At 36.1% G+C, this 48,488-nt stretch carries 50 protein-coding genes, 2 tRNA genes and 1 rRNA gene; 52 read left to right on the top strand and 1 reads right to left on the bottom strand.

Annotation, left to right across the window (positions count from 1 at the left end):
• Positions 1 to 4 precede the first annotated feature (4 nt).
• The 10 genes from rrf to rsmI all read left to right on the top strand — a co-directional run bounded on the left by rrf (position 5) and on the right by rsmI (position 6,811).
• A 5S ribosomal RNA gene (rrf, locus tag AC0L0O_RS29280) occupies positions 5 to 120 on the top strand.
• A 190-nt stretch (positions 121 to 310) separates the two neighbouring features.
• Complete coding sequence (locus tag AC0L0O_RS29285; RefSeq protein ID WP_428890027.1) at positions 311 to 490, top strand: sigma factor G inhibitor Gin; 180 nt, start codon at positions 311 to 313, stop codon at positions 488 to 490.
• Positions 491 to 562: 72 nt separating this feature from the next.
• Positions 563 to 1,984: an aminotransferase class I/II-fold pyridoxal phosphate-dependent enzyme gene (locus tag AC0L0O_RS29290; protein WP_001075276.1), complete on the top strand. Its 1,422-nt coding sequence runs from the start codon at positions 563 to 565 to the stop codon at positions 1,982 to 1,984.
• 1 nt (position 1,985) lies between these two features.
• The gene (gene tmk, locus AC0L0O_RS29295; protein WP_000677237.1) at positions 1,986 to 2,612 is read left to right on the top strand and encodes a dTMP kinase; all 627 of its coding nucleotides are present in this window, start codon (positions 1,986 to 1,988) and stop codon (positions 2,610 to 2,612) included.
• Positions 2,613 to 2,647: 35 nt separating this feature from the next.
• Positions 2,648 to 3,631 (top strand): DNA polymerase III subunit delta', encoded by a 984-nt coding sequence (gene holB / locus AC0L0O_RS29300; protein ID WP_000169577.1) that lies wholly within the window; start codon positions 2,648 to 2,650, stop codon positions 3,629 to 3,631.
• A 5-nt stretch (positions 3,632 to 3,636) separates the two neighbouring features.
• Positions 3,637 to 4,464 carry a PSP1 domain-containing protein gene (locus tag AC0L0O_RS29305; RefSeq protein WP_000272429.1) on the top strand — a complete coding sequence of 276 codons (828 nt, stop codon included), beginning with the start codon at positions 3,637 to 3,639 and terminating at the stop codon, positions 4,462 to 4,464.
• Positions 4,465 to 4,478: 14 nt separating this feature from the next.
• Positions 4,479 to 4,829, top strand: coding sequence for a DNA replication initiation control protein YabA (yabA, locus tag AC0L0O_RS29310; protein WP_000412056.1), 351 nt, complete (start codon positions 4,479 to 4,481; stop codon positions 4,827 to 4,829).
• 120 nt (positions 4,830 to 4,949) lie between these two features.
• Positions 4,950 to 5,690 (top strand): tRNA1(Val) (adenine(37)-N6)-methyltransferase, encoded by a 741-nt coding sequence (locus AC0L0O_RS29315; RefSeq protein WP_001055361.1) that lies wholly within the window; start codon positions 4,950 to 4,952, stop codon positions 5,688 to 5,690.
• On the top strand, positions 5,677 to 5,967 hold the full coding sequence (locus tag AC0L0O_RS29320; RefSeq protein ID WP_000414342.1) for a GIY-YIG nuclease family protein: 291 nt from the start codon (positions 5,677 to 5,679) through the stop codon (positions 5,965 to 5,967). Before AC0L0O_RS29315 ends, AC0L0O_RS29320 begins: the two co-directional genes overlap by 14 nt.
• On the top strand, positions 5,936 to 6,811 hold the full coding sequence (rsmI, locus tag AC0L0O_RS29325; RefSeq protein WP_000267808.1) for a 16S rRNA (cytidine(1402)-2'-O)-methyltransferase: 876 nt from the start codon (positions 5,936 to 5,938) through the stop codon (positions 6,809 to 6,811). Before AC0L0O_RS29320 ends, rsmI begins: the two co-directional genes overlap by 32 nt.
• Before the next feature lie 20 nt (positions 6,812 to 6,831).
• Here the strand turns inward: rsmI and AC0L0O_RS29330 are convergent, their stop codons facing one another.
• On the bottom strand, positions 6,832 to 7,116 hold the full coding sequence (locus AC0L0O_RS29330; protein ID WP_000843036.1) for an AbrB/MazE/SpoVT family DNA-binding domain-containing protein: 285 nt from the start codon (positions 7,114 to 7,116) through the stop codon (positions 6,832 to 6,834).
• A gap of 490 nt (positions 7,117 to 7,606) precedes the next feature.
• Here AC0L0O_RS29330 and metG point away from each other — a divergent pair, with 490 nt between their 5' ends.
• From metG to lysS, 42 genes are all read left to right on the top strand, one after another.
• A complete protein-coding gene (metG, locus tag AC0L0O_RS29335) occupies positions 7,607 to 9,589 on the top strand; it encodes a methionine--tRNA ligase (RefSeq protein WP_000134147.1) in 1,983 nt (660 codons plus the stop codon).
• Between the two features lie 165 nt (positions 9,590 to 9,754).
• Positions 9,755 to 10,522 (top strand): TatD family hydrolase, encoded by a 768-nt coding sequence (locus tag AC0L0O_RS29340; RefSeq protein ID WP_000895823.1) that lies wholly within the window; start codon positions 9,755 to 9,757, stop codon positions 10,520 to 10,522.
• 214 nt (positions 10,523 to 10,736) lie between these two features.
• Positions 10,737 to 11,294: a ribonuclease M5 gene (gene rnmV / locus AC0L0O_RS29345; protein WP_000692830.1), complete on the top strand. Its 558-nt coding sequence runs from the start codon at positions 10,737 to 10,739 to the stop codon at positions 11,292 to 11,294.
• Complete coding sequence (rsmA, locus tag AC0L0O_RS29350) at positions 11,291 to 12,169, top strand: 16S rRNA (adenine(1518)-N(6)/adenine(1519)-N(6))-dimethyltransferase RsmA (RefSeq protein WP_000651552.1); 879 nt, start codon at positions 11,291 to 11,293, stop codon at positions 12,167 to 12,169. The genes rnmV and rsmA overlap by 4 nt, the downstream gene beginning before the upstream one ends.
• A 110-nt stretch (positions 12,170 to 12,279) precedes the next feature.
• Positions 12,280 to 13,143 carry a sporulation peptidase YabG gene (gene yabG / locus AC0L0O_RS29355; RefSeq protein WP_001173738.1) on the top strand — a complete coding sequence of 288 codons (864 nt, stop codon included), beginning with the start codon at positions 12,280 to 12,282 and terminating at the stop codon, positions 13,141 to 13,143.
• 238 nt (positions 13,144 to 13,381) lie between these two features.
• Positions 13,382 to 13,642, top strand: a complete 261-nt coding sequence (veg, locus tag AC0L0O_RS29360) for a biofilm formation stimulator Veg (RefSeq protein WP_000044349.1) — start codon at positions 13,382 to 13,384, stop codon at positions 13,640 to 13,642.
• A gap of 91 nt (positions 13,643 to 13,733) precedes the next feature.
• A complete protein-coding gene (gene sspF / locus AC0L0O_RS29365; protein WP_001985066.1) occupies positions 13,734 to 13,913 on the top strand; it encodes an acid-soluble spore protein SspF in 180 nt (59 codons plus the stop codon).
• Positions 13,914 to 14,109: 196 nt separating this feature from the next.
• On the top strand, positions 14,110 to 14,979 hold the full coding sequence (gene ispE / locus AC0L0O_RS29370; protein WP_000772094.1) for a 4-(cytidine 5'-diphospho)-2-C-methyl-D-erythritol kinase: 870 nt from the start codon (positions 14,110 to 14,112) through the stop codon (positions 14,977 to 14,979).
• Positions 14,980 to 15,033: 54 nt separating this feature from the next.
• Positions 15,034 to 15,882, top strand: a complete 849-nt coding sequence (gene purR, locus AC0L0O_RS29375; protein WP_000702475.1) for a pur operon repressor — start codon at positions 15,034 to 15,036, stop codon at positions 15,880 to 15,882.
• A 122-nt stretch (positions 15,883 to 16,004) separates the two neighbouring features.
• Complete coding sequence (locus tag AC0L0O_RS29380) at positions 16,005 to 16,379, top strand: RidA family protein (RefSeq protein ID WP_428890021.1); 375 nt, start codon at positions 16,005 to 16,007, stop codon at positions 16,377 to 16,379.
• A 152-nt stretch (positions 16,380 to 16,531) separates the two neighbouring features.
• The gene (gene spoVG, locus AC0L0O_RS29385) at positions 16,532 to 16,825 is read left to right on the top strand and encodes a septation regulator SpoVG (protein WP_000454041.1); all 294 of its coding nucleotides are present in this window, start codon (positions 16,532 to 16,534) and stop codon (positions 16,823 to 16,825) included.
• 325 nt (positions 16,826 to 17,150) lie between these two features.
• Entirely contained in the window at positions 17,151 to 18,530 is a 1,380-nt protein-coding gene (gene glmU / locus AC0L0O_RS29390) for a bifunctional UDP-N-acetylglucosamine diphosphorylase/glucosamine-1-phosphate N-acetyltransferase GlmU (protein ID WP_000071032.1), read from the top strand.
• Positions 18,531 to 18,548: 18 nt separating this feature from the next.
• On the top strand, positions 18,549 to 19,502 hold the full coding sequence (locus AC0L0O_RS29395; protein ID WP_000107420.1) for a ribose-phosphate diphosphokinase: 954 nt from the start codon (positions 18,549 to 18,551) through the stop codon (positions 19,500 to 19,502).
• 72 nt (positions 19,503 to 19,574) lie between these two features.
• Positions 19,575 to 20,135 (top strand): aminoacyl-tRNA hydrolase, encoded by a 561-nt coding sequence (gene pth, locus AC0L0O_RS29400; protein ID WP_001979768.1) that lies wholly within the window; start codon positions 19,575 to 19,577, stop codon positions 20,133 to 20,135.
• Positions 20,136 to 20,205: 70 nt separating this feature from the next.
• Entirely contained in the window at positions 20,206 to 20,430 is a 225-nt protein-coding gene (locus AC0L0O_RS29405) for an anti-sigma-F factor Fin (protein WP_000399440.1), read from the top strand.
• A 105-nt stretch (positions 20,431 to 20,535) separates the two neighbouring features.
• Complete coding sequence (mfd, locus tag AC0L0O_RS29410) at positions 20,536 to 24,066, top strand: transcription-repair coupling factor (RefSeq protein WP_000579715.1); 3,531 nt, start codon at positions 20,536 to 20,538, stop codon at positions 24,064 to 24,066.
• Positions 24,067 to 24,202: 136 nt separating this feature from the next.
• Positions 24,203 to 24,739 (top strand): stage V sporulation protein T, encoded by a 537-nt coding sequence (gene spoVT / locus AC0L0O_RS29415; RefSeq protein ID WP_000648307.1) that lies wholly within the window; start codon positions 24,203 to 24,205, stop codon positions 24,737 to 24,739.
• 230 nt (positions 24,740 to 24,969) lie between these two features.
• Positions 24,970 to 26,571 carry a putative polysaccharide biosynthesis protein gene (locus tag AC0L0O_RS29420; protein WP_000444144.1) on the top strand — a complete coding sequence of 534 codons (1,602 nt, stop codon included), beginning with the start codon at positions 24,970 to 24,972 and terminating at the stop codon, positions 26,569 to 26,571.
• 12 nt (positions 26,572 to 26,583) lie between these two features.
• Positions 26,584 to 28,044: a bifunctional methyltransferase/pyrophosphohydrolase YabN gene (gene yabN / locus AC0L0O_RS29425; protein WP_000014253.1), complete on the top strand. Its 1,461-nt coding sequence runs from the start codon at positions 26,584 to 26,586 to the stop codon at positions 28,042 to 28,044.
• A 14-nt stretch (positions 28,045 to 28,058) separates the two neighbouring features.
• Positions 28,059 to 28,334, top strand: coding sequence for an RNA-binding S4 domain-containing protein (locus AC0L0O_RS29430; RefSeq protein ID WP_001234876.1), 276 nt, complete (start codon positions 28,059 to 28,061; stop codon positions 28,332 to 28,334).
• Positions 28,335 to 28,392: 58 nt separating this feature from the next.
• Positions 28,393 to 28,701 (top strand): sporulation protein YabP, encoded by a 309-nt coding sequence (gene yabP, locus AC0L0O_RS29435; protein ID WP_001059101.1) that lies wholly within the window; start codon positions 28,393 to 28,395, stop codon positions 28,699 to 28,701.
• Entirely contained in the window at positions 28,698 to 29,351 is a 654-nt protein-coding gene (gene yabQ / locus AC0L0O_RS29440) for a spore cortex biosynthesis protein YabQ (protein WP_000059767.1), read from the top strand. The genes yabP and yabQ overlap by 4 nt, the downstream gene beginning before the upstream one ends.
• Positions 29,348 to 29,707, top strand: coding sequence for a cell division protein DivIC (gene divIC, locus AC0L0O_RS29445; RefSeq protein WP_001208736.1), 360 nt, complete (start codon positions 29,348 to 29,350; stop codon positions 29,705 to 29,707). The genes yabQ and divIC overlap by 4 nt, the downstream gene beginning before the upstream one ends.
• Positions 29,708 to 29,794: 87 nt before the next feature.
• Positions 29,795 to 30,277 carry a S1 domain-containing RNA-binding protein gene (locus AC0L0O_RS29450; protein WP_000021452.1) on the top strand — a complete coding sequence of 161 codons (483 nt, stop codon included), beginning with the start codon at positions 29,795 to 29,797 and terminating at the stop codon, positions 30,275 to 30,277.
• Between the two features lie 160 nt (positions 30,278 to 30,437).
• A tRNA-Met gene (locus tag AC0L0O_RS29455) sits at positions 30,438 to 30,511 on the top strand.
• A gap of 13 nt (positions 30,512 to 30,524) precedes the next feature.
• Positions 30,525 to 30,596 (top strand) — tRNA-Glu (locus tag AC0L0O_RS29460).
• A gap of 259 nt (positions 30,597 to 30,855) precedes the next feature.
• The gene (gene spoIIE, locus AC0L0O_RS29465; RefSeq protein ID WP_001123531.1) at positions 30,856 to 33,327 is read left to right on the top strand and encodes a stage II sporulation protein E; all 2,472 of its coding nucleotides are present in this window, start codon (positions 30,856 to 30,858) and stop codon (positions 33,325 to 33,327) included.
• Positions 33,328 to 33,560: 233 nt separating this feature from the next.
• A complete protein-coding gene (gene tilS / locus AC0L0O_RS29470; protein WP_000655473.1) occupies positions 33,561 to 34,991 on the top strand; it encodes a tRNA lysidine(34) synthetase TilS in 1,431 nt (476 codons plus the stop codon).
• Positions 34,988 to 35,530 carry a hypoxanthine phosphoribosyltransferase gene (gene hpt, locus AC0L0O_RS29475; protein ID WP_000981838.1) on the top strand — a complete coding sequence of 181 codons (543 nt, stop codon included), beginning with the start codon at positions 34,988 to 34,990 and terminating at the stop codon, positions 35,528 to 35,530. The genes tilS and hpt overlap by 4 nt, the downstream gene beginning before the upstream one ends.
• 85 nt (positions 35,531 to 35,615) lie before the next feature.
• Entirely contained in the window at positions 35,616 to 37,517 is a 1,902-nt protein-coding gene (gene ftsH / locus AC0L0O_RS29480) for an ATP-dependent zinc metalloprotease FtsH (protein ID WP_001079659.1), read from the top strand.
• 224 nt (positions 37,518 to 37,741) lie between these two features.
• Positions 37,742 to 38,530: a type III pantothenate kinase gene (locus tag AC0L0O_RS29485; protein WP_000578367.1), complete on the top strand. Its 789-nt coding sequence runs from the start codon at positions 37,742 to 37,744 to the stop codon at positions 38,528 to 38,530.
• Between the two features lie 6 nt (positions 38,531 to 38,536).
• Positions 38,537 to 39,412 carry a redox-regulated molecular chaperone HslO gene (gene hslO, locus AC0L0O_RS29490; protein ID WP_000656366.1) on the top strand — a complete coding sequence of 292 codons (876 nt, stop codon included), beginning with the start codon at positions 38,537 to 38,539 and terminating at the stop codon, positions 39,410 to 39,412.
• Between the two features lie 104 nt (positions 39,413 to 39,516).
• Positions 39,517 to 40,440 carry a cysteine synthase A gene (cysK, locus tag AC0L0O_RS29495; RefSeq protein WP_001261709.1) on the top strand — a complete coding sequence of 308 codons (924 nt, stop codon included), beginning with the start codon at positions 39,517 to 39,519 and terminating at the stop codon, positions 40,438 to 40,440.
• Between the two features lie 220 nt (positions 40,441 to 40,660).
• On the top strand, positions 40,661 to 42,058 hold the full coding sequence (pabB, locus tag AC0L0O_RS29500; protein WP_001189680.1) for an aminodeoxychorismate synthase component I: 1,398 nt from the start codon (positions 40,661 to 40,663) through the stop codon (positions 42,056 to 42,058).
• 5 nt (positions 42,059 to 42,063) lie between these two features.
• Positions 42,064 to 42,651: an aminodeoxychorismate/anthranilate synthase component II gene (pabA, locus tag AC0L0O_RS29505; RefSeq protein ID WP_000602287.1), complete on the top strand. Its 588-nt coding sequence runs from the start codon at positions 42,064 to 42,066 to the stop codon at positions 42,649 to 42,651.
• Positions 42,645 to 43,517 carry an aminodeoxychorismate lyase gene (gene pabC / locus AC0L0O_RS29510; RefSeq protein WP_000909893.1) on the top strand — a complete coding sequence of 291 codons (873 nt, stop codon included), beginning with the start codon at positions 42,645 to 42,647 and terminating at the stop codon, positions 43,515 to 43,517. Before pabA ends, pabC begins: the two co-directional genes overlap by 7 nt.
• Positions 43,492 to 44,352 carry a dihydropteroate synthase gene (gene folP / locus AC0L0O_RS29515; RefSeq protein WP_025985130.1) on the top strand — a complete coding sequence of 287 codons (861 nt, stop codon included), beginning with the start codon at positions 43,492 to 43,494 and terminating at the stop codon, positions 44,350 to 44,352. The genes pabC and folP overlap by 26 nt, the downstream gene beginning before the upstream one ends.
• Positions 44,353 to 44,715, top strand: a complete 363-nt coding sequence (gene folB / locus AC0L0O_RS29520) for a dihydroneopterin aldolase (RefSeq protein ID WP_000358063.1) — start codon at positions 44,353 to 44,355, stop codon at positions 44,713 to 44,715.
• On the top strand, positions 44,712 to 45,227 hold the full coding sequence (gene folK / locus AC0L0O_RS29525; protein WP_001059445.1) for a 2-amino-4-hydroxy-6-hydroxymethyldihydropteridine diphosphokinase: 516 nt from the start codon (positions 44,712 to 44,714) through the stop codon (positions 45,225 to 45,227). Before folB ends, folK begins: the two co-directional genes overlap by 4 nt.
• Positions 45,179 to 45,382, top strand: a complete 204-nt coding sequence (locus tag AC0L0O_RS29530) for a helix-turn-helix domain-containing protein (RefSeq protein WP_000387027.1) — start codon at positions 45,179 to 45,181, stop codon at positions 45,380 to 45,382. Before folK ends, AC0L0O_RS29530 begins: the two co-directional genes overlap by 49 nt.
• Positions 45,383 to 45,405: 23 nt before the next feature.
• Complete coding sequence (gene dusB / locus AC0L0O_RS29535; protein ID WP_000912262.1) at positions 45,406 to 46,404, top strand: tRNA dihydrouridine synthase DusB; 999 nt, start codon at positions 45,406 to 45,408, stop codon at positions 46,402 to 46,404.
• Positions 46,405 to 46,563: 159 nt separating this feature from the next.
• Entirely contained in the window at positions 46,564 to 48,063 is a 1,500-nt protein-coding gene (gene lysS, locus AC0L0O_RS29540; RefSeq protein WP_000369671.1) for a lysine--tRNA ligase, read from the top strand.
• Positions 48,064 to 48,488: the final 425 nt, after the last annotated feature.

Below are 48,488 nucleotides of genomic sequence, written 5' to 3' on the forward strand. Positions count from 1 at the left end.
ATAGTTTGGTGATGATGGCAGAGAGGTCACACCCGTTCCCATACCGAACACGGAAGTTAAGCTCTCTAGCGCCGATGGTAGTTGGGACCTTGTCCCTGTGAGAGTAGGACGTCGCCAAGCAACTAAAAACACAAGTCTTTTGACTTGTGTTTTTTTGTGTTTTCAAACAGTATGCAAAAAGAAGTAATGGTAATACAAACACGTTGCCCAAGGATGAATCATATTATATAAGAGATTGATGTATATTTTTCTGTAAATTGTTAAGGAATAGAAGTATAAAATATGTCCATTTAAATAGGGAGGGAAAGATATGAAATCACAAAACGAAGTTTGTATTGTTTGTGAGACAGAAAGAAAAGAAGGGATATATATTTATAATAATTTAATATGTTATGAATGTGAAAAGGACATGGTGAATACGGAAACAGATGATCCGAAGTATATATATTATTTAAAACAACTTCGAAAATTAGAAGTATCATATTTTTAAATAGGCATATGCCTATTATTTTTTTTGTTCTGTATAATAGATAAAGAATGAAATAATAAGGAAGAGATATAGATGAATCAAAATCGCATACCTTTATATGAAGCATTAATAGAGTTTAAAGAAAGAAGACCGTTATCCTTTCATGTTCCAGGTCATAAAAATGGTTTAAACTTCCCTCAGGAGGTAGTAGAGGAGTTTAAAGATATACTATCTATCGATGTAACTGAGTTGTCAGGATTAGATGATTTACATAGTCCGTTTGAATGTATAGATGAGGCACAACAATTATTAGCTGATGTATATGGAGTGAACAAAAGTTATTTTTTAATTAATGGTTCAACAGTCGGGAATCTAGCAATGATTTTGTCTTGTTGTGGGGAACATGATATTGTTCTTGTACAAAGAAATTGTCATAAATCGATTATTAATGGTTTAAAATTAGCGGGAGCAAATCCTATTTTTTTAGATCCATGGATTGATGAAGCTTATAACGTACCAGTGGGAATTCATGATGAGATTATTAAGGAAGCGATTGAAAAATACCCAAATGCGAAAGCACTCATTTTAACGCATCCTAATTATTATGGTATGGGGATGGATCTAGAGGCAAGCATTGCTTATGCACATACACATAAAATCCCTGTGCTAGTAGATGAAGCACATGGGGCTCATTTTTGTTTAGGCGGGGCATTTCCACAGTCAGCGTTAGCATATGGTGCAGATATTGTAGTTCATTCTGCGCATAAAACATTACCCGCGATGACGATGGGATCCTATTTACATATAAATAGTCGTTTAGTGAAAGAAGAAAAAGTTTCTACTTATTTAAGTATGCTACAATCTAGTAGTCCATCGTATCCAATTATGGCTTCTCTTGATATTGCACGCTTTACAATAGCACGTATAAAAGAAAAGGGACATGATGAAATTGTCGAGTTTTTACAGGAATTTAAAGAAGAATTGAGTACTATTCCACAAATAGCTATTTTACAATATCCATTACAAGACGGGCTAAAGATTACCGTACAGACGCGTTGTCGGTTATCAGGATACGAATTACAGTCTGTATTTGAAAAGGTCGGTATATATACAGAAATGGCAGATCCATATAATGTCTTATTTATTTTGCCTTTGCAAGTAAATAAGAAATATATGAAGGCTATAGAGATGATCCGAGTAGCATTGCAATACTATGAGGTGAAAGACAAGACGGAATCTATTCGTTATACTTATAAAGGAGAAATTTCTCCCCTGCCGTATACATATAAACAACTGGAAGAATACGAAACAAAAGTAGTACCTATAGAAGAAGCAGTTGGGATGGTAGCAGCGGAAATGGTAATTCCGTATCCACCTGGTATTCCATTGATTATGTATGGAGAAAGAATTACTTCAGAACATAAAGAACAAATTATGTATTTAGAAAAAGCAGGTGCTCGTTTTCAAGGTAGCACGAAATATATGAAAGTGTATGATATAGAAAGTAGGTTTTAGGATGAAGGGATTATTTGTAACAATTGAAGGTCCAGAAGGTTCGGGTAAAACAACATTAATTCAAAGTTTATTGCCATACTTTGAACAAAAGGAACAAAAGGTAATGGCGACGAGAGAACCGGGTGGTATTGCAATTTCTGAGGATATTAGAACGATTTTACATAAACAAGAATATACGATGATGGAAGCACGTACAGAGGCACTATTATATGCTGCTGCACGTAGACAGCATTTAGTAGAAAAAGTTATGCCGGCGCTTAATGAGGATTACCTTGTATTATGTGATCGTTTTATAGATAGCTCTTTAGCGTATCAAGGATATGCAAGAGGATTAGGTATGGATAAAGTATTTGAAATAAATCGTTTCGCAACAGAGGACTGTATGCCTAGTTTAACAATTTACTTAGATATTGAGCCAGAGGTTGGCTTAGCGCGAATTGCAAAAGATGCAGGACGTGAAGTGAATCGGTTAGATATGGAAGATATCTCTTTCCATAAACGTGTGCGTGAAGGGTATTTACAAGTTGTAGAACGTTTTTCGGATCGTATTGTATTAGTAAATGCTGATCAACCAATGGAAAAACTTATAGAAGAAGTTATTCAGGTTATAGAAGATAAATTGTTATAATAGAAGGAAAGACTGAAATAAGTGAGGTATGCATTATGACGAAGACGTGGGAGCAGCTTTCTGCTATACAACCCATCGGTGTAAAAATGTTGATGAATAGCATCGCAAAAGAGCGTATATCCCACGCTTACTTGTTAGAAGGAGGGAAAGGGACAGGAAAGTTTGCGACAGCAATTCAAATGGCAAAGAGTTTCCTCTGTTCTCAGCGGAATAGGGTAGAGCCTTGTCATGTATGTACAAATTGTAAGCGAATTGATTCAGGTAACCACCCGAACTTACATATTGTAAAACCAGACGGATTATCTATTAAGAAGCAACAAATTCATGATTTACAAGAAGAGTTTTCCAAAACAGGATTAGAAGCAAATAAAAAGGTATATATCATTGAGCACGCAGACCGTATGACAGCAAATGCAGCGAATACACTCTTGAAATTTTTAGAAGAACCAAGTAGTGATACAACAGCTATTTTACTTACTGAACAAAGTCATCAAATTTTAAATACGATTTTATCTCGCTGTCAAGTTGTTACATTTAGACCGTTACCTACGGAATCTTTAATTAGAAGATTGCAGGATGAAGGTATTACGGTATCTTTATCGACACTTGCTGCACAACTCACGAATAGTTTTGATGAAGCTTTAACTTTATGTAATGATGAATGGTTTGCACAAGCACGAGCTTTAGTGATAAAATTATGTGAAGCGCTCGAAAAAGATAAAGCCTCTATTTTTTTTGTACAAGAAAAATGGGGAAAACACTTTGGAGAGAAAGAGCAATTACAGCAAGGTTTAGATATGTTACTCCTTATTTATAAGGATTTATTATATGTTCAACTTGGAGAAGAAGATCGGCTTGTTTTTCGTGAGCAGAAAGAGATGTTTGAATCTTTCTCCTATGCTCAGAAGCGCATTGTATCAGCTCTCTTTAATATATTAGAGGCAAAAAATAGAATCAACGCTAATGTAAATGCGCAGCTTGTGTTCGAACAGTTAGTGTTGCGGTTGCAGGAGGGATGACCGTTTTGTATGATGTAGTAGGTGTTCGCTTTAAGAAGGCCGGAAAGGTGTATTACTTTGATCCGAATCAGTTCGATATCTCTGAAAATGAGTTTGTAATTGTAGAAACGGTAAGAGGTATTGAATACGGAAAAGTAGTTATTACCAAAAAGCAAGTTGATGAAAACGACGTTGTATTACCGCTAAAAAAGGTTATTCGTATTGCAAATGAAAATGATCGTACCATTGTTGAAGAGAACAAACATGCTGCAAAAGAAGCATATCAAGTTTGTCAGCAAAAGGTAGTAGAACATAATCTTGATATGAAACTTGTAGATGTAGAGTATACGTTCGATCGCAATAAGATTATTTTCTACTTTACTGCGGATGGTCGGATTGATTTCCGTGAACTAGTGAAGGACTTAGCGGCAATTTTTAGGACAAGAATTGAACTAAGACAAATTGGTGTTCGTGATGAAGCGAAGATGCTTGGTGGTATTGGTCCATGTGGTCGTATGCTTTGTTGTTCTACTTTTTTAGGAGATTTTGAACCTGTATCCATTAAGATGGCAAAGGATCAAAATTTATCATTAAATCCTGCAAAAATCTCTGGTTTATGTGGTCGCTTAATGTGTTGCTTAAAATATGAGAACGATGAATATGAGGCAGCAAAGGAACAACTTCCTGATTTAGATCAACGTATACAAACCCCGCATGGTACTGGCCGTGTTATCGGATTAAATATTTTAGAAAGATTAATTCAAGTGGAACTAGTAGACAAGGAACGGATAGTAGAATATACGTTAGATGAGTTAGTGAATAAAGGGGTCGTTTCGAGTCAAACCACAGATTAATGAGGTGGGTGCTTGTGGAGAAAAAGGATATTTTTGCATCGGTTTCTAGTATGGAAGAGCAAATTGGACATTTATACAAACAGTTGGGAGAATTAAAACAACATCTTGCAGAGTTATTGGAAGAAAACCAACATATAAAAATGGAAAATGAAAATTTGCGACACCGTTTTGAAGAAGTGCAGATTAAAGAAAAACAAAAAACTCAAAAACGTAAAGAAGTGAAGCCAAAGACAGATATTGGTGAAGGCTACGATAATTTAGCAAGACTATATCAAGAAGGTTTTCATATTTGTAATCTGCATTATGGAAGTGTACGTAAAGAGGGAGATTGTTTATTCTGCCTGTCATTTTTAAATAAAAAGTGAAATTACCTTTCCAATTATTATTGGAAAGGTAATTTTTTATACATGAGAGTAGAATTAAATATGTTTTTTATTACAAGAAGATGAAATAGGGTAGGTTAAGTGTAAGAAAAGGAGTAACATATGAATTTATATGAAGATGAACGTTTAGATTACTTATTAGCACAAGATATGAAGATCATACAAAGCCCATCAGTATTTAATTTCTCATTAGACGCTGTTTTACTTGCAGACTTTGCTTGGGTACCAATTCAAAAAGGTAATTTACTTGATTTGTGTACAGGTAATGCAGTTGTGCCCCTGCTATTAAGTACAAGAACAAAAGGGAATATTACTGGTGTGGAAATTCAAGAACGCTTATATGATATGGGTATAAGAAGTGTTCAATATAATAAGTTAGAAGAAAGAATTCATTTAATACATGGGGATTTGAAAGATATGCCGGAGAAACTTGGACGTCATCAGTATGATGTTGTCACATGTAATCCGCCTTATTTCCAAACGCCTGCAACTTCTGAAAAGAATATGAATGAGCATTTAGCGATAGCTCGTCATGAAATTATGTGTACATTAGAGGATGTTGTATCTGCAAGCAGTCAGCTAGTCAAGCAGGGCGGGAAAGTAGCATTTGTACATCGTCCAGGTCGTTTATTAGATATTGTTACATTAATGCGCAAATACAAAATTGAACCAAAGCGTGTACGATTTGTTTATCCTAAGGCAGGGAAAGAAGCAAATACGTTGTTAATTGAAGGAATTAAAGATGGAAACGCAGATTTAAAAATATTGCCACCTCTTTTTGTATATGAAGAAAATAATGAATATACAAAGGAGATTCGCTCGATTTTATATGGAGAAGAATAAACATTGTTTTTATGTAGTAGAGTGCTCTGATGGAAGTTATTATGCTGGATATACAAATCATATAGAGAAAAGGATTGGGACCCATAATAGCGGAAGAGGAGCTAAGTATACGCGCGCTAGACTTCCTGTTGTGTTAAAATACGTAGAATTTCATGAAGATAAGCGTACAGCTATGCAAGCAGAGTATTATTTTAAGCAATTAAATAGAAAACAAAAAGAAGAATATATGCAAAAAGGAGAACGCTATGTGGCAACAAAAAAGCTTTCAACAAAATGAAAAGGGAGTTTTATATTTAGTACCAACTCCTATTGGAAATTTAGAAGATATGACATTTCGTGCAATCCGAATTTTAAAAGAAGCTGATTTAATTGCTGCTGAAGATACGAGACAAACGAAAAAACTTTGTAATTATTTTGAAATTGAAACGCCTGTTATGAGTTACCACGAGCATAATAAAGAAGTAAGTGGAAAGAAAATATTAGAGAAGTTAGATGAAGGAAAGACTGTGGCACTTGTTAGTGACGCTGGTATGCCGTGTATTTCCGATCCAGGCTATGATATTGTTGTCGAGGCAGTAGCTGAGCAATATCATGTAATCCCGCTTCCTGGGGCAAATGCAGCACTTACAGCATTAATTGCATCAGGCCTTCAAACAAAACAGTTTTATTTCTATGGGTTTTTACAAAGAAATAAAAAGGAAAGAAAAATGGAGTTAGAGAAGCTTCGTTACGTACAAACTACAATGATGTTTTATGAAGCACCTCATCGCCTGGATGATACTTTAATCTCGATGCAAGAAGTATTAGGAAATAGAGAAATTGTATTATGTCGAGAGTTAACGAAAAAATTCGAGGAATTTATTCGAGGAACAGTTGAAGAAGCAATTGAGTGGACGAAACAAAATGAAGTTCGTGGTGAGTTTTGTATTTTAGTAGCTGGTTCAACGGAAGAGCCTGCTCCAGAAGAACAATGGTGGGAATCTATTTCAGTATATAATCATATTGAACATTATATAAATGAAAAAGGTATGAATTCAAAAGAGGCAATAAAAACAGTCGCTAAAGATCGAGATTTGTCGAAACGCGATGTATATCAAATCTATCATGTCGATAAAAAATAAGCTTCTCATAATTGAGAAGCTTATTTTGCTGTTTCGATATAATCTTGAAGTTCGTTTAAGATTTGCTCAGCGCCTTCTTTGCTTAAGATAATTTTACCTTCAGCTAAAGATAGGTTACCATCAGATACTTCACCAGTTACTTGGCAAGTCATGTTTGGTTTATATTTTTTTAAGATGATTTTCTCGTCATCAACATAGATTTCAAGTGCATCCTTTTCTGCAATACCTAAAGTACGGCGTAATTCGATTGGAATTACTACACGACCTAATTCATCAACTTTACGAACGATACCAGTAGATTTCATAATTCTTTTCCTCCTAAAGAAATAGTTTATAAGTTTCGAGTCTATTTTTAGATTCGTCATTTTTCGACAAAATACCCTATGGACATATGATACCAATCATTTACATTTCCGTCAATTCTTTAATTCTATATTTTTTAAAAAGATTTATAGATTTCTTACTTCTTATATATAATAGAATGGGATTAATTTCTACTATTATTTCACTTTATTTTCAGAAAAATTTTTAAATTGTAAGTGGAGATTGTATATTTTCTTGAAATATGAGTAATAGATGGTAAATATACTAATCATTAACTCGTTTTTATCACGCATTAACAAGCAATAAGATTTTAAATTTAAAGTGCGGCCGGAGCAAAGCAGTTAAGTGGGAGTCGGGTTAATAGTCAGCGGGAGGGAACAAAACCCCGACAGATTAAAGTTTCACTTTATATATAAGTTTTTGATATACTATTTATAAATACATATGAGGTTATTCGGGAGGTCCAAAACAATGACAGAGGAAAACAAATCCTTTTATATTACTACCCCAATTTATTATCCAAGTGGAAAATTACACATTGGACATGCTTATACAACAGTAGCAGGAGATGCGATGGCACGATATAAGCGCATGCAAGGATATAATGTTCATTATTTAACAGGAACTGATGAGCATGGACAGAAGATCCAAAAGAAAGCAGAAGAATTAAACGTTACACCACAAGCATATGTGGATAACATCGTTGCAGGAATTAAAGAACTTTGGGAAAAGATGGATATCTCTTATGATGATTTTATTCGTACAACGGAAGATCGTCATAAAGATGTTGTTGAAAAAATCTTCAAGCAACTAGTAGATCAAGGTGATATTTATCTTGATGAATATGAAGGTTGGTATTCTGTACAAGATGAGACATTCTATACGGAGCATCAATTAGTAGATCCAATTATGGAAGGTGACAAAGTAGTTGGAGGAAAAAGTCCAGATAGTGGTCATGATGTAGAACTTGTTCGTGAAGAATCGTATTTCTTTAGAATGGGTAAATATGTCGACAGACTATTAAAATTCTATGAAGATAATCCACATTTCATTCAGCCAGAGTCTCGTAAGAATGAAATGATTAATAACTTCATTAAACCAGGCTTAGAAGATTTAGCAGTTTCTCGTACTTCATTTGACTGGGGAGTTCGTGTTCCAGGTAATCCGAAACACGTTATTTACGTATGGGTTGACGCACTATCTAACTACATTACAGCATTAGGCTATGGAACAGAAAATGAAGAGATGTATAAGAAGTTCTGGCCGGCAGATGTGCATTTAGTTGGAAAAGAAATCGTTCGTTTCCATACAATTTATTGGCCAATCATTTTAATGGCATTAGATTTACCTCTTCCGAAAAAAGTCTTTGCTCACGGTTGGATTTTAATGAAGGATGGAAAGATGAGTAAGTCAAAAGGAAATGTAGTAGATCCAGTTACATTAATCGATCGTTACGGATTAGATGCATTACGTTATTACTTACTTCGTGAAGTTCCATTCGGATCTGATGGCGTATTCACACCAGAAGGATTTGTGGAGCGTATTAATTTCGATTTAGCAAATGACTTAGGTAACTTATTAAATCGTACAGTAGCTATGATTGATAAGTACTTTAACGGAGAAATCCCTGCATTTAAAGCAAATGTAACGGAATTTGATGAAACGTTAGTAACATTTGCGAAAGATACATTGAAAAAAGTTGAAGAAGCAATGGAGAATATGGAATTCTCTGTAGCTCTAAGCTCAATTTGGCAATTGGTTAGCCGTACGAATAAATATATTGATGAAACACAACCATGGGTATTAGCGAAAGATGAGGATGATCGTGAAAAGTTGGCGTCTGTAATGGCTCATTTAGCAGAAGTACTTCGTCAAACGGGTATTATGCTTATGCCATTCTTAACAGTAGCACCAAGCAAAATGTTTGCTCAGCTTGGCCTTACTGATGAAGCACATACATCTTGGGGAAGCCTATCTACAATCGGCTGTATTCCAGCTGGAACAAAAGTAGAAAAAGGACAACCAATTTTCCCTCGTTTAGAAATGGACGTGGAAGTGGCGTACATTAAAGAACAAATGAAAGCCTCTGCTCCTAAAGTAGAAGAGAAAAAAGAAGAAGAACCGAAGGCAGAAGAAATTACAATTGATGATTTCTTTAAAGTAGAATTGCGTGTAGCTGAAGTACTATCTGCTGAACCTGTAAAAAAGGCAGATAAGTTGTTGAAAATTCAACTAGACTTAGGTACAGAAAAGCGTCAAGTTGTTTCTGGAATTGCAAAATTCTATTCTCCAGAAGACCTAAAAGGTAAAAAGGTTATTTGTGTAACAAATTTAAAACCTGTAAAATTACGCGGTGAATTATCGCAAGGTATGATTTTAGCGGGTGAAGAGAATGGCGTATTGTCATTAGCATCTATTGACCAAAATCTACCAAATGGTACAAAAATCAAGTAATTAAGACAAGAAAAGAGATGTTTCACGTGTAACATGTGTGAAGCGTCTTTTTTCTTTTTACACTCTCATTTTTGCATTAAGATTGTAGTATTGTTATCGTTAAGTTATGAAAGAGCTTATTTGCGTAGAATAAATTTGATTTCAATATAAAAGGAGTTATGTATTATGTTGTTTGATACACATTCACATTTGAATGCAGAGCAATTTGAAGAAGACTTGCAAGAAGTTATTGCCCGAATGAAAGAAGCGGGGGTTACTTATACAGTTGTTGTTGGTTTTGATGAAGCAACGATAAAAAAGGCGATTGAATTAGCTGAAGCCTATGATTTTATTTACGCTGCGGTTGGATGGCATCCAGTTGATGCAATCGACATGACAGAAGAGCATTTAGCTTGGTTAGAAGAACTTGCTTCTCATCCTAAGGTCGTTGCACTTGGAGAAATGGGCTTAGATTATCACTGGGATAAGTCGCCAAAAGAAATACAGAAAGAAGTATTCCGTAAACAAATTACGTTGGCGAAAAAGGTAAAGTTGCCGATTATTATACATAACCGCGATGCAACGCAAGATATTGTTGATATTCTAGAAGAAGAGAATGCAGCTGAAGTAGGAGGCATTATGCATTGCTTTAGCGGCAGTGTAGAAGTAGCAGAGCGATGTGTTGATATGAACTTTTTAATTTCATTAGGTGGACCAGTTACATTTAAAAACGCTAAGAAGCCGAAAGAAGTTGCTACGGAGATTCCATTAGAGAAATTGTTAATAGAGACCGATTGTCCGTATTTAACACCACATCCATTTCGAGGAAAACGAAATGAACCGAGTTATGTAAAACTCGTAGCAGAAGAAATTGCGAACTTAAAAGGAATTTCTTATGAAGAAGTAGCGGAAATAACAACAAAAAATGCAAAAGCTTTATTTGGTGTTGAATAAAAGAGTGGGAGGACCCATTCTTTTTTTATTTTTGTGAAAAAATAGCAGGAGTGACAGAAAAGATAAGAGTGAATGAGTAGATGTTACAATAAGGAGAGAGAACAAAGTTTTGGACATTCTATTTTTTAAAATGTAAGAATGGGGAAAATAATAATGGAAAAGTCGTCATTTTTTTGTTTTACTAAGTAGAGACGAAACGAGTGTGGAGGCAAGCATGAAAATTAAAGAGATTATCGTTGTAGAAGGTAAAGATGATACAGTTGCGATTAAGCGTGCTGTTGATGCGGATACAATTGAAACGAACGGTTCAGCAATCGGTGATCATGTTATTGAACAAGTTAAATTAGCGCTACAAAAACGAGGCGTTATTATTTTCACAGATCCGGATTATCCTGGAGAGCGTATTCGAAAAATTATTTCTGATAAGGTGCCTGGATGTAAACATGCTTTTTTACCGAAGGAAGAAGCACTTGCTAAGAGGAAAAAAGGTGTCGGGATTGAACATGCTTCTAATGAATCAATTCGCCGTGCTTTAGAGAATATACATGAAGAAATGGAAGCTTACACAAGTGAAATCAGTTGGAGCGATCTAGTCGATGCAGGTTTAGTGGGCGGAGAAATGGCAAAGAGTCGCAGAGAAAGAATGGGTAAGCTATTAAAGATTGGTTATACAAACGCAAAACAGTTACATAAACGTTTACAAATGTTTCAAGTCTCAAAAGAATCATTTGCAGAAGCTTATAAGCAAGTCATACAGGAGGAAAGAAAATGAAGGATATCGCAACGCCAAATCGTACGAAAGACATTGTTGAAAAGTATGGATTTTCATTCAAAAAAAGTTTAGGACAAAATTTTTTAATTGATACGAATGTATTAAATCGTATCGTTGATCACGCTGAAATTGGTTCAGAAAGTGGTGCAATTGAAATTGGACCAGGTATCGGTGCATTAACAGAACAATTAGCGAAGCGTGCCAAAAAAGTAGTGGCTTTTGAAATTGATCAAAGGCTATTACCAATTTTAGATGAGACGTTAGCTCCATATGGAAACGTTACAGTTATCAATAAAGATGTACTAAAGGCAGATGTACATGAGGTGTTTAGTGAGCAATTTGAAGAAGGACAAGATGTAATGGTAGTAGCTAACTTACCATACTATATTACAACGCCAATTTTATTTAAATTGCTGGAAGAGAAATTACCGGTTCGTGGATTCGTTGTTATGATGCAAAAAGAAGTTGGGGATCGTTTAGCGGCTAAGCCTGGAACGAAAGAGTACGGTTCTTTATCCATTGCTATTCAGTATTATACAGAGGTAGAAACAGTTATGACTGTACCGCGTACAGTGTTTGTGCCACAACCAAATGTTGATTCTGCAATTATTCGCCTCCTAAAGCGTCCGAAACCAGTAGTAGAAGTAACAGATGAGACATTCTTCTTTGAAGTAGTACGAGCAAGTTTTGCACAACGCCGTAAAACTTTAATGAATAATTTATCAAATAATTTAAATGGTTTCCCGAAAGATAAAGAGCTGTTGGATCGAATTTTAACAGAAGTAGGAATTGATCCAAAACGAAGAGGCGAAACGCTATCTATCGAAGAGTTTGCGACATTAAGTAATGCATTAGTTCTTCATAAGTTATCATAAGAATACAAAAGGGACAGTTCAATTTGAACTGTCCCTTTTGTCACCTTTCTCCTCCTAAATTCATACTTTAAAAACAGGTAAGATGGCCTAACGAGTTTGGAGGTAGGAGAATGGCTTTACATGTTGGAGAATTAGTGGAACGATATTCTCATAATAGGGATATCCTTTTTCGTATTATAGAAATAAAAGGCGAGATAGCTATATTGTTTGGAGAGGAAATTAGATTAGTGGCAGATGCGCCACTTGAAGATTTAATTAGTATAGATCAACGAGAACATAAAAAGAGAGCAAAGCGTGAGAAAGAAACAATGGAGCGCACGTATCGTTTGTTTCAACAAGATTACGTATTAATGAAACAAAGGCATGAACACACTTCAACTGGTGGATATACAAGTGAAGTGAATTATTTTCAAATGCCAGGACGTGTATTGCACATAGATGGAGACCCGTTATATTTGCGCAAGTGCCTAGATTTATATAATAAAATTGGTGTTCCTGTACAAGGTATTCATTGTAAAGAAACGGAGATGCATGAAAAGGTAGTAGATTTAATAGACCATTTTCGGCCGGACATTTTAGTTATTACAGGGCACGATGCGTATACAAAATCAAAAGGAGTAAAGGGAGATTTAGCAGCATATAGGCATTCAAGGCATTTTGTACAGGCTGTCCGAGAAGTGCGAAAAAAATATCCATCATTAGATCAACTCGTTATTTTTGCTGGGGCATGTCAATCACACTTTGAAGCATTAATTCGAGCAGGCGCTAATTTTGCTAGTTCCCCATCTAGAATTAATATTCACGCACTAGACCCTGTATATGTGGTTGGTAAAATTAGTTTTACGTCATTTATGGAGCGAGTCAATGTATGGGATGTTGTACGTAATACGATTACTGGTGAAAAGGGACTTGGCGGGATTGAGACGAGGGGGATTTTACGAACTGGATTACCTTTTCAACATTATGAAGAATAAGCAAGGTACATATGTATCTTGCTTTTTTATTTGGAGAGGATTTAAATCAGTTTGGATAAAAAGAGACAAGAACGCACAGACTACATAATGATACTTTTACAATATAGTATTTCTTCTATCTATTCGAACGCATGATGCTTTTATAAAGATATTGTCTGTGAGTTGCGGTTAATAATTGGGATAGATATATCGTGTTTTAAGTGTTCAATCTAAATTACAGCGAGGTGTAACGAAGTATATGTCAAAACGTTTAGATGAAATTAAAAGCGAATTAGATCACCATCTTGGACAGAGACTGATGTTAAAGGCAAACAGTGGGAGAAGAAAAACTGTAGAACAATCAGGTGTACTTGCAGAAACGTACCGTTCTGTTTTTGTTGTACAACTGGATCAACAAGAAGATGCGTTGCAACGTGTGTCGTATAGCTATGCGGATGTTTTAACAGAGACAGTAGAGTTAACATTTTATGGTGAACCTCATAATGAAGTGATTTTATAATTCATGTATCGTTACATATATTCCCACAAATGAAAAGCTATATTATTTTGCATACTAATTATACCGTAGCAAAATAAGGGGGGACTCTGCATTGAGTAGACGAAGAGGTGTCATGTCAAATCAATTTAAAGAAGAGCTTGCAAAAGAGCTAGGCTTTTATGATGTTGTTCAGAAAGAAGGATGGGGCGGAATTCGTGCGAAAGATGCTGGTAACATGGTGAAACGTGCTATAGAAATTGCAGAACAGCAATTAATGAAACAAAACCAGTAGTTGTAAGATACTTTCTATGCTACGGTAGCCGAGGAATGATTCCTCGGCTTTTTGTACTATAAAAGGTGCCATCATTTTACATAAGTAGTTTCATTCTGAATGCTTTTCGTTATAATTAGGGAAGTGTCATCGTCTTACTATAAATTTATGGTAAAATAAACGATAAAAGATTGAGTACATAGAGTGGGTGAATAGATTGAAGCTACTAGTGAAAGCACCAGCAAAGATTAATCTGTCGTTAGATGTACTGGGAAAAAGACAAGACGGATATCATGAAGTGAAAATGATTATGACAACAATCGATTTAGCGGATCGTTTAGAACTAATGGAATTAGCAGAAGACCGTATTGAAATTTTATCCCATAATCGGTATGTCCCAGACGACCAAAGAAATCTGGCTTATCAAGCAGCGAAATTATTAAAAGAGAAGTTTAATGTGAAAAAAGGTGTATCTATTACTATTGAAAAAACGATTCCAGTAGCAGCTGGATTAGCGGGTGGAAGTAGTGATGCAGCAGCGACATTACGTGGTCTTAATAAATTATGGAATTTAGGCCTTACGATTGATCAATTAGCAGAGCTTGGCGCAGAAATTGGATCAGATGTATCGTTTTGTGTATATGGTGGGACAGCAATTGCCACTGGAAGAGGAGAGCAGATTGAGCACATAAAAACTCCACCTTCTTGTTGGGTTATTTTAGCAAAGCCTCATATTGGTGTATCTACTGCTGATGTATATGGAAATTTAAAGTTAAATCGAGTTACACATCCCAATGTAGATAAAATGGTGGATGTCATAAACGCTGGAGACTACAAAGGGATTTGCGATACTGTTGGTAACGTTTTAGAAGATGTAACGTTTGCTATGCATCCTGAAGTTGCACGTATTAAAGCACAAATGAAGAGATTTGGAGCAGATGCTGTATTAATGAGTGGAAGTGGTCCGACTGTATTCGGCCTAGTGCACCATGATTCGCGAATGCATCGTATATATAACGGATTAAAAGGATTTTGTGAACAAGTATACGCAGTACGTTTATTAGGAGAGCGAGAAACGCTTGAATAAAGACGTATAATACGTTATGATTTGTTTAGAATATTCGTGATTTGAGGTGAGAGTATGAAAATTAGACGAAGTACAAGATTAGTCGATATGACTTATTACTTGTTACAAAACCCTCGTCAGCTAGTTTCTCTCACTTTTTTTGCTGAAAGGTATCAATCAGCTAAGTCTTCTATTAGTGAAGATTTAGTGATTATTAAGCAAACGTTTGAACAACAAGGGGTCGGCACATTGCAAACGATACCAGGAGCAGCAGGAGGAGTGAAATATATACCATATATAAGTGAAGAAGAGGCAGATCTAATTATTGGTGAGCTGTGTAGCTTATTCGAAAATCCAGATCGTATTTTGCCTGGTGGTTACTTATATATGACAGATCTTTTAAGTAATCCTCGTTATATTAATGGCGCAGGTCGTTTGTTTGCTTCTGTTTTTGCTAGGCAACCAATTGATGCAGTTATGACGGTGGCAACGAAGGGGATTCCACTTGCATATGCAGTGGCGAACTACTTAGATGTACCGGTAGTGATTGCAAGAAAAGATAATAAGGTAACAGAAGGACCAACTGTTAGTATTAACTATGTCTCAGGTTCTTCTAAGCGCATTCAAACAATGACGTTAGCAAAGCGTAGCCTTCCAGAAGGATCCAATGTTTTAATTATTGATGACTTCATGAAAGCTGGCGGAACCATTCAAGGTATGATGAGTATGTTAGAAGAGTTTAAAGCTAATGTTGTTGGTATTGGTGTATTAGTAGAGTCTACAGATATTGAAGAAAGACTAATTAATAACTTTGTATCATTAATTCGTCTATCAGAAGTTGATGTGAAAGAAAAAGCGATTCAAGTGGAAAAGGGAAATTATTCACTGGCACCATTTGATGAAGGGATTGTTGAGGCTGAGTAAAAAGATAAAGCAAATAGCTTTATCTTTTTTTATTCTATTTATAAATTATAAAATAGATGGACAAACTGCTTTTCGTGCACTATTTTTAAAGAGTAAAAATAAATAATAAAAGGGTGAAAAGTATGAAAGTTGTTCAAACAAACAATGCACCACAAGCAATTGGACCATATTCACAAGGGATTATTGTAAATAATATGTTTTACAGTTCAGGACAAATTCCGTTAACTGCGAGTGGAGAGCTTGTAGCAGGAGACGCAACAGTACAAACAGAGCAAGTATTTCAAAATTTACAAGCAGTATTAGAAGAAGCAGGTGCTTCATTTGATACGGTAGTCAAAACAACAGTATTCTTAAAAGACATGGATGATTTTAATGCTGTTAATGAAGTATATGGATCTTATTTCTCTGCTCATAAGCCAGCTCGTTCTTGTGTACAAGTAGCAAAATTACCGAAAGATGTTTCTGTTGAAATCGAAGTAATTGCCCTAGTTAAGTAATTCTTTGTAAGCGATAACCTCTACTAATCTCTATATTCAATTACATTAAAAATTTTTATCTTAAAAATTTTTAAAAAATTAAAGGGAAAATAGAAATTTTGTGGAATTTATACAAATATATCGCTTATTTAGAAAAGGGTGGTGAACACAAGATGGAAGTGACTGACGTAAGATTACGCCGCGTAAACACAGAAGGCCGCATGAGAGCAATTGCCTCTATTACTCTAGACCATGAATTTGTTGTTCATGATATTCGTGTAATTGATGGTAATAATGGATTATTTGTAGCAATGCCAAGTAAACGTACTCCAGATGGAGAATTCCGTGACATTGCACATCCAATTAATTCTGGTACACGCTCTAAAATTCAAGATGCGGTTTTAACAGAGTATCATCGTTTAGGCGAGTTAGAAGAGGTTGAGTTTGAAGAAGCGGGCGCTTCGTAAAATTCGAATGAAAAGGGCTTTTTAAAGGAAGCCCTATAATTTTGCAACAAACTCCTGTAAGCATTTACAGGGGTTTGTTTTTTTTTTGTAGTTATATACGTTTCTTGTTCTTAAGATTCTGAATTCGAAGAAATGAAGAGATAAACTTCTAATTTTTTCAAAATCATTTTAAATAGTATAGCTTATTTCTTAAAAAAGATACTAAAGAGTAAAACATCTTATAAGAATTATGGTAAAATTTAATAGTTAAAATGTGTTTCTTGAAATATATGATGATTTAGGATAATATCGTTAATGGATAAATAGGTTGCGATGGAGGGTCTATATGTCAAACAGATTTGCAGTGATTCTAGCTGCAGGTAAAGGCACACGTATGAAGTCTAAGCTATACAAAGTGCTTCATCCTGTATGTGGAAAACCTATGGTACAACATGTTGTCGATCAAGTATCTCAATTAGGGTTGCAGAAACTTGTAACAGTCGTAGGACATGGTGCTGAAATGGTACAAGAACAGCTAGGAAACGTAAGTGAGTTTGCATTACAAGCAGAACAACTTGGTACAGCGCATGCTGTAGATCAAGCTGCAGGTGTACTTGCAAATGAAGAAGGAACAACTTTAGTTATTTGTGGTGATACGCCGCTAATAACTGCTGAAACGATGGAAGCATTACTTCAGCAACATAAAGAAGCAGGGGCAATGGCAACGGTGTTAACAGCTTACATAGAAGAACCTGCTGGATATGGTCGTATCGTTCGTAATGAGAATGGTCATGTTGAAAAGATTGTTGAGCATAAGGATGCAAATGAGAAAGAATTAGCTATTAAAGAAATCAATACAGGTACGTATTGTTTTGATAATAAAGCTTTATTCGCTTCACTTTCTAAGGTTTCAAATGATAACGTACAAGGTGAATATTACCTGCCAGATGTTATTGAGATTTTAAAAAATGAAGGTCATATTGTATCGGCTTATCAAACAGAGCACTTCGATGAAACGTTAGGTGTTAACGACAGAGTCGCTCTATCGCAAGCGGAAATTATTATGAAAAACCGTATCAACCGAAAGAACATGGTAAATGGTGTTACAATTATTGATCCAAGTAACACGTATATTTCTGCTGATGCAATTATCGGTAGTGATACAGTTCTTCATCCAGGAACAATTATTGAGGGGAACACTGTAATTGGTTCTGATTGTGAAATTGGACCGCATACAGTAATTCGCGATAGTGAAATTGGAGATCGTACGACAATTCGTCAATCTACTGTACATGATAGTAAGCTTGGTACAGAAGTATCGGTTGGTCCATTTGCACATATTCGCCCAGATTCAGTTATTGGAGATGAAGTACGCGTTGGAAACTTCGTGGAAATCAAAAAAACTGTTTTTGGTAATAGAAGTAAAGCTTCACACTTAAGTTATATCGGGGATGCGCAAGTTGGAGAAGACGTGAATCTTGGTTGTGGTTCAATTACGGTGAACTATGACGGTAAGAATAAATTCAAAACTGTGATTGGTAACGGGGTATTTATTGGATGTAATTCAAACCTTGTTGCTCCTGTAACAGTTGAAGATGGTGCTTATGTGGCAGCAGGCTCTACAATTACAGAGAATGTTCCATCAAAAGCATTATCTGTAGCACGTGCACGTCAAGTTAACAAAGAAGACTATGTTGATCAATTGCTGAATAAGAAAAAATCATAATGTGGAGGGTTAATCTAGATGTCGACTCAATATCTAAATTCTAATTTGAAAGTATTCTCTTTAAACTCTAATAAGGAACTTGCTGAGCAAATTGCAAAGCACATTGGAGTAGGACTAGGAAAATGTTCTGTTGATCGTTTTAGTGATGGAGAAGTTCAAATTAACATTGAAGAAAGTATCCGTGGTTGCGATGTATTCATTATTCAATCTACAAGCTTCCCAGTAAACGAACATATCATGGAATTACTTATTATGATCGATGCATTAAAACGTGCATCTGCAAAAACAATTAATATTGTTATTCCTTACTATGGTTATGCGCGTCAAGACCGTAAAGCGCGTTCTCGTGAACCAATTACATCGAAACTTGTAGCAAACTTGCTTGAAACAGCAGGTGCAACTCGTGTAATCACTCTAGATTTACATGCTCCACAAATTCAAGGGTTCTTTGATATCCCAATTGACCACCTAATGGGTGTACCGATTCTTTCAGATTACTTTGAAACAAAAGGTCTTAAAGATATCGTAATCGTGTCACCTGACCACGGTGGAGTAACTCGTGCTAGAAAAATGGCAGATCGCCTAAAAGCACCAATCGCTATTATTGATAAGCGTCGTCCTCGTCCGAACGTATCTGAGGTAATGAACATTATCGGTAATATTGAAGGTAAAACAGCAATTTTAATTGATGACATCATTGATACAGCTGGTACAATTACATTAGCAGCAAACGCTCTTGTTGAGAACGGTGCTTCTGAAGTATATGCTTGCTGTACACACCCAGTATTATCTGGTCCAGCAATTGAACGTATCCAAAACTCAAATATTAAAGAGTTAGTTGTAACGAACTCTATCGTATTACCAGAAGAGAAGAAAATCGACAAAGTACATGAACTTTCAGTTGCTCCACTAATCGGAGAAGCAATCATTCGTGTATACGAAGAAGAATCTGTAAGTGTATTATTCAATTAATTGGATAGAATGAGACGTAACCAAGATTGGTTACGTCTTTTCGTATCGAAAAAAGAAAGTAGTGGTACAAGAATGAAATTGATAGTAGGACTTGGGAACCCGGGTAGAGAATATGAATTAACAAGGCATAATATTGGATTTATGGCGATTGATGAACTTGCAAAGCGTTGGAATATTTCTTTGAACGAACAAAAGTTTAAAGGAGTATTTGGTGCAGGATTTGTTAATGGAGAAAAAGTAATCTTATTAAAGCCACTTACATATATGAATTTATCTGGGGAAAGTATTCGTCCGCTAATGGATTACTATAAAATTGATGTAGAGGATTTCGTTGTTCTGTACGATGATTTAGATATCCCTGTAGGTAAATTACGCCTTCGTATGAAAGGTAGTGCTGGTGGACATAATGGTGTGAAATCAACAATTTCACATTTAGGAACACAAGAGTTTCAACGTATCCGCATGGGAATTGATCGTCCGAAAAATGGAATGAAGGTAGTAGATTATGTATTAGGACGTTTTACATCGGAAGAAATTCCTGATGTAAATCATTCTATTGAAAAAGCAGCAGATGCATGTGAAGAATGGTTAAATAAACCTTTTCTTCAAATTATGAATACTTTCAATAGTTAAGGGTACGATTAGGAATATTTTATTCTGTTTTTACCCATACTAGCAGTAATTGTATTTTTAGGAGGCTAGTATGGAAGGGTATTATTATTGCAGACATTGCGGGAGTAATGTAGGCTCCGTTACCGCAGAAAAAGTATATAGCGACGTTTTATTTCAACTAACAGAGCAAGAAGTAGTAGAGATGATTCATTTTCATGAGAATGGAAATATATATATAAAAACGATTTGTGAATTATGTCAAGAAACGCTCGCATCTTATCCTGAGTATTATGAATATGAAAAATTTCTGCAATAAAATGTTGTCGCTTTGGCGTGTCCAAAGCATTTTTCTGTTTTCTTTTTCCAAAATATTTGCATAAAATATAGTGGCTTGCTCTTTATGTTGAGAGGGGTTTTGAAAATGATAGGTTTATTAGAGCAGTTTTATAAAAATGAAGAGATCCAATCGGTCATTAATGGACTAGAAGATGGTTTAAAAGAGCAACTTGTATCAGGTATGGCAACATCTTCTCGTTCGTTATTAATGGCGGCCTTATATAAAAAAACAAAAAAATCACAACTTATTGTGACGCATAATTTATATCAAGCACAAAAAGTACATGAAGATTTAGTGGCGTTACTTGGTGAAAAAGATGTATGGCTATATCCAGTAAATGAATTGATAGCATCAGAACTTGGTGTTGCAAGCCCAGAATTGAAGGCACAACGTATTGAAGTGTTAAATCGCTTAGCTGCAGGAGAGCACGGGATTATTGTAGCACCAGTTGCAGGACTACGCAGATTTTTACCAATGAAAGAGTTGTGGAAGCAAAGGCAAATCGAAATCAGTCTAGGGCAAGAGATTGATTTAGATACATTTTTGCATACTTTACATCATATTGGCTATGAGCGTAAGTCTATGGTAGAAGCTCCTGGAGAATTTAGTTTGCGCGGGGGAATATTAGATATTTATCCACTAACTGAGGAGCTACCATTTCGTATTGAATTTTTCGATACAGAAGTTGATTCTATTCGATTATTTGATGTGGATGAACAGCGCTCTCAAGATAAAAAAGAAAGTGTTAGATTCGGTCCAGCAACAGAGTTTCTATTTTCACAGGAAGAATTGAAATCGGGAATAAAGCATCTTGAAGAAGGTCTGACTAAGACGATGCAAAAACTTTCCGATGATAAGTTGAAGACTACAGTGCTTGAGACGGTCAGTCATGAAATTGAGATGTTAAAAAACGGGCAAAGTATAGAACAGATGTTTAAATATTTATCTATTTTCTATAACGAACCTGCTAGTCTGATAGATTATTTACCAGAAGATGGTGTTGTGATTTTAGATGAAATTTCACGTATTCAAGAAACAGCATCTCATCTTGAATCAGAAGAGGCGGAATGGTATATATCCCTTCTTGGTGAGGGAACAATTATTCAAGATTTATCTTTCTCTCATTCGTTTGAAGAATTTCTTCATCATAAAAAAAGAAGTTTTGTATATTTAACGTTATTCTTACGTCATATAGCGCATACACATCCGCAAAACATTGTGAATGTGACATGTAAAACAATGCAAGATTTCCATGGGCAGATGCAGTTGTTGAAAACTGAAATTGATAGATGGAACGAAGGGCATTTTACGACCGTTGTGCTAGGTACAGATGATGAGCGTGTGAAAAAACTACAACATATTTTAAGTGATTATGATATTGATGCAGATATTGTAGAGGGCACAGATATATTATTGCCTGGAAGGTTACAAATTGCTGTAGGTGATTTACATGCAGGGTTTGAAATGCCGATGCAAAAGCTTGTTGTCATTACTGAAAAAGAGCTTTTTCATAAGAAAGTTAAAAAATCACAACGTAAGCAAAAGTTATCGAATGCTGAACGCATTAAAAGTTATTCGGAATTAAAAGTTGGGGATTATGTAGTTCATGTAAATCATGGTATAGGTAAATTCTTAGGTATTGAGACATTAGAGATTAACGGTGTTCATAAAGATTATTTGAATATTAAATATCAAGGTAATGATAAGTTATACGTTCCAATTGAACAAATTGACCAAGTGCAAAAATATGTAGGATCTGAAGGTAAGGATCCGAAAGTTTATAAATTGGGCGGAAACGATTGGAAAAAGGTCAAAACAAAAGTTGAAAAATCTGTACAAGACATTGCGGATGACCTCATTAAACTCTATGCTGAGCGCGAAGCTTCAAAGGGTTATGCATATACACCAGATACGGCAGAACAACAAGAATTTGAGTCTTCTTTCCCGTATCAAGAGACAGAGGATCAATTACGTTCTATTGAAGAGATTAAAAAGGATATGGAACGCGGACGTCCGATGGATAGGCTTCTTTGTGGTGATGTAGGATATGGAAAGACGGAAGTAGCTATTCGTGCGGCGTTTAAAGCAATTATGGATGAAAAACAAGTTGCAATTTTAGTGCCGACAACGATCCTTGCACAACAACACTATGAAACAATTCGAGAGCGTTTTCAAGATTATCCAATCAATATAGGATTATTAAGTAGATTCCGTACGAGAAAGCAGCAAAATGAAACAATTAAAGGTTTAAAAGATGGCACGGTAGATATTGTAATCGGAACGCATCGTATTTTATCTAAAGATGTTACTTATAAAGATTTAGGTCTTCTTATTATTGATGAAGAACAAAGATTTGGCGTAACACATAAAGAAAAAATTAAACAATTAAAAGCAAATGTTGACGTATTAACATTAACGGCAACCCCGATCCCGCGTACGCTTCATATGTCTATGCTTGGTGTACGTGATTTATCTGTTATTGAGACGCCGCCGGAAAATCGTTTCCCAGTTCAAACATATGTAGTTGAGTATAATCCAGCGTTAATGCGAGAGGCGATAGAACGCGAGCTTGCAAGAGGTGGGCAAGTTTACTTCCTATATAATCGTGTGGAGGATATCGAACGAAAAGCAGATGAAATTTCGATGTTAGTTCCAGATGCACGTGTCACTTATGCACATGGGAAAATGAACGAAAGTGAATTAGAGTCTGTTATGCTATCGTTTTTAGAAGGGCAGCATGATGTTCTTGTAAGTACAACGATTATTGAGACAGGTGTAGATATTCCGAATGTAAATACATTAATTGTATTTGATGCAGATCGTATGGGATTATCGCAGTTGTATCAGCTTCGTGGGCGTGTTGGACGTTCTAATCGTGTTGCATATGCTTACTTTGCATACAAACGAGATAAAGTGTTATCAGAAGTTGCGGAGAAGCGTCTGCAAGCCATTAAGGAGTTCACAGAGCTTGGGTCTGGTTTCAAAATTGCGATGCGAGATTTATCAATTCGTGGTGCAGGTAACTTGTTAGGAGCTGAACAACATGGATTTATTGATTCTGTCGGATTTGATTTATATTCTCAAATGTTAAAAGACGCAATTGAACAGCGTAGAGGAACAGACGGAGTTGAAAATACAGTTAATGTTGAAATTGATTTAGAAGTAGATGCATATTTACCAGATGCTTATATTTCGGATAGTAAACAAAAAATTATGATGTATAAACAATTTAGAGGTGTTTCTGCGATTGAAGATATTGAAGAGTTGCAGGAAGAGATGATAGATAGATTTGGTGATTACCCGCAAGAAGTTGGTTACTTATTACAAATTGCAAATATTAAAGTATTGGCAATGAAAGAACAAATTGAATTAATTAAGCAAAATAAATTTGAAGTAACAATTCTGTTCTCAGAACAAGCGAGTCAAAATATTGATGGTGGAAAATTATTCATGCTCGGAAATAGTTTTGGACGTATGATCGGTTTAGGAATGGAAGGATCACAATTGAAAATCGTCATGAAAACAAATGGCTTAGAGACATCGAAGTGGTTAACAATTGCTGAAAATTTATTAAAAGGCTTGCCAGATGTAAAAAAAGAAGTCATAAATGCCTAATATAAGATAAAAAAATACAATTCGGCGTGCATAGAAGAACTAATGTGTAAAATACTATGTCTAACAGTTGGTGATTTTTACATGAACAGGTAAATTCACCACTTTCATCATCAGTAGAAAGTGAGGCAGCATTAGAATGAAAGCAACTGGAATCGTACGTCGAATTGATGATTTAGGTAGGGTAGTAATCCCAAAGGAAATTCGTAGAACTTTACGTATTCGAGAAGGGGACCCATTAGAAATATTTGTTGATCGCGATGGAGAAGTAATTTTAAAGAAATATTCTCCAATTAGCGAACTAGGTGATTTTGCAAAAGAATATGCAGAGGCTTTATATGATAGCTTAGGACATAATGTGCTTGTATGCGATCGAGATTCTATTATCGCAGTATCAGGCGTATCAAAAAAAGAATACTTAAATAAAAGCGTTGGCGATTTAATTGAAAAAACGATGGAAGAAAGAAAGTCTGTTATTATGACGGACGAAAGTGATGTTTCCATTATTGATGGTGTAACAGAAAAGGTTCATTCTTATACAGTTGGACCGATTGTTGCAAATGGAGACCCAATTGGGGCTGTCATTATTTTTTCAAAAGAAGCGATTATAAGCGAAATAGAGCACAAAGCGGTCAATACTGCTGCCAGTTTCTTAGCGAAACAAATGGAACAGTAAAGGTGTGTAATTTTAGAAGTAGCAATCTTTCCTAATTATGATATTTCTTCTTGAGAAATCAATTATTTGGAGATATATGTATATTGAATGAAGGTAGCGCTTTGCTACCTTTTTTCATTGAATATTTCTAGCGTTGCACGAACGTATTCTTACTTGTGTAGGTGAGTAAGCTTGTCCTTTTCTTTATGATATAATACGAGGGGTGAGAATAGAAAAAGGAGTTTTCTTGTATGGAATCGAAGAAGTATCAAGCCTTTTGGCGTGGGGCTATTATATTAACAATCGCAAGTTTTGTTACAAAGGTATTAAGCGCTTTTTACCGTATTCCATATCAAAATATAGCGGGTGATATTGGTTTTTATATTTACCAACAAATATATCCGTTTTATGGATTTTGTTTAATTTTAGCTACTTATGGGTTCCCCATTATAATTTCAAAAATGGTTGCGGAACGATTAGAACGAGGGAAAAAACAAGAAGCAGAAGAAATTATTTGTGTATCTTTTTGGTTTTTATTAGGAATTGGTTTCATAGGATTTTTTACATTGTTCTTTGGTGCCGAAGTAATTGCGACAGCCATGGGCGATATACACTTAGATAAGCTATTACGTGTTATTTCCTTTTCATTCATATTGATGCCGTTTTTATCTGTAGCAAGAGGATATTTCCAGGGGTTCAATAATATGGTGCCAACAGCTGTGTCGCAAGTGATAGAGCAAACGATTCGTGTTTCTATTATTGTATTTTTATCCCTATTCCTAATTGCTCACGAATTTGATTTATATACAGTTGGTGCAGGTGCTATGCTAGGTTCAATCGCAGGTGGACTGATTGGGATTATCGTACTTATACTTTATATGCGTCATGACTTTCGTTCTATATTCTTCAAAAGTGTAAAGAGGATTAAAGGGAAAAAGAAGATTATTAAAATCCTGTTTTGGCAGGGGTTAGCGATTTGTGTTAGTAACTTAGTGCTTATTTTTATACAAATGGCTGATTCTGTTTCTTTCTATTCTTTACTTATTGGAGCAGGAGAGCCGGCTGAAAGTGCAAAAGTGTTAAAAGGTGTTTATGACAGAAGTATCCCGCTTATGCAATTAGGTACTGTCGTGACAACTTCTTTCTCGTTGTCGCTTATTCCAATTATTACGGCAGCGAAGGAAAGAGGAGATCTTACCTTTATTCGAGAAAAGGTAAGGTTAGCAATGAAAATAACGTTTGTTATCGGATTTGCAGCGGCTATTGGATTAACTTGTATTATCCAGCCTACGAATATTATGTTGTTTGAAAACAGTGATGGGTCAGATGTTTTATCCATTTTATCTTTATCTATTTTATTTAGTTCATTGTCAATTACAACCGCTTCTATTTTGCAAGGGTTAGGACAAACATTAAAACCAGCAATATTTGTTGTATTTGGAGGTTGTTTGAAGCTAGTTTTAAACTATATATTAATGCCGTATTTCGGTGCGAAGGGAGCCGCAATTGCAACTTTAGTTGCATTAATTGTAATTTCCGTATTAAATAGTATGTTACTTATGCGGGCTGTATCGGAATCGCTTATCGATAAACGGAATATGTTAGGTATAGTTATTAGTGGTTTCAGTATGGGATTTGTATTAATAATGTTTATGCGTGTATTGCAAATGTCTGGATTAGTAATGGATACAAGTCATAGAGGTGTTGCAACATTTGAGGCGTTGTTAGGTGTAGCCATCGGCGGATTGGCATATATGTTTTTAATTTTAAAATTACGTGTATTTACGAAAGCGGAAATAGGAACGGTTATGAAAAAAGAGAAAAAAGAAGGTTCATTGAAGAAGAGTGGATAGAGGTGGCAGGTTGTGAGTGGAATCATTACTATTTTAGGATTAGGTGCTGGTGAATTAGATCAGTTAACGATGGGTGTATATCGAAAAATAAAAGAAGCAGATCACATGTTTGTTAGAACGAAGGAACATCCCGTTATAGAAGAGTTGGAGAAAGAAGGTATACAATATACTGCCTTTGACAATGTATATGAAGCGCATGATACATTTGAAATTGTATATGAAACAATTGCGAATACATTGATAGAAAAAGCTGAAGGCACAGAAATCATCTATGCTGTTCCAGGGCATCCGCTTGTAGCGGAAAGAACGGTTCAGCTACTGTTGGAAAAAGGTGAAGTAGCGAATATTGAGGTGCGAATTGAAGGTGGACAAAGTTTCCTTGATCCTATGTTTGCCAGTCTAAAGATTGATCCGATTGAAGGATTTCAATTAATTGACGCCACATCATTTGAAAGAGGACAATTAGAATTACGTCAACATTTAATCTTTTGCCAAGTATATGACGCATTCGTTGCATCTGATGTGAAATTAACATTAATGGAGATGCTGCCAGATGATTATGAAGTGTATATCGTAACAGCTGCGGGAACTTCATTTGAACAAGTTAAAAAGGTACCGTTGTACATGTTAGATCATGAAACGGAGTTGAATAACTTAACGAGTGTGTATGTACCACCAGTTCAGGAACGTGCGTCCTTGTATCAACAGTTTGATGTGCTTAGAGAAATTATTGCAGACCTGCGTGGACCGAATGGTTGCCCGTGGGATAAAAAGCAAACACATCAATCTTTAAAGAAGTATTTAATTGAGGAAGCTTATGAAGTATTGGAAGCAATTGATGAAGAGGATGATGATCACTTAGTAGAAGAACTGGGTGATATCTTATTACAAGTTATGCTGCATGCCCAAATCGGAGAAGATGAAGGTTGGTTCTCTATAGATGATATTATTCGAACTTTATCTGAGAAAATGGTTCGTCGCCACCCGCATGTATTTGGGAATACAGATGTAGATAATGCCGATGAAGTAATTGCCAATTGGGAAGAAATTAAAAAACAAGAAAAAGGATTCGTGAAAGAATCTGTTTTAGATGGAGTTCCAAAAAGTTTGCCACAGTTACTACGTGCTTATGAAATCCAGAAAAAAGCTGGCAAGGTTGGTTTTGATTGGGTTGATGTACAACCGATGATAGAGAAAGCTTTAGAAGAATGGCAAGAGTTCCAACAAGAAGTTACAAACATGGATGAGGCGAAGATGTTAAGTGAATTTGGCGATTTACTATTTGCATTTGTTAATATAGCTCGTCATTATAAAATAGATCCAGAAGAGGCGTTACATTCAACGAATGAGAAATTCGTCGGTCGTTTTTTATACATGGAAGCAAAGGTAGCTGAAATGAATAAAGAGATGCAAGATTTATCATTAGAGCAGTTAGATGTTTTATGGGAAGAGGCAAAACAGACAGAGCGTTAATAGGGGGATTTAATATGCGTCTAGATAAGTTTTTAAAAGTATCACGTTTAATTAAAAGAAGAACATTGGCAAAAGAAGTAGCTGATCAAGGAAGAATATCCATTAATGGTCAAGTGGCAAAAGCGAGTTCGGATGTGAAAGTAGCTGATGAACTAACAATTCGTTTTGGTCAAAAAATAGTAACTGTAAAAATAAACGAATTGAAAGAAACGACTAAAAAAGAAGATGCAGCAAATATGTATAGCTTAGTTCGTGAAGAAAAAGTAAAGGCTGAAGAAGGCTTGTTCTAAAATCGATTATCCTTTCATACATTACTATTAGCTAGTATAAATGTATGGGGGGATTTACGTGAATAATGGTTACTCACCTATGTCTTCTAATCAACAAAATGTTTCTGTAGAGCATGATATTATTATGCGTGGCAGGCGTGTAATTGATATTACCGGTGTAAAGCAGGTAGAGAGTTTTGATAGTGAAGAGTTTTTACTTGAGACCGTAATGGGCTTTTTAACAATTCGTGGTCAAAATTTGCAAATGAAAAATTTAGATGTAGAAAAAGGTGTTGTATCGATTAAAGGAAAAGTTCATGAGATGCTGTATATTGATGAGAATCAAGGGGAGAAAACTAAAGGCTTCTTTAGTAAGTTGTTTAAATGAGTTTAACAATTCAGTTGTATACGATGCTCTCAATGATCGGAATGGGTGCTTGGATTGGAGCGTCTTTAGATACATACCAACGATTTTTAAAACGTCAAGAACGTAAGCGTTGGCTTGTATTTATACATGATATACTATTTTGGATTGTCCAAGCATTATTCGTTTTTTACGTATTGCTTCTCGTAAATGAAGCTGAACTACGTATATATGTATTTTTAGCATTATTATGTGGTTTTGCGGCATATCAAAGCTTATTGAAAGCAATATACATGAGACTGTTAAATTTTCTCATCTATATTTTTGTGCAAACAACACACTTTTTTGTTCAAATTATAAAGCTACTCATGATAAAACCTGTTATTATTATAGCGCAGCTATTTATTGCATTTATATTATTCTTATTTCGTATACTGCTTTCAATTGGACATGTGTTATGGAAAATGGTGATTTGGATATTACTTTTCATATGGAAAGTTTTTTTCTGGCCTGTTCGATTTATTGCTTCGCTCATATGGAAACTTCTCCCTAATCGTGTTAAACTTTTTATAATGAAACATGTAGGGTTCCTGCAATATATAGCAAAATTGAAGGGACATATCTTCCAATTATGGGAGCGTATAAAAAAGAAGTTAGGGGGACCTCGGAAATGAGGGAACTGAGACAAAGAACAATCGAAAAACAGAGTCCAAATCCTGTTAAAGAGCATATAATACAAACGGATGAGAACAGGAAGCGACTTTATCGCCGTTTAGCGGTTTTTCTTGTCTTTGCTTTTACAATTATTGCGAGTATTAGTGTAACGTTTTATCAACAAAACAGTTCCATTAAAGCAAAAGAAGCAAAAGTTAAGGACATGAAAAAAGAACTGGATTCATTAACGAATAAAGAAAAGAGTCTAAAAGACGAAGTTCAAAAGTTAAATGATGAAGAGTACGTATTAAAGATTGCTAGAAGGGATTATTTCTTCTCTGGAAAAGGGGAGATAATTTTTCCTGTTTCTAAGTAGAGTATGTCTTATTGACACTATATTTTAGGATTATATATAATAAAGTAAAATTTGACTTTTTAACCACTAAGGAGGAGCATTTTTTTTATGTCAATCGAGGTAGGCAGCAAGTTACAGGGTAAAGTAACAGGTATTACAAATTTTGGGGCTTTTGTGGAGCTGCCAGAAGGCTTAACGGGTCTTGTTCATATTAGTGAAGTTGCTGATAATTATGTGAAAGATATTAACGATCACTTAAAAGTGGGCGACCAAGTAGAAGTAAAAGTTATTAACGTTGAAAAAGATGGTAAGATCGGTCTATCTATTAAAAAAGCGAAAGAACGTGAAAAAACAGAAGGAGATCGTCCACGTGGTGAATACCAACGCGGTGGTGATCAACAACGTTCTGGACGTCCACAACGTAATCGTTCTTTCAACAGAGATAACCGCGGTGGCGGTAACGACCGCGCTCCAAAAGAAACATTCGAGCAAAAAATGGCACGTTTCTTAAAGGATAGCGAAGATCGTTTAACTTCTTTAAAGCGTAACACTGAATCTAAACGTGGTGGCCGTGGCGCACGTCGCGGATAATAAGAACGTTTAATTCTTAGAATATAGAGAGGTGCCCAGGGCGATTGCTCAGGGTGCTTTTTTATATGTGAAAATATATTTTTAAAAAAGTTTTCAAGATGTGTTGACTTTAAATTATATCTGAGGTAAGATACTAATTGTCCGTTAAATAAGACGACATGGCGGTGTAGCTCAGCTGGCTAGAGCGTACGGTTCATACCCGTGAGGTCGGGGGTTCGATCCCCTCCGCCGCTATATTTAATTTAACGGCCCGTTGGTCAAGTGGTTAAGACACCGCCCTTTCACGGCGGTAACACGGGTTCGAATCCCGTACGGGTCATCTAAAAAGATCATGCAAATGCGCATGATCTTTTTTTGTTAAATAAATTAAGACATACAACACTTCTACAAAATCACCCTATATTTTCTGAATGTTCGATTAAAATATTAAAAATAAAATACATACTGTGTATATATGTAGAGTTATTTCGAATAAAAAGTCGAACGATTATAAAAGTGAAAACTGTTGTTTTGACAAAAATCCCAATAATCATCTTTTATAATGACAGTAATTAAACTATGCAGGTGGTGTTAAAAATATGCCTAAAGCAGGAAGGAATACTATGAATACAAGTGCATTGGCAATGAATGAAGGTCAGCTTGGAGGAGTAAAGTGGACGAGTAAGTTGCGAATGAAGTTTGAGCAAGTTTTCTTTAGATGGGGATTTATTATTGTTGTTATTGGTTTTCTTTTAGGACGAGCATATATATTAACAAACATTTTACCGTTTGCACTGCCGTTTTTTGCTGCTGTTTATGTTATGAAGCGGGATAAAATGCCGCTTGCATTCTTGGCCCTAATGGGGGGCGCACTGTCAGTTTCGATAGATAATTTATTCTTTACCTTTGCATCTATTTTTACTTTCTTCATTTATAATATCTTCTTTAGTCGGTTTACACGTAAAACTGTTGGACTTGTTCCATTCCAAGTATTTATCTCCGCATTAACCGCACATTTAGTTGTCGTATATTTTGCGCAACAAACAGTCACCATGTACGATTTACTTGTTAGTACAATTGAGGCCGGGCTTAGCTTCGTATTAACTATGATATTTTTACAAAGTGTCCCGCTTTTAGTAGAAAGAAAAGGGAAACAACAAGCCTTAGAGACAGAAGAAATTGTTTGTTTAATTATATTACTAGCATCTGTTTTAACAGGTACAACAGATTGGTTCGTATATGACGCTTCTATTCAACATATTTTTACTAGGTATTTAGTGCTTGTATTTGCGTTTATCGCAGGAGCGGCTACAGGATCTACAGTAGGGGTCGTCACTGGGTTAATATTAAGTTTAGCAAATGTCTCCAGTTTGTCCCAACTTAGTCTGCTTGCTTTTTCTGGATTGCTTGGTGGTTTGTTAAAAGAAGGGAAGCGCATAGGTGTTAGTTTAGGTTTATTAATTGGGACAAGCTTGATTACGCTATATGTAGACAAGCAAACAAACATTGTGACAACTTTAATCGAATCTGGTGTGGCGATTGCTTTCTTCTTATTAACACCGAAACTTGTTATGGATCGTATTGCTAAATTTATGCCAGGCACACAGGAGCATTCGCAAGATCAACAACAGTATTTAAGAAGGATGCGTGATGTTACAGCGAATAAAATTAATCAATTTGCTAATGTGTTTGCTGCTTTATCTAATAGCTTTTCTGTATATGGATACGTGGAGGAAGAAGATAAAGAGACGGAGGCAGATCTGTTCTTAAGTACAATTACTGCAAAAACATGTCAAACATGCTTTAAAAAGGACCAATGCTGGGTAGTTAATTTCGATAAAACATACGATTATATGAAACAAATAATGAGTGAAACAGAAGAGGGGACGTTACAGCATAATCGGAAGTTAGTTCGTGAATGGGATAAGCATTGTGTGAGAGGAAAGAAAGTGACGGATTTAGTGGCAGGCGAATTAGATCACTTCTATGAGGGACAAAAATTAAGAAAACAAATGAAAGAAAATCGTAGAATAGTAGCGGAGCAACTATTGGGTGTATCAAAAGTTATGGAGGATTTTGCTAAGGAGATACAAAGAGAGCGAGAAAACCATCAAGTACAGGAAGAACAGATTCTGCAAGCGTTTCGTGATTTTGGTGTAGAAATAGAGCATGTTGATATTTATTGTTTAGATAGAGGAAGTATTGATATTGAAATGTTGATTCCAGTTGCATCTAATGAACACGGAGAGTGTGAAAAATTAGTTGCACCGATGCTTTCTGATATTCTAAAGGAAAATATCGTTGTTAAGCATGAAGAAAAATCTTCTTATCCGAATGGCCACAGCTTAATATCATTTGGTTCAGCAAAAACGTATTCTCTTGATACGGGCTTAGCCACAGCTGCAAAAGGCGGTGGGTTTGTTTCAGGTGATTCTTATGCGATGATGGATTTAAGTGTTGGTAAATATGCTCTTGCGATTAGTGATGGTATGGGAAATGGGCAAAGAGCTCATATGGAGAGTAAAGAAACAGTGAAATTATTACAAAAAATACTTCAATCAGGCATTGATGAAGAAATAGCGATTAAGTCTATTAACTCTATTCTTTCTTTAAGAACAACAGAAGAGATGTTTACGACGTTAGATTTAGCTATGGTAGATTTGCGGGATGCGAGTGCGAAGTTTTTAAAGATTGGATCAACGCCGAGTTTTGTTAAACGCGCAAACAATATTTTGAAAATTGAAGCAAGTAATTTGCCGATGGGAATAATTGAGGATGTTGAAGTTGATGTAGTGGGTGAGCAATTAAAAACAGGCGATATCCTTATTATGATGAGCGATGGGATTTTTGAGGGAGCGCAACATGTGGAGAATCATGAATTATGGATGAAGCGTAAAATTAAAGAGTTGCAAACTGAAGATCCGCAAGAAATCGCTGATATCATCATGGAAGAGGTAATTCGCTCTGGTGATGGTTATATAAATGATGATATGACTATTGTAGTGGCAAAAGTGAAGAAAAATATGCCGAAGTGGGCTACCATTCCAATTGTGGGAATGCAGGCACAATAAAGTTGAAGTGTAAGGTTTCTTTATCGCTTTTTCTTTCTAAAAACCTAGGTGAATACCTAGGTTTTTTTGCTTTATAACATAATGTTATTATTTTTGTGAATATGTACGGATGATGTAAGATAAAAATGTAATTTTTGTATATCTTTTTTTTGCACAATGTTTGTAAAAGTTGTACCATTATAAACAAGGTAACTAACGTTGCTGTTCTTGTTTAATGAAAGGTGATTACGAAGTTGAAAGATACATTTGTTGAAAAGGTAGATGACTTTGTAAGGCAACATGATGTATTAAAGGAACGTTCAACAATTGTTGTAGGGGTTTCTGGTGGTCCTGACTCTTTGGCTCTTCTATATTATTTATTAGAAAAAAGAGCAGCAAAACAGTTTGAAATTGTAGTGGCGCATGTGGATCATATGTTTAGAGGTGATGAATCTCATGAGGACCTACAGTTTGTGCAGGACCTTTGTAAAGGACTGGGAGTTATTTGCGAAACGATAAGGATTAATGTGTCGCAATATCAAAAGCAATACGGGATGAATGCACAGGTTGCTGCTAGAGAATGCAGATATGCATTTTTGGAAAGAATAATGAAGAAATATGATGCGAGATATGTAGCCCTTGGACATCATGGTGATGATCAAGTAGAGACGATTTTAATGCGTCTTGTACGAGGGAGTACTCCGAAAGGATATGCAGGAATTGCAGTGAAGCGTCCTTTTCATAATGGGTATTTAATTAGGCCGTTACTTGGAGTGACGAAGGAAGAAATTGTTAATTACTGTAATGAGCTAAAAATAATTCCTCGTATAGATCCAAGTAACAAAAAGGAAGTATATACAAGGAATCGATTACGTAAATATGTTCTTCCTCATTTGAAAGAAGAAAACCCACAAGTGCATGAGAAATTCCAAAAATTTAGCATGCAGATGCAAGAGGATGAGGCGTATTTGCAGGAATTAGCTTTTGAGAAAATGAATAAAGTAATTACAAAAAAAAGTGATAAACAAATTAGCTTATCAATTCCTGCCTTTGAATCCATGTCTATGCCTTTACAAAGAAGAGGGATTCAACTAATATTAAACTATCTTTATGAATATAAGATTCCATCTTCTCTTTCCTCTATACATATTGACAAGGTGATTGAGTTTTTTAAGCGGACACAACCTTCAGGTTCACTTGATTTCCCAGGTGATTTGAAAATTGTTCGCGCGTACGAGGAGTGTAGCTTTGGATTTAAACAAGAAATTGTTTCCCCTTTCTTACAAGACTTATCAGTGCCCGGGACAATTACGCTATCGAACGGGGATAAACTTGTAACAGAGGTGAGCGAAGATATACCAAGTGACATGAATGAAACAGTATTTGTTGCTAAGTATAATGATATATCATATCCAATTCGTATTCGGTCTAGAGAAAATGGAGATCGCATGTCAATACAAGGTATGAATGGCACGAAAAAGATAAAAGCTATTTTTATCGAAGCAAAAGTACCAAGAGAAAAAAGAGAAGAATGGCCGGTCGTTTGTGATGCAAGTGGGAATATTATTTGGTTACCCTTGTTGAAGCGATCTGCATTTGCTATCTCGAAAGAGACAGCAAAGAAGGATAAATATATGATTATTCACTACAAAAGCAAGGAGTCTTCCGGGAGGATAATGAAATGATGAATCAAGATATCGAAAAAGTATTAATTTCTGAAGAGCAAATACAAGAAAAGGTGCTCGAATTAGGTGCGATTATTGCAGAGGATTATAAAAACACAGTACCTCTTGCGATTGGTGTACTAAAGGGTGCAATGCCATTCATGGCAGATTTATTAAAGAGAACAGATACATATCTTGAAATGGATTTTATGGCTGTATCTAGTTACGGTCACTCTACTGTTTCAACAGGCGAAGTGAAAATTTTGAAAGACCTTGATACTTCTGTAGAAGGTCGCGATATTTTAATCGTTGAAGATATTATTGATAGCGGTCTTACGCTAAGTTACTTAGTAGACCTATTTAAATATCGTAAAGCGAAGTCTGTAAAAATCGTTACGTTATTAGATAAACCAACAGGCCGCAAGGTAGATTTGAAAGCGGATTATGTTGGATTTACTGTACCGCATGAATTTGTTGTAGGATATGGATTAGATTATAAAGAGCAGTACCGTAATCTTCCTTATGTAGGAGTATTAAAACCAAGCGTTTACTCAAATTAATTAAATACAGGCGTCACAATTGTATAGGAAAGTTTTTCTATGTTACGATTTACTATAGTGTTTATGCCGTGAGAGGAGGTTAGGAATGAATCGTATCTTCCGTAATACCATCTTTTATTTACTGATATTCCTAGTAGTAATTGGAATCGTGAGCTATTTTAATGGTTCGACACAAAAAACGACATCAGTTAGCTACGATAAATTCATTACTAAACTAGAAAAAGGTGAAGTGCGTAATGTGCAACTTCAACCGAAAAATGGTGTGTTTGAAGTAAAAGGACAATTTAATAACTCTAGCCAGGGAGAACAATTTGTTACTTATGCACCAAATACTGAGGAATTACAAAAGAAAATTAATGATAAAGCGCAAGGTGCTGAAGTTAAGTATCAACCAGCAGAAGAAACAAGTGCTTGGGTAACCTTCTTTACTTCTATCATCCCGTTTGTCATTATCTTCATTTTATTCTTCTTCTTATTAAACCAAGCTCAAGGCGGCGGTAGCCGTGTTATGAACTTTGGGAAAAGTAAGGCGAAGTTATATAATGACGAAAAGAAAAAAGTTCGTTTCAGAGATGTTGCTGGAGCGGATGAAGAGAAACAAGAGCTTGTTGAGGTAGTTGAATTCTTGAAAGATCCTCGCAAGTTTGCTGAAGTTGGTGCCCGTATTCCGAAGGGTGTTCTATTAGTGGGACCTCCAGGTACAGGTAAAACTTTACTAGCACGTGCCGTTGCAGGTGAGGCAGGCGTTCCGTTCTTCTCTATCAGTGGTTCTGATTTCGTAGAGATGTTCGTCGGTGTCGGTGCATCACGTGTACGTGATTTATTCGAAAACGCAAAGAAAAATGCTCCTTGTATCATTTTCATTGATGAAATTGATGCGGTAGGGCGTCAACGTGGCGCAGGTCTTGGTGGTGGCCATGATGAGCGTGAGCAAACGTTAAACCAATTACTTGTTGAAATGGATGGATTCGGTGCAAACGAAGGTATTATTATCATCGCTGCGACAAACCGTCCTGATATTCTTGACCCAGCATTATTACGTCCAGGTCGTTTTGACCGTCAAATTACAGTAGATCGTCCAGATGTAAATGGCCGTGAAGCTGTACTGAAAGTACATGCTCGTAATAAACCGCTTGATGAGAATATTAACTTAAGAGCAATTGCAACTCGTACACCGGGATTCTCTGGTGCCGATCTTGAAAACTTATTAAACGAAGCTGCTTTAGTAGCTGCGCGTCAAGATAAGAAGAAAATTGATATGAGTGACATTGATGAGGCGACGGATCGTGTTATTGCAGGTCCGGCTAAGAAAAGTCGTGTTATCTCTGAAAAAGAACGTAATATCGTTGCTTTCCATGAAGCGGGCCACACTGTAATTGGTGTTGTTCTTGATGAAGCTGATGTCGTTCATAAAGTAACAATTGTCCCTCGTGGTCAAGCTGGTGGATATGCAGTAATGCTTCCGAAAGAAGATCGTTACTTCATGACAAAACCAGAGTTACTTGATAAAATCACTGGTTTACTTGGTGGTCGAGTAGCTGAAGAAATTGTATTTGGTGAAGTGAGTACAGGTGCTCATAATGACTTCCAACGTGCGACTGGTATTGCAAGACGTATGGTTACGGAATTTGGTATGAGTGATAAGCTTGGACCAATGCAATTTGGTAGCTCACAAGGTGGTCAAGTGTTCTTAGGAAGAGACTTCCATTCAGAACAAAACTATAGTGATGCGATTGCACACGAAATCGATATGGAAATGCAGACGATTATGAAAGAATGTTATGCTCGTGCAAAACAAATTCTTACTGACAATCGTGATAAACTAGATCTTATTGCGAAAACGTTACTTGAAGTAGAAACGTTAGATGCAGAGCAAATCAATCATTTATGTGATTATGGCAGATTGCCAGAACGTCCAACATCTTCAGCTGATGTGAAAGTAAACATCAACATGAAGAAGGACGATGAAGAATCAGAAGATAAGTAAGAGATGAAGGAGTGACGATAGTCACTCCTTTTTTATTTGTAGAAGGGAACTAAGTAGAAAAAGAATTTAAATAAATCTGGTATTAAAAATTGAAATGGGGAGTAATCTTTTTGTAAAATGATGAGGATAGAAAAGCTGATTATATAAGTATGTGTGATATGATGTTTTTATAAGTTTTATACATACTACACAAATATAGATTAAATAAGATAAGTGGTGAGAATATGATTTTTGTATTGGATGTAGGGAACACAAATGCTGTACTGGGCGTGTTTGAAGAGGGGGAACTTCGTCAACATTGGCGCATGGAAACAGATCGTCATAAGACAGAAGATGAATATGGAATGCTTGTGAAGCAGTTGCTTGAGCATGAGGGTCTTTCGTTTGAAGATGTGAAAGGTATCATCGTGTCTTCAGTCGTACCACCAATTATGTTTGCTTTAGAGCGCATGTGTGAAAAGTATTTTAAAATTAAGCCGCTTGTAGTAGGTCCTGGAATAAAAACGGGGCTAAATATTAAATATGAAAATCCACGTGAAGTAGGTGCGGATCGAATCGTAAATGCAGTAGCAGGGATCCACTTATATGGAAGTCCGCTTATTATTGTCGATTTTGGTACGGCTACTACATATTGTTATATTAACGAAGAAAAGCATTATATGGGTGGAGTTATTACACCGGGAATTATGATTTCAGCAGAGGCTTTATATAGTAGAGCCGCAAAACTTCCTCGTATTGAAATTACAAAACCAAGCAGTGTAGTTGGGAAGAATACGGTAAGTGCGATGCAATCTGGTATTCTTTATGGTTATGTTGGACAAGTGGAAGGTATTGTTAAGCGCATGAAAGAGGAAGCTAAACAAGAACCGAAAGTTATTGCAACAGGTGGATTGGCGAAATTAATTTCAGAAGAATCGAATGTGATTGATGTTGTAGATCCATTTTTAACATTAAAAGGTTTGTATATGTTATACGAGCGTAATGCAAATTTACAGCATGAGAAAGGTGAATAAATAAGTATGAAAGATTATTTAGTAAAAGCGTTAGCGTTTGATGGAGAAGTGCGTGCGTATAGTGTACGTACTACAAACACGGTAAGTGAGGCGCAAAGACGTCATGATACATGGAGAACAGCTTCAGCGGCGCTTGGTCGTTCTTTAACTGCAGGTACAATGATGGGGGCAATGTTAAAAGGTGACCAAAAGCTAACAATTAAGGTTGAAGGAAATGGTCCGATTGGTCCTATCTTAGTAGATGCTCATGCAAATGGAGATGTACGTGGTTATGTAACGAATCCACATGTTGACTTTGAAGGAACAGAACAAGGGAAATTACGTGTATATCAAGCGGTAGGTACTGAAGGATTTGTAACGGTAATTAAAGATATTGGTATGCGTGAGCCGTTTATTGGTCAATCTCCAATTGTTTCAGGAGAATTAGGAGAAGACTTCACGTATTATTTTGCAGTTTCTGAGCAGACGCCGTCTTCTGTTGGTGTTGGTGTCCTTGTAAATGGAGACGATAGCATATTAGCAGCAGGTGGATTTATCCTTCAAATTATGCCGGGTGCACAGGAAGAGACAATTTCATTCATTGAAGAGCGTTTGCAGAAGATTCCTCCTGTATCAACATTGATCGAACAAGGGCTTTCTCCAGAAGAGTTACTGTATGCAGTCCTTGGAGAAGATAAGGTAAAAGTATTAGAAACGATGGATGTTCAATTTAATTGCACATGCTCACGCGAACGTATCGAGAGTGTGTTAATTAGTTTAGGTAAAACGGAGTTAGAGCAAGTTCGTGAAGAAGAAGAAGAAACAGAAGTTCATTGTCATTTCTGTAATGAGCGATACAAGTTCTCTAAAGAAGATATTACAAATTTAATTGAGAATTTGTAATAAGGGAATTTACCCTCTAAATACATTGACAAACAGGGAATTTTCTGACAAAATCTAAATATAGACAAAACCAATAAAAATACTCGGTGTTAGGAGTGACAGGAATGCGAGTGGCACAATCAGTTTCAGAATTAATCGGGAAAACGCCGATCGTTAAGTTGAACCGCATCGTAGAATCAGACAGCGCAGATATATACTTAAAATTAGAATTTATGAATCCGGGGAGCAGCGTTAAAGATCGTATCGCATTAGCTATGATTGAAGATGCTGAGAAAAAAGGATTATTAAAAGAAGGCGATACAATCATTGAGCCGACAAGTGGTAATACAGGAATTGGTTTAGCGATGGTAGCAGCTGCTAAAGGATATAAGGCAATTTTAGTAATGCCAGAAACAATGAGCGTTGAGCGTCGCAATTTATTACGTGCTTATGGCGCTGAATTAGTATTGACTCCAGGGCCTGAAGGAATGGGCGGAGCAATTCGTCAAGCGACTGAATTAGCAAAAGAACATGGCTACTTTATACCGCAACAGTTCAAAAATCAATCAAATCCAGAAATTCATCGTTTAACAACAGGTCCAGAAATTGTTGAGCAAATGGGTGATCAATTAGATGCATTTATTGCAGGTATTGGTACAGGTGGAACGATTACTGGTGCTGGTGAAGTGCTGAAGGAAGCATATAAAGATATTAAAATTTATGCAGTAGAACCTGCGGATTCACCGGTGTTATCTGGTGGAAAACCGGGTCCACATAAAATCCAAGGAATTGGGGCTGGATTTGTTCCAGAAACATTGGATGTAGAAGTATATGATGAAATCATTCAAGTGAAAACAGAGCAAGCGTTCGAATACGCAAGAAGAGTGGCTAAAGAGGAAGGTATTTTAGTTGGTATCTCTTCAGGAGCGGTTATTTATGCAGCGACAGAAGTTGCGAAAAAGTTAGGTAAAGGGAAAAAGGTACTTGTTATTATCCCAAGTAATGGTGAACGTTATTTAAGTACACCACTTTATCAATTTGAGTCTTAATTACATGTGATTGAAAAAGCATCCTTGAAAAAGGATGCTTTTTCTTTTTGGATTGGAAATAGGAAAAGAGTGAATGACTAGAAAACTTCATGTAAAATAAGAGGTAGTATCATTAATTTATTTTCACTAGCCTTCGAATATAACCCTTCTATATACATAACGAATGTAGCTTGAAGTGGTTAATATAAGAGGGTGGGATAAAAGAAGACGGGGTGTTGATATGCAACGAAGAAAATCTTTAGCGCTTTCTATTCCATATCAGTTAGATTTCTTTAAGCAATATAAATTTCTTTCTAAGGATAAACCGCAACACATTTTGTTAGAGAGTGGACGTGGCGGTCGTTATAACATCGTGGGATTAAACCCAGTAGCGGTAATCCGAGGGAAGGGTGAAGCGTTACATATAAGTGAAAGTGGTAAGGAAACAATAAAGCAAGGAAACCCATTGGATTTAATGCAGGAATATATGGAGCGATGGAAAACGGATTATAATCCGGAATACCCGCCTTTTCAAGGTGGTGCAATTGGTTACTTTAGTTATGATTGCATCCGTTATATTGAAAAACTTCCTTCTCTTGCGGAGGATGATATTAATATACCTGATATATTCTTTTTATTATTTGATGATGTGTTTGTGTATGATCAAAAAGAAAAAGTATTATGGATTATTACACATTATGTAGATAAGCATGAAGAGGCAAAAGAGCGATTAAATGAATGGAAGATTCTTTGGGCGACAGAAGCGCCGGAAGTGACTATACCGTTTGCGTGCCCTGAAAAGAAAAATGAAGCAGTTGCTTTTACTGAAGAAAGCTTTATGAAGGCGGTTGAATGTATTCAAGAATATATTGGGGCTGGTGATGTGTTCCAAGTAAACTTGTCGACAAGACAAGAAAGAACGTTACAAACACACCCACTAGAAATATATACAAGTCTTCGTGAAATTAATCCATCTCCATATATGGGTTACTTGGAGCTCGGGGATTTTCAAATTGTAAGTGGATCGCCAGAGTTGCTAATTAAGAAACAGGGAACTGAAGTAAGTACAAGACCAATTGCTGGAACGAGATCTAGAGGGGCAAATGAACAAGAGGATGAAGAATTGGCAAGGGAATTAATTGAGAATGAAAAAGAAAGAGCAGAGCACGTGATGCTTGTGGATTTAGAACGAAATGATTTAGGACGTGTTTGTAAATATGGCACTGTAGAAGTAGACGAGTTTATGGTAATTGAGAAATACTCACATGTTATGCATATTGTTTCTAATGTGCGTGGTGAGGTGGAAGAAGATAAAGATGCTTTCGATTTAGTGAAGGCTGTATTCCCTGGAGGAACAATTACGGGTGCTCCGAAAATACGTACGATGGAAATTATTGAAGAATTAGAACCTGTTCGCCGAGGGATTTATACAGGTTCAATCGGTTGGATTGGTTATTCTGGAGATACAGAATTGAATATTGTAATTAGGACACTTCTTGCTAAAGACGGAAAAGCGCATGTACAAGCAGGGGCGGGAATTGTAATTGATTCAAATCCGGAAAATGAATATAAAGAGTCGTTAAAAAAGGCGATTGCTTTATGGCGTGCAAAAGAACGTAGCGAAGAAACGGTTAGGTGAGAGAAATGATATTAATGATTGATAATTATGATTCTTTTACATTTAATTTAGTGCAGTTTCTTGGAGAACTTGGACAAGAGCTTGTTGTTAAACGTAACGATGAAGTGACTATTTCAGATATTGAGAATATGAAACCAGACTTTTTAATGATTTCGCCAGGCCCATGTAGTCCGAATGAGGCAGGGATTAGTATGGATGTTATTCGATACTTCGCTGGGAAGATTCCGATTTTTGGGGTTTGTCTTGGGCACCAATCTATTGCGCAAGTGTTTGGCGGAGAGGTTGTCCGTGCAGAGCGATTAATGCATGGGAAAACGTCACCTATGCATCATGATGGAAAGACGATTTTTTCGGATATCCCTAATCCATTTACTGCGACGCGCTATCATTCCCTTATTGTTAAGAAAGAGACGTTACCTGATTGCCTAGAGGTAACATCTTGGACAGAAGAAGGGGAAATTATGGCGCTCCGTCATACAACATTACCGATTGAAGGTGTACAGTTCCATCCGGAATCTATTATGACTTCTCACGGGAAAGAGTTGTTGCAGAATTTCATTCGTAAATACAGTCCAAGTGTGACGTCATGTTAATTTACGTAAACGGTCAGTATGTAAAAGCGAGTGAAGCGAGAATTTCGCCGTATGACCACGGTTATTTATATGGTCTTGGAGTTTTTGAGACGTTTCGTATTTATAATGGCCATCCTTTCTTATTGGATGATCATTATGACCGTTTAATAGATGCGCTGGATACATTGCAAATAAAATGGACAATGACAAAAGATGAAGTACTGCTTATTTTGAAGAATTTACTCATTAAGAATAAATTAGAGAATGCGTATGTCCGTTTTAATGTATCGGCGGGTATAGATGAAATTGGATTGCAAACGGAAATGTATGAAGAGCCGTCTGTTATTGTTTTTATAAAACCTTTAGCAGCCCCAGGAGAGGTAGCGGAAAAAGAAGGGGTTGTTTTAAAACAAGTTCGAAATACACCAGAGGGTGCGGCTCGTTTGAAGTCTCATCATTATTTAAATAACATTTTAGGAAAACGTGAAATTGGAAATGTTGTGAATAAGGAAGGTATTTTTCTTACTGAAACAGGTTATGTTGCAGAGGGTATTGTTTCGAATCTCTTTTTTGTGAAAGGTGATATTTTATATACACCTTCTCTCGAAACAGGGATTTTAAATGGTATCACTCGTGCGTTTATTATAAAAGTTGCTGAAGAGCTAGGTATAAAAGTAAAGGAAGGTTTCTTTACAAAAGATGAATTACTTTCAGCTGATGAAGTCTTCGTAACAAACTCGATTCAAGAAATTGTTCCGCTTAATCGTATAGAGGAACGGGATTTCCCGGGTAAAGTAGGTATGGTTACAAAAAGATTTATAAATCTTTATGAAATGCAGAGAGAGAAATTGTGGAGCAGAAATGAATTGCGAAGAGGAGATGTGTAGTTTGAAGTGGGATTATGATTTGCGCTGCGGCGAATATACATTGAACTTAAATGAAAAAACGTTAATTATGGGGATTTTAAATGTAACACCAGATTCGTTTTCTGATGGTGGGAGTTATAATGAGGTAGATGCTGCAGTGCGCCATGCGAAAGAAATGCGAGATGAAGGTGCTCATATTATTGATATTGGTGGCGAATCTACTCGTCCGGGTTTTGCTAAAGTATCGGTGGAAGAAGAAATAAAACGAGTTGTTCCGATGATTCAGGCTGTTTCAAAAGAGGTAAAATTGCCTATTTCTATCGACACGTATAAAGCTGAAGTTGCAAAACAAGCAATTGAAGCTGGTGCTCATATTATTAATGATATTTGGGGAGCGAAGGCAGAACCAAAAATCGCTGAAGTTGCAGCTCATTACGATGTACCTATTATCTTAATGCACAATCGCGATAACATGAATTATCGTAATTTAATGGCTGATATGATTGCTGACTTATATGACAGTATTAAAATTGCTAAAGATGCTGGTGTGCGAGATGAGAATATCATTTTAGACCCGGGTATCGGTTTTGCTAAAACACCTGAACAAAATTTAGAAGCAATGCGTAATTTAGAACAGTTAAACGTACTAGGTTATCCAGTTCTCTTAGGTACTTCAAGAAAGTCCTTTATTGGGCATGTGCTAGATTTACCGGTAGAAGAACGTCTTGAGGGAACGGGAGCTACCGTTTGTCTTGGTATTGAAAAGGGTTGTGAGTTTGTTCGCGTTCATGATGTGAAGGAAATGTCGCGTATGGCTAAGATGATGGATGCGATGATTGGTAAGGGGGTAAAGTAATTGGATAAAATTTATATTCATGATATGGAATTTTACGGTTATCATGGTGTATTCCCAGAGGAAAATAAATTGGGCCAGAGATTTAAAGTGGACTTAACGGTGGAATTGGATTTGAAACGAGCGGGAGAAAGTGATGACTTAGAGCATTCTGTTAATTATGGAGAGCTTTTCGAGTTATGTAGAAAAGTTGTTGAAGATAGAACATATAAGCTTGTAGAGAGTATTGCTGAAAATATCGCTACAGATATATTGAAACAATATGAGAGTATTTCAAGATGTACGATAAAGGTAATTAAACCGGATCCGCCGATACCGGGACATTATCGTGCTGTAGCGGTAGAAATTACGAGAGAACGTCCATGAATAATATAGCTTACATTGCATTAGGTTCAAATATTGGAGAACGTTATACGTATTTAACGGAAGCGATTCAGTTTCTAAATAAAAATCCTTATATCAAAGTTGAAGATGTTTCATCTGTATATGAAACGGAACCAGTTGGCTATACTGACCAAAGTTGCTTTTTAAATTTAGTTATAAAAATTTCTACCAATTTATCACCGCAAGAATTATTGAAAGTAACGCAAAAAGTAGAAAATGATCTAGGAAGAAAAAGGGAAATTAGGTGGGGCCCTAGGACTATCGACCTTGACATTTTACTATATAATCAAGAAAATATTGAAGCAGAGAATCTTATTGTTCCGCATCCGCGGATGTTCGAAAGAGCTTTTGTTATCGTTCCGTTGTTAGAGATTAATCAAGATATAAAACAAAACATTTCACGTTCACAAGTAGAAGAAATGAAAAGGCGAGAGGGAGTAACGGTATGGAAGCAGAAAAATGGGGAAGACGCATTCGTGCTTTTCGAAAACTAAAAGGTTATACGCAAGAAGGTTTTGCAAAAGAATTAGGGGTATCTGTATCTGTTTTAGGTGAAGTTGAGAGAGGGAATCGATCGCCTTCCCAAGATTTTGTAGTGGAAGTTGCTAAAGCATTAAAAGTCTCGATAGATGAGCTAATGCCAAAGTAACTATGAAGGAAGGAGTAAATCGAGTGTTAAAAATCGCAAATATTGAGATGAAAAATCCGGTTGTATTAGCACCGATGGCGGGAGTGTGTAACTCTGCATTCCGTTTGACAGTAAAAGAATTCGGTGCAGGACTAGTTTGTGCCGAAATGGTAAGTGATAAAGCGATACTATTGAATAATAAAAGAACATTAGATATGTTATATATCGATGAGAGAGAAAAGCCATTAAGTTTACAAATTTTTGGTGGAGAGAAAGAAACCCTTGTAGATGCTGCGAAATACGTAGATCAATATACGACAGCAGACATCATTGATATTAATATGGGCTGTCCAGTACCGAAAATCGTTAAGTGTGATGCAGGAGCAAAGTGGCTTTTAGACCCAAATAAAATATATGAAATGGTAGCGGCAGTTGTAGATGCTGTAGAAAAACCAGTTACAGTTAAAATGCGTATTGGTTGGGATGAGGATCATATTTTCGCAATCGAGAATGCGAAAGCTGTTGAGCGTGCTGGTGGACAAGCGGTAGCAGTTCATGGACGTACAAGAGTACAAATGTATGAAGGAAAAGCGGATTGGGATATTATTAAACAAGTAAAGCAAGCTGTAAATATCCCGGTTATCGGAAATGGTGATGTCGCAACGCCACAAGATGCAAAGCGTATGCTTGATGAAATTGGTGTAGATGGTGTTATGATTGGCCGCGCTGCCCTTGGAGATCCTTGGATGATTTATCGTACGGTAAAGTATTTAGAGACAGGTGAATTAATGCCGGAACCGACAGTACGTGAGAAAATTGACGTATGTATGTTGCATCTAGATCGTCTAATCGATTTAAAGAACGAAAGTGTCGCTGTAAGAGAGATGAGAAAGCATGCAGCTTGGTATTTAAAAGGTATTCGTGGTAATGCAAATGTACGTAATGGTATAAATGCTTGTAATACGCGTGAAGACCTTGCAAATGTATTAGGTGTATTTGTAGAAGAAGTGGAAGCGAAACAACAAACAATTCACGTTGGTTAATAATAGGGAGGGAAGATTGACATTCTTCTATACACTTCCTATAATTACGTGAAAGAAAGAAGAACTGCCAGTTAGTTGCTGGCAGTTTTTCTAGTTGAGTAGAAAATGCTATACTGTATATATTGTAAAAATTAATAGAGCTGGAGTGATATCAATACCATGGATAACATGAACCACGAAGAATTAAACGACCAATTGCTTGTTCGTCGTGAAAAGCTACATAACTTACGTGAGCAAGGAATCGATCCTTTCGGTAAACGATTTGAACGTACAAATGCAACAAATGACTTATTAAGCCTATATGGAGAGTTCTCTAAAGAAGAATTAGAAGAGAAAGAAATCTCTGTTTCTATCGCTGGTCGTATTATGACAAAGCGTGGTAAAGGAAAAGCTGGATTTGCACATATTCAAGATTTACATGGACAAGTTCAAATTTATGTTCGTAAAGATGCTGTTGGAGATGAAGAATACGAATTATTTAAAACAGCAGATTTAGGTGACTTAGTAGGTATTGAAGGTAAAGTTTTTAAAACGAACGTTGGAGAACTTTCAGTGAAAGCAACAGGCTTTACACTATTAACGAAATCTCTTCGTCCATTACCGGATAAATATCATGGGTTAAAAGATGTTGAACAACGCTACCGTCAACGTTACTTAGACTTAATTACAAGTATGGAAAGTCGTGAAACATTCGTCACTCGCAGTAAGATCATTCGCGAAATGAGAAGATACTTAGATGACAACGGTTATCTTGAAGTGGAAACACCTATGATGCATGCAATTGCAGGTGGAGCTTCTGCTCGTCCTTTCATCACGCATCATAATGCGTTAGATATGGAATTATATATGCGTATCGCAATTGAACTTCATTTAAAACGCCTTATTGTGGGTGGATTAGAAAAAGTTTATGAAATCGGCCGTGTATTCCGTAATGAGGGTGTATCAACTCGTCATAATCCTGAATTTACGATGATTGAATTATATGAAGCGTATGCTGATTATAAAGATATTATGAAACTAACAGAAAATATGGTTGCTCATATCGCGAAGCAAGTACTAGGTACAACAACAATCCAATATGGTGATTATGAAATTAATCTAGAACCAGAATGGACACGCCTTCATATGGTAGATGCAATTAAAGAACATTCTGGAGCAGATTTCTGGAATCCGATGAGTGTAGAAGAAGCGCGTGAACTTGCAAAAGAACATAATGTAGAAATTAAGGATACAATGGAAGTTGGTCATATTATTAATGAATTCTTCGAGCAAAAAGTAGAAGATAAATTAATCCAACCAACATTTATTTACGGTCATCCGGTAGAAATTTCGCCACTTGCGAAAAAGAATGATGAAGATCCACGATTCACAGATCGTTTCGAATTGTTTATCGTTGCACGTGAACATGCAAATGCGTTCACTGAGCTAAATGATCCAATCGATCAGAAAGAACGTTTTGAAGCGCAATTAAAAGAACGCGAACAAGGTAATGACGAAGCTCACATGATGGATGATGATTATATCGAAGCTCTTGAGTATGGTATGCCTCCTACAGGTGGACTAGGAATTGGTATTGATCGCCTTGTTATGTTATTAACGAATGCACCATCTATTCGTGATGTATTATTATTCCCTGCTATGCGTCATAAACAAGACTAAGCTTTGGAGATTTCTCCAAAGCTTTTTTTATTTGGGTGTGAACAGCTTGGAGATAGTAAATCTTGATAGTGCAAAAAATTATATTTATATAGAAGAAAAGTGCTATTTTTATACTTTTTTACTAAGTTGAAAATTTTATTAGAAAAACTATTGCATTTTAATAATCAAACTGGTATATTTATATTCGTTGCCACGAAAGGTAACAAACAAAACAAACGAAAAACAACTTATTGAAAAAAGTTGTTGACGAAAATATAACGAAATGTTATATTAATAAAGTCGCTTCTGAGCGATGAAGAAGTTCTTTGAAAACTGAACGAAACAAACAACGTGAAACGTCAATTTTTATTTTAGATGCTAGACAAACTAACTTTATTGGAGAGTTTGATCCTGGCTCAGGATGAACGCTGGCGGCGTGCCTAATA

The organism is Bacillus sp. GS3m_15504 (genome assembly GCF_055825275.1).

What these genes read in the sequence shown, in the direction of transcription:
- AC0L0O_RS29430 (WP_001234876.1), top strand. Translation starts at nt 28,059, where the DNA reads ATGCGTCTAGATAAGTTTTTAAAAGTATCACGTTTAATTAAAAGAAGA.
- tmk (WP_000677237.1), top strand. Translation starts at nt 1,986, where the DNA reads ATGAAGGGATTATTTGTAACAATTGAAGGTCCAGAAGGTTCGGGTAAA.
- spoVT (WP_000648307.1), top strand. Translation starts at nt 24,203, where the DNA reads ATGAAAGCAACTGGAATCGTACGTCGAATTGATGATTTAGGTAGGGTA.
- AC0L0O_RS29330 (WP_000843036.1), bottom strand. Translation starts at nt 7,116, where the DNA reads ATGAAATCTACTGGTATCGTTCGTAAAGTTGATGAATTAGGTCGTGTA.
- pth (WP_001979768.1), top strand. Translation starts at nt 19,575, where the DNA reads ATGAAATTGATAGTAGGACTTGGGAACCCGGGTAGAGAATATGAATTA.
- ftsH (WP_001079659.1), top strand. Translation starts at nt 35,616, where the DNA reads ATGAATCGTATCTTCCGTAATACCATCTTTTATTTACTGATATTCCTA.
- lysS (WP_000369671.1), top strand. Translation starts at nt 46,564, where the DNA reads ATGGATAACATGAACCACGAAGAATTAAACGACCAATTGCTTGTTCGT.
- AC0L0O_RS29290 (WP_001075276.1), top strand. Translation starts at nt 563, where the DNA reads ATGAATCAAAATCGCATACCTTTATATGAAGCATTAATAGAGTTTAAA.
- pabB (WP_001189680.1), top strand. Translation starts at nt 40,661, where the DNA reads ATGCAACGAAGAAAATCTTTAGCGCTTTCTATTCCATATCAGTTAGAT.
- AC0L0O_RS29285 (WP_428890027.1), top strand. Translation starts at nt 311, where the DNA reads ATGAAATCACAAAACGAAGTTTGTATTGTTTGTGAGACAGAAAGAAAA.
- glmU (WP_000071032.1), top strand. Translation starts at nt 17,151, where the DNA reads ATGTCAAACAGATTTGCAGTGATTCTAGCTGCAGGTAAAGGCACACGT.
- AC0L0O_RS29420 (WP_000444144.1), top strand. Translation starts at nt 24,970, where the DNA reads ATGGAATCGAAGAAGTATCAAGCCTTTTGGCGTGGGGCTATTATATTA.
- AC0L0O_RS29450 (WP_000021452.1), top strand. Translation starts at nt 29,795, where the DNA reads ATGTCAATCGAGGTAGGCAGCAAGTTACAGGGTAAAGTAACAGGTATT.
- AC0L0O_RS29320 (WP_000414342.1), top strand. Translation starts at nt 5,677, where the DNA reads ATGGAGAAGAATAAACATTGTTTTTATGTAGTAGAGTGCTCTGATGGA.
- pabC (WP_000909893.1), top strand. Translation starts at nt 42,645, where the DNA reads ATGTTAATTTACGTAAACGGTCAGTATGTAAAAGCGAGTGAAGCGAGA.
- yabQ (WP_000059767.1), top strand. Translation starts at nt 28,698, where the DNA reads ATGAGTTTAACAATTCAGTTGTATACGATGCTCTCAATGATCGGAATG.
- spoIIE (WP_001123531.1), top strand. Translation starts at nt 30,856, where the DNA reads ATGCCTAAAGCAGGAAGGAATACTATGAATACAAGTGCATTGGCAATG.
- divIC (WP_001208736.1), top strand. Translation starts at nt 29,348, where the DNA reads ATGAGGGAACTGAGACAAAGAACAATCGAAAAACAGAGTCCAAATCCT.
- AC0L0O_RS29530 (WP_000387027.1), top strand. Translation starts at nt 45,179, where the DNA reads ATGGAAGCAGAAAAATGGGGAAGACGCATTCGTGCTTTTCGAAAACTA.
- cysK (WP_001261709.1), top strand. Translation starts at nt 39,517, where the DNA reads ATGCGAGTGGCACAATCAGTTTCAGAATTAATCGGGAAAACGCCGATC.
- yabG (WP_001173738.1), top strand. Translation starts at nt 12,280, where the DNA reads ATGGCTTTACATGTTGGAGAATTAGTGGAACGATATTCTCATAATAGG.
- AC0L0O_RS29485 (WP_000578367.1), top strand. Translation starts at nt 37,742, where the DNA reads ATGATTTTTGTATTGGATGTAGGGAACACAAATGCTGTACTGGGCGTG.
- rsmI (WP_000267808.1), top strand. Translation starts at nt 5,936, where the DNA reads ATGTGGCAACAAAAAAGCTTTCAACAAAATGAAAAGGGAGTTTTATAT.
- AC0L0O_RS29380 (WP_428890021.1), top strand. Translation starts at nt 16,005, where the DNA reads ATGAAAGTTGTTCAAACAAACAATGCACCACAAGCAATTGGACCATAT.
- folK (WP_001059445.1), top strand. Translation starts at nt 44,712, where the DNA reads ATGAATAATATAGCTTACATTGCATTAGGTTCAAATATTGGAGAACGT.
- spoVG (WP_000454041.1), top strand. Translation starts at nt 16,532, where the DNA reads ATGGAAGTGACTGACGTAAGATTACGCCGCGTAAACACAGAAGGCCGC.
- hpt (WP_000981838.1), top strand. Translation starts at nt 34,988, where the DNA reads ATGATGAATCAAGATATCGAAAAAGTATTAATTTCTGAAGAGCAAATA.
- AC0L0O_RS29340 (WP_000895823.1), top strand. Translation starts at nt 9,755, where the DNA reads ATGTTGTTTGATACACATTCACATTTGAATGCAGAGCAATTTGAAGAA.
- folP (WP_025985130.1), top strand. Translation starts at nt 43,492, where the DNA reads ATGAATTGCGAAGAGGAGATGTGTAGTTTGAAGTGGGATTATGATTTG.
- AC0L0O_RS29405 (WP_000399440.1), top strand. Translation starts at nt 20,206, where the DNA reads ATGGAAGGGTATTATTATTGCAGACATTGCGGGAGTAATGTAGGCTCC.
- metG (WP_000134147.1), top strand. Translation starts at nt 7,607, where the DNA reads ATGACAGAGGAAAACAAATCCTTTTATATTACTACCCCAATTTATTAT.
- purR (WP_000702475.1), top strand. Translation starts at nt 15,034, where the DNA reads ATGAAAATTAGACGAAGTACAAGATTAGTCGATATGACTTATTACTTG.
- AC0L0O_RS29315 (WP_001055361.1), top strand. Translation starts at nt 4,950, where the DNA reads ATGAATTTATATGAAGATGAACGTTTAGATTACTTATTAGCACAAGAT.
- rsmA (WP_000651552.1), top strand. Translation starts at nt 11,291, where the DNA reads ATGAAGGATATCGCAACGCCAAATCGTACGAAAGACATTGTTGAAAAG.
- pabA (WP_000602287.1), top strand. Translation starts at nt 42,064, where the DNA reads ATGATATTAATGATTGATAATTATGATTCTTTTACATTTAATTTAGTG.
- holB (WP_000169577.1), top strand. Translation starts at nt 2,648, where the DNA reads ATGACGAAGACGTGGGAGCAGCTTTCTGCTATACAACCCATCGGTGTA.
- AC0L0O_RS29395 (WP_000107420.1), top strand. Translation starts at nt 18,549, where the DNA reads ATGTCGACTCAATATCTAAATTCTAATTTGAAAGTATTCTCTTTAAAC.
- veg (WP_000044349.1), top strand. Translation starts at nt 13,382, where the DNA reads ATGTCAAAACGTTTAGATGAAATTAAAAGCGAATTAGATCACCATCTT.
- rnmV (WP_000692830.1), top strand. Translation starts at nt 10,737, where the DNA reads ATGAAAATTAAAGAGATTATCGTTGTAGAAGGTAAAGATGATACAGTT.
- hslO (WP_000656366.1), top strand. Translation starts at nt 38,537, where the DNA reads ATGAAAGATTATTTAGTAAAAGCGTTAGCGTTTGATGGAGAAGTGCGT.
- mfd (WP_000579715.1), top strand. Translation starts at nt 20,536, where the DNA reads ATGATAGGTTTATTAGAGCAGTTTTATAAAAATGAAGAGATCCAATCG.